Origin of the sequence: Novosphingobium sp. PhB55 (assembly GCF_004368805.1) — a bacterium.
Classification (GTDB): Bacteria; Pseudomonadota; Alphaproteobacteria; order Sphingomonadales; family Sphingomonadaceae; genus Novosphingobium.
Window position 1 is genome coordinate 167,250 of sequence record NZ_SODQ01000005.1, and the last position, 53,456, is coordinate 220,705.

The following is a 53,456-nucleotide window of genomic DNA, read 5'->3' on the forward strand; positions in this document are numbered from 1 at the left end:
GGCGGGGGAAGCGGGACGGAGACCATCTGCGGAACGTCGGGCCGCGGGATGATGCGGCGCGCGCGCTTCACTTCGCGCGGCGGATCCTTGCGGACGATCCGCTTGGCCGGATGGCGCGGCTTCGCCGTCTTGGCCATCTTGACCTTGCGGTACTCCACCGACTTGCGCTGCGTCTCGGCCACATGGACCGCGCCACCGCCGATGATAGCGCAGCCTGCCGCACAGGCAGACAGTTTAGCGAGGGCCATACGAACCGACATGATCGTCTCTCTCTTCGTTCTGTTCGGCCCTGTCCGTTCGGGAATATGCCCAAAGGGGAACACGGGAGCCGACTTGCCCTGAACAAACGCAGAGAGCGGTTAACGGAACAATGGCATTTACCGAGATTCGACAGCGCCGAGGCAGAAAATGCGTTAGTTTTCGGAGGTAACGCGCAAGCTGTACCGAACCGGGACTATCCGAAGGCCCATCTGTAAACGCCCCCGACAGTTTGTTGCGCGGAACGCGTGCGCGTTCAGTCCCCGTCCGAATCGAACAGCGCCCCCTGCGGCCCCTGTCCGCTGCCGCCATTCGGCGGCGTCATCCCCAGGTGCGTCCAGCCCCGGTCGTTGAGGCATCGGCCCCTTGCCGTGCGGGCGATGAGGCCCAGCTGGATGAGGTAGGGCTCGATCACTTCCTCGATCGTGTCGCGCGGTTCGGACAGGCCCGCCGCCAGCGTTTCGACGCCCACCGGGCCGCCTTTGTAGATGCCGGCGATCATCTGCAGGTAGCGGCGATCCTGCGCGTCGAGACCGATGGAATCCACTTCCAGCCGGGTCAGGGCATCGTCGGCGATTTCGTGCGTGATGACGTCGGAGCCGGCGACATGGGCAAAGTCGCGCACACGGCGCATCAGGCGCCCGGCGACACGCGGCGTGCCGCGCGAGCGGCGCGCGATCTCGGTCGCCCCGCCCTTGTCCATGCCGATGCCCAGCAGGTTGGCGCCGCGCGTGACGACTTTCTCCAGCTCCTCCACGGAGTAGAACTGCAGGCGCACCGGAATGCCGAAGCGATCGCGCAGCGGGGTCTGGAGCAGGCCCTGCCGCGTCGTGGCACCCACCAGCGTGAAGGGCGGCAAGTCGATCCGCACCGAGCGCGCCGAAGGCCCCTCGCCGATGATGAGGTCCAGCGCGCGATCTTCCATCGCCGGGTAGAGCACTTCCTCGACCACGGGATTGAGGCGGTGGATCTCGTCGATGAACAGCACGTCGCCATGCTCGAGATTGGTCAGCAGCGCCGCCAGGTCGCCCGCCTTGGCGATCACCGGGCCGCTGGTGGCGCGGAACCCCACGCCCAGTTCCCGCGCAATAATCTGCGCCAGGGTCGTCTTGCCGAGGCCGGGAGGCCCGAAGAACAAGGTATGATCCATCGCCTCGCGCCGCGACTTGGCGCTCTCGATGAAGACGCGAAGGTTGTCCTTCGCCGCCGCCTGCCCGACGAATTCCGCCAGAGTCTTGGGACGCAGGGCCGCATCTGCGTCCTCGGGCTGGCGGGTTGGGGTAAGGATGGGGTTATCGGTCATGGGTTGGGCATCTGACGAGGAAAGGAACCTGAAACGGGTGCAGGGTGACGACGTTCTCTACGGAGCCGCGCCTGGCGGATTGCAGCCATCATCCCGCCGCCTTCTTCAGCGCCACGCGGACGAGGTCGTTGAGCCCCGCATCCTCGCCCAGTTCCTCCACGGCCTTGCCGACCGCCATGCTGGCCACCGCGGGCTTGAAGCCGAGGTTCTGGAGCGCGGAAACGGCATCCGCGCTGGAAAAACCGGCAGGTGCGGCGGCCGAGGCCAGGCCGGGCGCGCCCGGTGCGGTGGGCATGCCGCCGGCCTTGTCCTTGAGTTCGTTGACGATGCGGCTGGCCAGCTTCGGCCCGACGCCGTTGGCGCGCGCGACCATGGCGGAATCGCCGCCGGCGCAGGCGCGCTGCAGTTCCTCGGTCGTCAGGGCGGAGAGGATCGCCAGCGCCACTTTCGAACCGACGCCCTGCACGGCCGTCAACAGGCGGAACCAGTTGCGCTCCGCACCGCTGGTGAAGCCGATGAGGCGCTGGTCGGTCTCGGAAACCTGCATCTCGGTATGGACGACGACCTTGTCCCCCCGGATGCCGAGATGGTCGAGCGTACGCGCCGAACAATGGACAAGATAACCGACGCCGTTCACGTCGATGATCGCCCAGTCGGGGCCGGTGTCGTCTAGCAGACCTGTAAGCTTGGCGATCATGGTTTGTTCCTATGGCAGGAACGATCGCGCGACGCCAGCCCCGGCGGGCGCCTTCAGGTGTTTGCCTGTTGATCTTCGGAAACCTGGTCCCACGGCCGGTAATAGAGCGCTGCGCAGGCCTGCGCCATCACGCCGCCCGTCACCGACAGGTCGTCCTTCCAGGCGTCGGTCACGAAATCGAGTGTCGAAAGGTGGCGATCCTCGAAATACATGGCATGCACGTCCGCCCGGCCGGCACCGTAGACGATCCGGCTGACTCCCGCCCAGATCGCCGCCATCGTGCACATTCCGCAAGGTTGCAGCGTGGAATAGAGCGTCGCCCCCTCCACGCGCATCGCGCCCACGGCACGGCCGGCAAGGCGAAAGGCTTCGATCTCGGCATGGGCGGTGGCGTCGCAGCGCTCGGCCGTGCGGTTGACGCCGGCGGCGATCAGCTTTCCATCGAGCACGACGAGCGCGGCAATCGGGGTGTCGGCGGGATCGGTGCCCTTTTCGGCCACGGCGATGCGGATCGCCTCGGCCATCCAGCGGGCATCGGCCCGGTCTTCATCGCTGCCTCGTTCTTCGCCGTGCGGTTCCATGACGCGCACAACGCGCCGACCTAACGGTGGCTCCCGAGCATGTTGGCATGCGTGATGGCCACGGCCAGGGCGTCGGAGGCGTCCTCGCCCGCCAGCTTCACGCCGGGCAGCAGCACTTTCAGCATGTGCTGGATCTGCTTCTTGTCGGCGCCGCCGGTGCCGACGAGCGCCTTCTTGATGACCTTGGTGGAGTATTCGGCCACCGGCAAACCGGCCCGCGCGATCGACAGCATGGCAACGCCGCGCGCCTGCCCCAGCTTCAGCGTCGACTGCGGGTTCACGTTGACGAAGATCTCCTCCACCGCGCCCGCATCGGGCCGGTGGAGGAGAATCACGTCGGTGAGCGCGGCATCGAGCTCGACCAGCCGCTCGGCCATGCCGGCCTTCGCGTCGGTGCGGATCTGCCCGTTGGCAACGTGGCTGAGGCGGCTGCCGCTCTTGGCGACCACGCCCCAGCCCGTGCAGGTGAGCCCCGGATCGAGGCCGATGATGATCACGGCTGGGCTTAGCCCAGCTTTTCCATGACTTCGTCGGAGATGTCGTAATTGCCCCAGACGGTCTGGACGTCGTCGTCTTCTTCGAGCGTGTCGACCAGCTTCATCAGCGTGCCGGCAGTGTCGGCATCGACGTCGACGGTGAGGTTGGGCTTCCATGCCAGCTTCACGCCTTCGGCTTCGCCCAGGACCTTTTCCAGCTCGCGGGCGACTTCGTGAAGCGAATCGACCGAAACCCAGATCTGGTGGCTGCCGGGATTCTCGTCGCCATCGCCCATATCGCTTTCGACATCGTCGGCGCCGGCTTCGATCGCGGCTTCGAGGACCTTGTCCTCGTCACCCACGCTGCCGGGGTACTCGATCAGGCCGAGGCGTTCGAAACCGTGCGAAACCGCGCCCGAAGCACCAAGGTTGCCGCCGTTCTTGGAGAAGGCGGTGCGCACGTTGGTGGCGGTGCGGTTGCGGTTGTCGGTCAGCGCCTCGACGATGAGGGCCACGCCGCCGGGGCCGTAGCCCTCGTAGCGCACTTCCTCGTAGTTCTCGGCATCGCCCTTGCTGGCCTTGTCGATCGCGCGCTGGATGTTGTCCTTGGGCATCGACTGCGCCTTGGCCGCGTTGACGGCGGCGCGCAGGCGCGGGTTCATGTCCGGATCAGGCATGCCCATCTTGGCCGCGACGGTGATTTCGCGGGAGAGCTTGCTGAACTGCGCCGAGCGCTTTTTGTCCTGCGCGCCCTTGCGGTGCATGATGTTCTTGAATTTGGAATGGCCTGCCATGGGTCCGCTCTTGCTTCGCTCGTCTGCCTGCCTGCGGACTGATCCGCGAGGCCCGGAGAATGAGGTCCGGTGAATGTTGTGTGCCAATTGACGCAGGGCGCGCCTTACAACAGGCCGGCACCCGAGGGCAACCGCCCGCTCCGCACGCCGATCATGCGCCGCATCGCACAACGAATTGGCAAGGATGACGGGGCTATCAGGAACGGGCATGGCTACCCGAACCCACCCGCCCGCCCGTTCCGCGCCGCCTTTCGCACCCTTGGGCATGCTGCGCGAACTGCCGTCTTTCCTGCGGCGGCCCGCCGTGCTGACGCCGATCGGCCTGCGCAGGCGCGAAGGGTGGGCGGCGCTCGGCGTGTTGGAAACGGTTCACATCGCCGGACTTTTCCTGGTGGTGCTGCCGCTCATCGGGATCTGGCAGCAGGCCATGCACCTTTCCCCGCCCGATGCTTTCGACAAGCTGCCGGGAGGCTGGCTGCTCCCCTTCACGATCCTGATTGCCCCGATCGCCGAAGAGGCGCTTTTCCGCGGCTGGCAGACAGGGCGCCCCCGCGCGCTCTGGCTATTGGCCTGTACCGTGGTGCTGGCGATCCTGGTGGTCTGCGCGAAAGGCATGGCGCCGATGGTGCTGGCAGGCGCGCTGGCGGCGCTGGCCCTTGCGGCGCTGGGCGGCTGGATCGCCTTGCGCAAGCGCCGCGCGCCCATGGCCGGATTCCTTGCGGCCTATCCGGCGGTGTTCTGGATCGTGGCGCTGGTCTTCGCAGGCGTGCACCTGACGAACTACCCTGCCGTCTCGGTGCTGACGCTGCCGCTGGTGCTGCCGCAATTGTGGGCGGCGCTGCTGCTGAGCTTCACCCGCCAGCGCGTGGGCCTGCACGCCGCCATGCTCCAGCACGCCGGCGCCAATGCGGCGACCATGCTGCTGGTGCATTTCGGGACGTGACGCGCGTTTCCGCCCGGCCGCAAGGGCGGGGCGAGACGCCGGAGTCTTTGCCGGGTGCGCTCGCCACGAAAGTGACGAGCTTGCTGCACCGGCCCAAGTCCTTGTTCGGTGCGCCTTCGACGGATGTCGAAGGCGCGCGACATCAGTCGATGCCGAGCGCCGTCTTGTAGGTGTCGAGCAGCATGTCCATTTCGCGGCGGTCATCCGGCTTCATCTTACGGATGCGCACGATCTGGCGCATGATCTTGACGTCGTAGCCGACTGCCTTGGCTTCGTTGTAGACGTCGCGGATATCGTCCGAGATGCCCTTCTTTTCCTCTTCGAGGCGCTCGACGCGCTCGATCAGCAGGCGCAGGCGATCGTCGGTGGTTTCGGCCATCGGTGTAGTGCTCCAATAGGAATCGTGAATCGGTTTGGCGGCGGCTGATAGCGACTGCGCCGGATTCGGGCAAAGCGCCGACCTGTGGAAATCCTGTGTGTAATCCGCAGCAAGGGCGCCCGGCCCTTCCCCGTTGCATCCCCGACGGGCCCGCGTTATTCGCCCCGCGAGCGGCGACCACGTTCCCGCCTCCCCGGCCGAACCGACCTCGCGCCCGGGAGCATCAAGACCGGGACGGCCCGGCAACCATTTCAGGAGGTTGCCCCCCAATGCCCACTGCCATGCCCTGGATCGTTCTCGTCATTGCCGGCCTCTTCGAAGTGGTCTGGGCCTCGGCGATGAAGCAGTCCAACGGCTTCACCCGCCTCTGGCCCAGCATCGTCACGATCGCGGCCATGCTGGCGAGCTTCGGCCTGCTGTCCTGGGCGATGCGCGTGCTGCCGCTGGGCACCGCCTACATGGTCTGGACCGGCATCGGCGCGCTGGGCGCCTTCATCGTCGGCATCGTCCTGCTCGGGGAGTCGGCCAGCGCCATGCGCCTCGCCGCGGCCGGGCTGATCCTGGCCGGGCTGGTCATGATGAAGCTCGCGAGTTCCTGAGGGCGCTGGCACGCCCCCGAAACCGGCCCCGGGACATCGCCCCGGGGCGTCAGTGCGATCCGCCGTTTTTCTTCAGGCTTTCCTCCATCCGCGCGATCTGCTCGGGCGTAGCCTCGCTCTGATAGGCATCCTTCCAGGCGTCAAAGGGCATGCCATGGATCACTTCGCGCGCCGCAGCCTTGTCGCCATCGTAGCCCGCATCGCGGATCCAGTCCGCCAGGCAGTTGCGGCAGAAGCCGGCCAGCCCCATCAAATCGATGTTCTGCGCATCGTGGCGGGTCTGGAGGTGCCGCACAAGGCGACGGAACGCCGCAGCTGCCACAGCGTCGTCGAGTTGGTCGATCTGGTCGTTTCCGTTCATATTTCTGGCAATCGTCCTTGGTTTGTCATGCCGCCTTTGCCATATGTCGCCGAAATATCGAAAGAGAGGCAGACAGATTTTGGCCACCACCCCTCCGTTTCGTCGTTCGCCGCACCATCGCGGCATCAAGCGCCAGCGCAAGGTGAAGATTCTTGCCACCCTGGGGCCGGCCAGCCGCGACAAGGAGACCATCGCCAAGCTGCTCAAGGCCGGCGCCGATGCGTTCCGCGTCAACATGAGCCATGGCGATCACGAGACCCATCGCGAAACCATCGCCAATATCCGCGCGGTCGAAAAGGACCTGATGCGCCCCGTGGCGATCCTTTGCGACCTCCAGGGCCCGAAACTGCGCGTCGGCACTTTCGCCGAGGGCAAGGTGTTCCTGCGCCACGGCGCCCACTTCACGCTCGATCGCGATCCCACGCCGGGTGACGAGAACCGCGTCTGCCTGCCGCATCCCGAACTCTTCGGCATTCTCCAGAAGGGCCAGCGCCTGCTGATCGACGACGGCAAGCTGCGCCTGGTGGTTATCAAGCCGGAAGCCGATTCGATCCTTTGCACCGCCGAAGTCGGCGGGTTCATTTCCGACCGCAAGGGCGTGAACGTGCCCGACGCGATCGTGCCGGTCCCCGCGCTGACCGACAAGGATCGCCGCGACCTCGCGTTCTCGGTGGAGCAGGGCGCCGACTGGATCGGCCTGTCGTTCGTCCAGCGCCCCGAAGACGTGGCCGAAGCGCGCCGCCTGATCGGCGGTGCCTGCGCGCTCATGTCGAAGATCGAAAAGCCGGCGGCGGTCGATTCCATCGACGGGATCATCGAGCTTTCGGACGGCATCATGGTCGCCCGCGGCGATCTGGGCGTGGAACTGCTGCCGGAAGAAGTGCCGCCGATCCAGAAGCACATCATCGCCAAGACCCGCGCCATCGGCAAGCCGGTAGTGGTCGCCACGCAGATGCTGGAATCGATGATCACCAGCCCCTCCCCGACCCGCGCCGAAGTGTCCGACGTGGCCAATGCCGTCTATGACGGTGCCGACGCGGTCATGCTCTCGGCCGAAACGGCAGCGGGCCAGTGGCCGGTGGAAGCGGTGACGATCATGGACCGCATCGCCATCAAGGTGGAGACCGACTCCACCTATCGCGAGCGCATCCACCTTGCCCAGACCCCGCCCGACGCCACCACGGCCGACGCGCTCTCCGCCTCCTGCGCCACCATTGCCGACACCCTGCCGATCGAGGGCATCATCGTCTTCACCGGATCGGGCGGCTCGGCCCGCCGCGTCGCTCGCGAGCGTCCCGCCGCGCCGATGCTGGTGCTCACGCCCTCGCAGAAGACCGCCCGCCGCCTGGCCCTGCTCTGGGGCGCGCATGCCGTGACCACCAAGGACATCGGCAGCTTCGAGGAGATGATCGCCAAGGGCAAGCGCATGGCCCTGCGCCACGGCTTCGGCGCCGCCGGCACGCGCCTGGTGGCACTGGCCGGCGTTCCCTTCGGCACGCCGGGTTCGACGAACCTGCTCCATGTGGTAACGCTGACCGGCAACGAGTTGGAAACGCCGAACTGAGGTCCGATCCGGAGATGCGAAGAAAGCCGCACCGCACCGCCGCGTTGCTGGCGTTCTTCGCATTTCTGGGTTCGCCGCTTGCAGCCGGAGCAAGCCCTTCGTCGGCGTCGGAAACGCCCAGCGCGCTCAACCTGGGCGAAGGAATTTACGCCGCACATCGCGATGTCCTGAACGGAACCGGAAGCAGACCGCTGCGCAAAATCGCGGACGACGTCATCCGTTTCAGCTCCACGCCCGCCCTGGGCGCGCCCGGATACATCATCGAACTGCACGGCAGGACGCGGGATCAGGGCCCTCAAGTCCTTGCACGCTTCTTCCGCCATGGGATCGACCGATGGGATCCGGACGGCGAAATGCGTTTCGCTCTTTCCGAAGATGCCTACGATGATCTTGCAGGGACGATCGACGAACTGCTCGCCCAAGGCACTCCGGAAAGCCGAGGGCAGGTTCGCTGGATCTGCATGGACGGGCCCGGTTTCGTGACCGAACGCCTTACGAAAGGCCGGGCTCACTGGCTCAGCGGTTTCTGCGGCGACAATCCGAACAATGCCATCGCGGCCTTGCTGGACGGGCTGCTGGAACAACAAGTCGCCAGCCGCCTTCCCTCGCTCAAAACGCGCAAGTCGCCGCGGCTTTAGACCGATCCCGCGCGACGGAGAGTTCGCGCGTCACAAGCGGCCAGCGGTCCCGGATCAAGTCCGGGACGCGCCGGCTTTAAAGTTCAGATCAGCCCCGCGCGCCGAACAGGGCGCTGCCGACGCGGACATGCGTGGCGCCGAGCATGATGGCGGTCTCGAAGTCCTCGCTCATGCCCATCGAAAGCTGCGACAGGCCGTTGTCCGCCGCAATCTTCGCCAGGAGCGCGAAGAACGGCGCTGCCTCGATGCCCTGCGGCGGCACGCACATCAGGCCCGCGACCGGAAGCGCGGCCTCGCGCGCGGAAGCCAGCAATGCGGGCACTTCGGCAATGGCGCAGCCGCCCTTCTGCTCCTCGGCGCCGATATTGACCTGCACGAAGCAGGGCACCCGGCGGCCGGTCCTGTCCATCGCCTTGCCCAGCGCGGACACCAGCGAGGGCCGGTCTACCGAATGAATGCAGTCGAACAGGTTCAGGGCATCCTCGGCCTTGTTGGACTGGAGTTGCCCCACGAGATGAAGCGAAATGCCCTCGTGCTCGCCGCGCAGGGCCGGCCACTTGGCCTCGGCTTCCTGGACGCGGTTTTCGCCGAAGACGCGCTGGCCCTGGGCGATCAGGGGCGCAATGGCCTCGGCGGGGTGAGTCTTGGAGATGGCGACGAGTTCCACCGATTCGGCCTCGCGCCCGGCAATGCGGGCAGCCTGGGCGATGCGGGCACGGATGTCGTCGAGAGGAGATACTGGCTGATCCATGGCGCGCTGCTATAGCGGCTTCGTGCCGAACCGCCACCCGCCTCTTCCCGACATCTGGCTCATCACCGACGCCCGCAACGACGAAGCCCTGGAGCGCACCCTCGCCCGCCTGCCGCGGGGATCGGGGCTGGTCTATCGGCACTATCACCTGGCCCCTGCCGCGCGCCGCGCCCGGTTTGCAGCGCTTGCGCGCGCGGCCCGCCGCTTCGGGCACAGCCTGTTCCTGTCGGGCCCGGCGCGGGAGGCGCGGGGCTGGGGCGCAGACGGCGCCTATGGCGCGCCCGCAAGGCTGGCGCGGGGGCCCGCTTGCCCGCGCCTCGTCACCGTCCATTCCCTGCGCGAACTGGGGCGGGCTCACCACGCCCGCGCCGACGCCATCCTGCTCTCGCCGGTCTTCGCGACCCGCTCTCATCCCGGCGGGGCGACGCTCGGCCGCGTGCATTTTCACTTGCTCGCCGCCCGTTCCGCCGTTCCGGTGATTGCGCTGGGCGGCATGACAGTGCATCGGGCGCGCACTTTGCCGTCGAGGAAATGGGCTGCGATTCAGGGCCTTGCCCGCTAGCCCACAGGGCTGTTCCCGATCCATTCTTGACGGCGAGTCCCGCCAGAGCGCATTATCCGGGCCTGATCAGAGGCCCGATTTCCAGGGGGAATTCTTAATGGCCACCCGGCCCATCGCACCAGGACGGCGGATCGCCAAGCCGAACTGGCGCGCCGTTCTCAAGCGCTCCCTGCGCCGCGCCTCCGAACTGAGCGGCGCGCTGACACTGTTCGCGGCCATGGCATTCCTGGCCCTGGCACTCGTCAGCTATCACCAGACCGACCCTTCCGCCTCCACCGCCGCAGGGGGGCCGGCGCAGAACTGGATGGGCTCCGTCGGCGCCTGGGTGGCCGAGCGCGCGCTGGTGCTGTTCGGCCCGGTTTCGGCCTTGTTCGTGCCGCTGCTCTACGTCTTCGCCCGCAAGCTCTGGCTGCTGGTGGAGGAGGACGACAACGAGATCGAGCATTCCAACCAGCGCTGGTGGCGCCCGGTGGCAGTGCTGGCGATCGCCATGACGCTGATCGCCACCGTCATGTCGCTGGTCTTCACGGCGCCCGGCGGCGTGCTGCCCGCCTCGATGGGCGGAATTACCGGCCTGCTGGGCGCCAAGGGCATCACCGGCATCGCGGCCTTCGCGCCCGAAGTCGTCCAGGGCTGGATCAAGCTCGTGCTGGCGCTGCTCTGCGCGCTGGCCGGCGTGGCCCTGGCCGGACAGGTCTTCGCGGTCGACTGGGTGCGCCTGCTGACATTGCCGGGCCGGATCGGCCGCCTGCGCGGCGAAGGCGAGGCAGCGCCCGCCATGTCCGAAAAGACCAAATCACGCGACAAGGGGGCACGCGATACAAGCGCGCGCGACACGGGCGAGGAAATGGCCAAGCCCGCGCCCCGCATCGATGCGCCCGCCGCCGCTTTCGACGCCGCGGCCGACAAGCCGCGCAAGGCGCCCGAAATCAGCGATCCCAAGGCCAGCGCCGCCCCAGCGCAGCTCAACCTGGGCAACCGCCAGAAGGACATGTTCGACAAGTACGAACTGCCCGGGCTCGACATCCTGGCCGATCCGCCGCCCAATTCGCAGCCCAAGGTCGACAAGCTCAGCCTGGAGCGCAATGCGCGGCTGCTGGAAACCGTGCTTGACGACTTCAACGTCAAGGGCGAGATCACGGCCGTGCGCACCGGCCCGGTCGTCACCATGTACGAGCTGGAGCCTGCTCCCGGCATCAAGGCCAGCCGCGTGATCGGCCTGGCCGACGACATCGCCCGCAACATGAGCGCGATTTCCGCGCGCGTCGCCTCGATCCCCGGCCGCACGGTCATGGGCATCGAGCTTCCGAACGCCGACCGCCAGATGGTCTCGTTCAAGGAAATGGTCGCCTCGGAGGCTTTCGCCAACCACAAGGGCATGCTGCCGATCATCCTGGGCAAGGACATCGCCGGCGAGCCCGTGGTGGCGGACCTTGCAACCATGCCGCACCTGCTGGTCGCGGGTACCACCGGATCGGGCAAGTCGGTCGGCCTCAACGTCATCCTGCTTTCGCTGCTCTACCGCCTCACCCCCGCGCAGTGCCGCCTGATCCTCGTCGATCCCAAGGTTCTCGAACTCAAGAGCTACGACGATATTCCGCACTTGCTCTCGCCGGTGGTGACCGAGCCGCCGAAGGCCGTGCGCGCGCTGAAGTGGGCGGTAGAGGAAATGGAGCGCCGCTATCGCCAGATGAGCGAGATTTCGGTGCGCAACCTTGCCAGCTTCAACGAAAAGGTCCGCGCCGCCGCCGCCAAGGGCAAGCCGCTCGGTCGCCGCATCCAGATCGGTTTCGACCCGGAGACGGGCGAGGAACTCTACGAGGATCGCCAGCTCGATTACGAGACGCTGCCGCAGATCGTCCTCATCGTCGACGAACTGGCCGACCTCATGGTCACGGTGGGCAAGGAAATCGAAGTGCTGATCCAGCGCCTCTCGCAAAAGAGCCGCGCGGCGGGCATTCACCTCATCATGGCCACGCAGCGCCCCTCGGTCGACGTCATCACCGGCGTCATCAAGGCCAACCTGCCGACCCGTATCTCCTTCGCCGTCACCAGCCGCATCGACAGCCGCACCATCCTGGGTGAACAGGGCGCCGAGCAGCTGCTCGGCAAGGGCGACATGCTCTACAAGCCCAGCACCGACCCGATCAAACGCGTCCACGCGCCCTTCGTCTCGGACGAGGAAGTCGAGCACGTTGCCGATCACTGGCGCGGCCAGGGCAAGCCGGACTACGTCGATGCCGTCACCGAGGAGCCGGAGGAAGGCTCGTTCGGCTTCGACGACCTCGACGCCACCGCGTCGGACCAGCCGGAAGAGCGCAAGTACCGGCAGGTCTGCCAGCTGGTGTTCGAGAACCAGAAAGTCTCGGTCTCGTGGCTCCAGCGGCAGATGGGCGTCGGCTACAACACCGCCGCCAAGTGGGTGGAGCGCATGGAGAACGACGGCTACGTCGGCCCCGCCAACCACGTCGGCCGCCGCGACATCTACCGCGACGAGAACGGCAGCCCGCTCTGATGCGAGCCGGAAAGCGCGGCCTGACCCTGCTCGGCCTGCTGGCCGCGCCCGCCCTGGCCACGACGGGCGGGGCCGCGACGGGCGTGGCGGCGACGGGCGTGGCGGCGCAATGGCAGCGTCTGTTCGTGCCCAGCGTGGAAAACACGCTCGGCCGCAGCGTCTATGTCGACAAGGCCAGCGTGAAGGCCGGCATGATCGGGCGGCAGTTCCGGCAGATGCAGGTCCTGCTGCGCGCCCATGCCGGCTATCCGCAAGGCACCGTGCTCTACACCGAGCGCGCGGTGGACTGTACCGGCAGCCGCGCCCTGTCCTATCACTGGCGCATCGTCCGACCGAACGGCACGGTCCTGCGGGACTGGAGCGATGCCAGCCCAAGCATCTCCGGCGTGCAATGGGCGGGCGAGGACGGGCTGGTGCTGAAATATGTCTGCACCGGCGTGCTCCCGCGCTGAGCCATCGCAGGCCCGGCCCCCGATCGGCCCGCCCCCCGATCGGCGCGCCCGGTCCGACGCGGCCCGGTTCAGCCCCACTTGGATCGTTTGGCCTTTTCTGGCCCCTCCCTTCGTCTAGGGTTCCGCACCGCAGCGTGACGCCCTAAGAAGACCGTCCGCACGCAATTTTCGCTTCCCGCCCGAAAGGCCCCGATGGAAGATCATACCCAGGCATTCCTCCTGCGCGACGGCTTCCTGCTGCTCGGCACGGCGCTTGCCTTCGTCCTGCTGTTCCGCCGCCTCGGCCTGGGTGCGACCTTGGGCTACCTGCTCGCAGGCGCCATCCTCGGGCCTTACGCGCTGGGCCTGGTCGGCGATCCGGAGAACAAGCTGGGCATTGCCGAGCTGGGCATCACCCTGCTGCTGTTCATCGTCGGCCTGGAACTGGCGCCGCGGCGGCTCTGGCGGATGCGCAACGAGATCTTCGGCCTCGGCTTCCTGCAAGTGACGCTCTGCGGCCTCGCGGTCTCTGCGGTGATCTATTATTCCGCCGGGTTCAGCCTGGCCGCCTCGCTGGCGCTGGGGCTGCCGCTGGGGCTGTCCTCGACCGCGCAGGTCCTGCCGATGCTTCAGAGCGCCGGGCGCCTGAACACGCCTTTCGGCGAACGCTCCTTCGCAATCCTGCTGTTCCAGGACCTGTCGATCATCCCGCTGATCACGATCATCGCGGCGATGAACCGCAACCCGCATTTGCCTGAAGGCCCTCCGGGCTGGATCCTGGTGCTGGAGACCCTGGCCGCCATCGCCGGCCTGATCCTGGCCGGGCGCTTCGTGATCCGCCCGCTGTTCCGCCTGATCGGCAATCTCGGCGAGCGCGAGATGTTCGTCTTCGCCGCGCTGTTCACCGTGATCGCCTCTGCCGCGCTGATGCAGTCGCTCGGCCTTTCGACCGCGCTGGGTGCCTTTATTGCTGGCGTCATGCTCGCCGATACGCCTTACCGCCACGAGCTGGAGGCCGACGTCGAGCCGTTCCGCTCGATCCTGCTCGGCCTGTTCTTCATGTCGGTCGGCATGATGCTGGACCTTTCCGCCATTGCCGAGCGCCCGCTGTTCGTCGCCACCATGGCGCTGGCCCTGATCGCGGTGAAGGCTTCGGTGATCTTCGGGCTGGGCCTGCTGTTCCGCATGAACTGGCGCAGTGCGCTGGCGCTCGGCCTGCTGCTGAGCCAGGGCGGCGAGTTCGGCTTCGTGCTTTTCGCGCAGGCGCAGAGCGCCTGGCTGATCGAGCCGCGCGCCGCCAGCCTGTTCAGCGCCATCGTCACCCTGTCGATGGTCACCACCCCGTTCCTGATGATGGCCACCGCGCGCATCCGCGAAATGCCGACCAGCAAGGAAACCCGCGAAGGGCCCCGCAAGGACGGCGCCAAGGCCCTACTGGTGGGTTACGGCCGCTTCGGCCAGACCGTGGCGCAAGTGCTGATCGCCGCCGAAATCCAGGTGACGCTGATCGATACCGACATCGAGATGATCGACGTCGCCAGCGGTTTCGGCGCGAAAGTCTGGTTCGGGGACGGCACCCGCATCGACCTGTTGCGGCAGGCCGGCGCCGGCGGCGCGCAGATGATCGTGTTCTGCATCGACGGCGACCAGCTCTCGGACAGCTTCCTCCAGAACGTCCACGAGGCTTTTCCCGATGCCCGCATCCTCGCCCGTGTCTATGACCGCCGCGCGATGATCCGGCTGATGGATGCCCCCGTCACCTTCATGGTCCGCGAAGTGATGGAATCGGCCGTCGCCCTGGCCCGCGAGGCGCTGGACGACCTTGGCCTCTCCATCGAGCAGATCGACAATGCCGAGGAAACCTATCGCGCCAGCGACCGGGAGCGTTTGTCGATCCAGCACGAGACCGGCGACTTGCGCGCCGCGCGCGATCGCATCCTGACCCAGGACCTGCGCGACGCGCATTGACGCTGGCGGGCGGCATCCCTCCGGGAAGCGCCCCTTCGGGTGACGCCTTGCCCGCGGGCGTTCACGGCACCGAATAGCCCTCGAACCGCTTGATCCGGCGCAGCGCGAAGCTTGTCCGCATCGACGATACCCCCGGCAGCCGCGCCAGGCAGTCGCGGTGGATGCGGTCGTAGTGATCGAGGTCCGAGGCCGCGACACGCAGCTGATAATCCGCCGCGCCCGACATCAGGTGGCATTCGAGGATATCGTCGAAGTCTCCCACCGCCCGCTCGAAACGCTCCATGGCCTCGCGGCTCTGGCTCGTCAGCCTGATCTCGACGAAGACTTCCATCGACAGGCCCAGCCGCCGGGCATCCACCCGCGCGGCATAGCCTAGGATCAGGCCCTGCTCCTCCAGGGCGCGGATGCGCCGGTGGCAGGCGGAGGACGACAGGTTCACCAGAGCCGCCAGTTCGGCGATCGAGCGCGAGGAATCGGCCTGCAACGCTTCGAGGAGTGCGCGGTCTGCCCGGTCCATGGAAAATTCTCTTGTCGTTTGTTTCAGGACTGGGAAATATTCCTGCCCAGCTTTCTGACAAGCCCCAATTCGGTGAAACATTGCAGAGGCCCGGGTGTATCTCATCGGCAGGAGAGTTTTTCGCGGAGTCGATAATATGCGTGTCGGTACGGTCAGGGAAATCAAGAACCACGAATATCGCGTCGGCCTGACGCCGGAGAGTGCCCGCGAACTTGTGACTCACGGGCACGAAGTCTGGGTGGAAAGCGGTGCCGGCCAGGGCATCGGTGCCAGCGACGCCGACTATACCCGCCAGGGCGCCAAGATCGTGGCGACCGCGCGGGAGATCTTCGAAGGCTGCGAGATGGTCGTGAAGGTCAAGGAACCGCAGGCGGGCGAACGCGCCATGCTGCGGGAAGGCCAGATCCTCTACACGTACCTGCACCTCGCCCCCGACCCCGAGCAGACGGCCGACCTGGTGAAGTCCGGCGTCACCGCCATCGCCTATGAAACCGTGACCGGCCCCGGTGGGCAGCTTCCGCTGCTCAAGCCGATGAGCCAGGTGGCCGGGCGCATGTCGATCCAGGCCGGCGCCACCGCGCTGGAGAAGGCCCATGGCGGGCGCGGCGTGCTGCTGGGCGGCGTACCGGGCGTGATGCCGGGCAAAGTCGCAGTGATCGGCGGCGGCGTGGTCGGCTTCAACGCCGCGCAGATGGCCGTGGGCCTCGGCGCCGACGTCACCATCCTCGACCGCAGCCCCGACGTGCTCGAGCGGCTGGGCATCTATTTCGAGGCCCGCGCCAAGACCCGCTTCGCCAGCACCGCCAACCTGGCGGAAAGCGTGGCCGATGCCGACCTCGTGATCGGCGCCGTGCTGATCCCCGGCGCGGCCGCTCCCAAGCTGGTGACCCGCGACATGCTCGGCACGATGAAGCCGGGCGCCGTGCTGGTGGACGTCGCCATCGACCAGGGCGGCTGCTTCGAAACCAGCCATGCCACCACCCATGCCGAACCGACTTTCGTGGTCGACGGCATCGTCCACTACTGCGTGGCCAACATGCCGGGCGCCGTGGCCCGCACCAGCACTTACGCGCTGAACAACGTCACCCTGCCCCACGCCCTGGCGATCGCCAACCTCGGCTGGAAGGCCGCGCTACAGGCCGATCCTTACCTGGCCGAGGGCCTCAACGTCCATGCCGGCAAAGTGACCTTCGAGGCCGTGGCGACCGAGCTGGGGTACGACTACGTGCCGGTGAGCGACGTTCTGGGCTGATGATCTGGCGGCTCTCGTCCCGGCCTTGCCCCGGGACGAGGGCGGCCCGAGCTTACGGGACCATACCAAGGGTTCAGCGGAACGTTGCGCGGGGTCAGTCAGACCCGTCCCAGAAGGGCGCCGCGACCTCGGGTGGCACGCGCATGAGGCGTTCGGAGGCGATGTCGATCATGGCCCAGGTCGTCCGGGCGGAAACGAGCACTTTGCCCGTTTCGTTGCGGAAATCCACGCGTCGCACGAAGCGCGCGCCGCTCGGACCTTCGGGAATGAAGGTCTCTCCCGTCACGCTTTCGCCCTCGCGGATATTGCCGCGATAATCGATCTCGTGCCGGGTCACGACCCAGGCGTAGAGCGCCTGGTGCTCGGGCGGGGCCACCGCTTCCCAGTGCGCGGTGGCCATGGCCTCCATCCATTGCACCCAGACCGCATTGTTGACGTGGCCCATGACGTCGATGTCATGGGCCTGCGCCGTGAATGTCCGGGTGAAGGGCGGCTTCACTCGGAAACGCCGAGCTGCCAAAGGATGAACGCGAACTCCTCCGCGGTTTCCTTCAGGCTCTCGAACCGGCCGGACTTGCCGCCGTGGCCCGCGCCCATGTTGGTCTTGAGAATCAGTTCGTTGCCGTCCGTCTTCAATTCGCGCAGACGGGCGACCCACTTGGCGGGCTCCCAATACGTCACGCGGGGATCGTTGAGCCCGGCCGTCACCATCAGCGGCGGATAGGCCTGGGCCTTGACCTGATCGTAGGGCGAGTAGCTGCGGATAAGCTCGAAGGCCGCCCGGTCCTCGATGGGATTGCCCCATTCCGGCCATTCGCCCGGAGTCAGCGGCAATGTGTCGTCGAGCATGGTGCTCAGCACGTCCACGAAAGGCACATGCGCCACCACCGCGCCGAACAGGTCGGGATCGGAATTGATGACCGCGCCCATCAGTTCGCCGCCTGCCGAGCCGCCCGAGATCGAGATCTTGCCCGCCTCGGTGAAGCCGCGCTCGATCAGGCCCTTGGCCACATCGACGAAGTCGTTGAACGTATTGGCCCGCTTCTCGAGCTTGCCGGCCTTGTACCAGGCGCGGCCCAGATCGTCGCCGCCGCGGATATGGGCAATGGCATAAGCGAAGCCACGGTCGACGAGGCTGAGGCGCGCCGTCGAGAACCCCGGATCGATGGAGATGCCGTAGGCGCCGTAGCCGTAGAGATGCAGCGGCCCGGCACTCGTGCGGTCGCGGCGATAGACGACCGAGACCGGGATCGCCGTGCCGTCGCGCGCGGTCACTTCCAGCCGCTCGGTAGCATAGAGCGAGGCGTCGTAGCCCGAAGGGATTTCCTGGACCTTCAGCAGCTCCAGCGTGCGGTCCTTCACGTCGTAGTCGTAGACCGACGAGGGGCTGACCATCGATTCGTACGTCACCCGCAGCACGTCCATGTGCCATTCGGGATTGTTGGAAAGCCCGGCCGAGTAGCTGGCCTCGGGGAAGACGATCGGCTCGACGCGGGAGGAATCGTCGTAGTAGCGCAGCTCGATCTGGTCGAGCCCGGCCCCGCGCCCGGCCGTCTTCCGGCCTTCGACCACGTAGAAGTCGCGGAACAGGTCCACGCCGGTGAGGTAGAAGGCATCGGCCCCCTCGATCAGCGTCCTCCACTCGCCGGGATTATCCAGCGGCGCGGTGGCGAGGCGGAAGTTCTCGTGGCTGTCGTTGGTGTGGATGTAGAGCACGCCCTCGCGCTCATCCACGTCGTATTCCACGCCCTTGACGCGCGGCTTGACCAGGATCTGCGGGCCCAGCGGATCGTCGGCAAGGACCATGCGGCATTCGCTGGTCTCGTGATCGCTGGCGCCGATCAGCAGCCACTTCTCGTTGGAGGAGAGCGAGGAACCGACGCGGAAACCCTCGTCATCCTCGTGATAGAGTTCGACATCGCTTTCCAGCGGCTGCCCCAGCCAGTGCAGGCGGGCATTGTCGGTACGCCACTGCTCGTTGGCCAGCGAGTAGACGAGGCCCTTGTCCTGCGCCACCCAGACCAGCGCCGAGAGCGTGCCGGGAATTTCGTCAGGCAGGAGTTCGCCGGTCTCCAGGTTCTTGATCCGCGCGGTGAAGCGCTCCGAACCGTTGTCGTCATAGGCATAGGCCAGCAGCTTGCCGTTGGCGCTGGTGGAGATCGCGCCGAGGTTGAAGTATTCCTTGCCCTCGGCCAGGGCCACTTCGTCCAGGATCAGCTCGTCGGCGCTGCCGTCTTCGCTGGCGCCCACGGGGCGGCGCCACCACTTCTTGTATTCGGCGCCTTCCTCGAATTCGATCCAGTAGAGGAAATCGCCGTCCTTCTGCGGCACCGACTTGTCGGCTTCCTTGATGCGCGCGCGCATTTCCTTGAACAGCGCGTCGATCTGCCCCTGGCGGCCTTCCATGCGCGACTCGAACCAGCGGTTTTCCGCTTCGAGATGGTCCAGCACCGCCTTGTCGGTGACCTCGGGATAACCCGCGTCGCGCAGCCAGGCGTAGTCGTCTTCCACGCTCAGGCCGTGGTGAGTGAAGGAATGCGGCTTCTTCGCCGCCTGTGGAGGACCTGCAAGGGCCTGGGTGGAATCTGCCATTGCCTCCATCTATGTTGCACACATGACCCCCGCAAGCCGGATACCCACCTCATGTTGATGAATACCCACGAAGCGCGGCTCGATGCCTTGCGCCAGGAACTCAAGTCGCGCGGCCTCGACGGCTTCGTGATCCCCATTTCCGACGAGCATATGAGCGAATACGTCGGCGCCTATGCACAGCGCCTCGCCTGGCTCACCGGCTTCGGCGGCTCGGCCGGAACGGCCGTGGTGCTTACCAATCCCACGCTTTCTCCCGCCGCCGCCATGTTCGTGGACGGGCGCTATACCCTCCAGGTGCGCGAGCAGGTGGACGGCAAGGCCTATGCCTACGAAAGCGTGCCGCAGACCAGCGCCGCCCGCTGGCTGGGCGAGAATGCGCCCGAGGGTGCGAAGATCGGCTACGACGCCTGGCTTCACGGCTCCAGATGGGTGGAAGCCGCCCAGGCCGCGCTTTCGCACAAGGGCGGCACGCTCGTGGCGGTGGACGGCAACCCGATCGATGCCGTCTGGCAGGACCAACCCGCCCCCTCGCCCGCTGCGGCGATCGTCCATGACGATGCCTTCGCCGGCGAATCGAGCAAGGCCAAGCGCGCCGCCGTCTCCGAATGGCTGACCGCGCGCGGTCTCGATGCGACCGTGATCTCGGCGCTCGATTCCATTGCGTGGCTGCTCAACTTGCGCGGCACGGACGTGGAGCGGACCCCCGTGGCGCTCTCCTACGTCGTCGCCCATGCCGACGGCACGGCCGATCTCTACATCGCCGAGGAAAAGGTGACGGCCGAACTGCGCCAGCACCTTGGCAATGCCGTTCGCATCCAGCCGCGCGATGCCTTCGTCGCGGGCCTCGGCAAACTGGCGGGCAAGCGCGTCTCGGTCGATCCCGACAATGCCGTGGCCGCCGTGTTCGAGACACTGCGCGCCGCCGGCGCCGCGATCGTCGAGGAACGCGATCCCACGATCCTGCCCAAGGCGGTGAAGAACCCGGTCGAGCAGCAGGGCCACCGCAAGGCCCAGGCCATCGACGGGGTGGCCGTCACGCGCTTCCTGCACTGGCTCTCGGTAGAAGGCCCCAAGGGCGAAGTGACCGAGATGAGCGCATCGGACCGTCTCCACGCCTTCCGCCAGGAATGCGGCGATCTTCGCGACCTCTCGTTCGACACGATCTCCGGCGCCGGCCCCAACGCCGCCAGCCCGCACTACCGCGTCTCGGACGAATCGAGCCTGACCCTGGCGCCGGAAAGCGTCTACCTCGTCGATTCGGGCGGGCAGTATCCTTGCGGCACCACCGACATCACCCGCACCGTGTGGATCGGCAGCCCGGAAAATGAGAGCGGCGCCCCGCCGGCCGAAGTGAAGGACCGCTTCACCCGCGTGCTCAAGGGCCATATCGCCATCGACCGCGCGGTCTTCCCCAAGGGCACCAACGGCGGCCAGCTCGACGCGCTGGCACGTCAGTTCCTCTGGGCCGTCGGGCTCGACTACGCCCATGGCACCGGCCACGGCGTGGGCAGTTTCCTCTCGGTTCACGAAGGACCGCAGCGCATCGGCAAGCCGGCGGGCGGCCAGGCCGGCACATCGCAGGAACTGCTCGCGGGCATGATCCTCAGCGACGAGCCGGGCTACTACAAGGCCGGCGAATACGGCATCCGCATCGAGAACCTGATCCTCGTCGAACCGCGCCAGTTCGCCGGAGCGGACGGCGAATACTTCGGCTTCGAAACGCTGACCCTGGTGCCGATCGACCGCCGCCTCGTCGAGCTTTCGCTGCTTACCGCGGAGGAAGTGGCCTGGTGGAATGCCTACCATGCCAAGGTGCTCCAGGTGATCGGCCCGCAAGTCGAGGGCGAAGTGAAGCACTGGCTCGACGCGCAGTGCCGCCCGTTCTGAGCGCGCGGCTTCCGATGTTGTGAGCCTGCGGGCTCAGGCGTAACCTCCTCCCGGAAACAGGCTGGCCGGGAGGAGTCGCCCGATGACGGACGCAGTGCACGATCTCAGGACCCATCCGGTCCATCTCGGCCTCGGCGCGGTGGCCAGGGCGCAGCCCGCTTTCACCGGCATGGAATGGTACGCCGGCTATATCGAGCGGAGTGCCGCCGACGGGGCCGAGGGCCGCCTCGTCTCGATGTACGATTTCGACGAAAGCTGGGACAGCTGGGAAATGCACCCCGCCGGCGACGAACTCGTGGTCTGCCTGGGCGGGGCGATCACGCTGCACCAGGAACTGGCAGACGGCACGGCGCGCACCGTGTCGCTCCAGCCCGGCGAATATGCCATCAACCCGCCCGGCGCCTGGCATACCGCCGATGTCGACGACCGGGCGACGGCGCTGTTCGTGACGGCGGGGATGGGAACGCAGCACCGGCCGCGATGAAACGGCGCAAGGCTTGCCTCCGCATGAATAGAGTGCCAAGCCTGTGACAATTGGCGACAATAAAGCCGCAAGGCGGCACAACTGCGCGACAAGCGGTCGTTAGACGGGATCTCAGAAAGCCGCGGGGCTGTTCTTCCCCCTCCCTTCCCCGTCCCCCGGCTTTCGCCCTATTCGCCCGAAGAAAGAGAGCCCAGAGGATGAACCGCTTCAGCAAGATCGCCGTAGGCATCTCCGCCGCTGCGCTGGCCGTTGCCGGGGTGGCCTGTGCCCAATCTCCGGCCCAATCTCCTGCCCAATCTCCTGCCGGTCCGCAGCGCGACCGTCCCGAAACGCGCACCGAAACGCGCGCCGAAGCCCAGAGCCGGGCGGAGGAAATGTTCGCGCGTCTCGACGTGAACAAGGACGGCAAGCTCGACCGCGCAGACCGCGAGGCCCGCCGCCAACAGATGCGCGAAGCCGCGTTCGACCGGCTCGACACGAACAAGGACGGATCGATCTCCAAGGCCGAATTCATGGCCGATCGCGGACCGCGCGGTGATGGCGACCGGCCCGATGGTGACCGGCCCCATGGTGACCGACCGGCCGACATGCCCCCACCGCCCCCCGGCGCGGAAGGCGCGATGCCGCCGCCTCCCGGTGGCCCCGACATGGCCGGCCCCACGGGGCGCGCCGGAAAGGATCGCCATGGCCGCCACGACGGTCCGCGCGGTGGCATGAAGGGTTCGATGATGGGCTTCGGCAAGGCGGACGCCGATGGCGATCGCTCCGTGACCCGCGCCGAATTCGTCGCAGCCGCCCTCCAGCGCTTCGATGCCGCGGACACCAACAAGGACGGCAAGGTCACCCCCGAGGAACGCCGCGCCGCGCATGACAAGATGCGTGCCGAATGGCAGGCCCGCAAGGGCGAGCGTGGGGAGTCCCGGCGCGGCCGGGGCGATACCCCGCCGCCGCCCCCGGCCCCTGCACCCGCGACGAAGTAACCCGAGACCCCGCCCGCGCGACCGGACGGAAAAGGATTGGAATGAACGACATCTCGCCCGCCCGCATCCTGCTGGTCGACGACGAAGCTGCACTCCGCGAGCCCCTGGCCGACTACCTGTCGCGCCAGGGGTTTGCCGTCACCCCGGCCACGAGTGCAGCCGAAGCCCGCAGCAAGCTGCGCGACGACAGGCCCGATCTCGTCCTGCTCGACATCATGATGCCGGGCGAGGACGGCCTCTCGCTCTGCCGCCACTTCGTGGAAGCGCAGGACATTCCGGTGATCTTCCTCACCGCGCGCGGCGAGGCGACCGACCGGATCGTCGGGCTGGAGATTGGCGCCGACGATTACGTCGTGAAGCCTTTCGAGCCCCGCGAACTGGTCGCCCGCATCCGCTCCGTCCTGCGCCGCGCCGCCCGCATGCCTGCGCAGGCGCCGGAGAACGAGGCCTTCGCTTTCGAAGGCTGGCTGCTCGATCCGCTCAAGCGCCGCCTTTCCGATGCCGAAGGCGCGACCGTGCCGATTTCCTCGGTCGAATTCCGCCTGCTCATGGCCTTCCTCGAACACCCGCGCCAGGTGCTCAACCGCGACCGGCTGCTCGACATGGTGCAGGGCCGCGAAGCGCATCTGTTCGACCGCGCGGTGGACAACCAGGTCAGCCGCCTGCGCCGCAAGATCGAGGTCGATTCGCGCAACCCGCAGCTGATCCAGACCGTGTGGGGCGGCGGCTACATGCTGGCCACGGACGTCCGGCGCGTGCCGCTGGACGCGGACTGAGCGGAAACCGCAAGATGTCGAGCCTGAAGATGCCGCGTCCCCATAGCCTGATGGGCCAGATGCTGCTGGCAGTGGCCGTCGCGCTGATGCTCGTGCAGGGCCTGGGCGCGTTCCTGGTCTATCGCGCCCAGCGCGAGGGCTACGAGGCGAGCATGCTCAATGCCTCCGCGTTCCGCCTCATCATGGAAACGCGCGGCCCCCGCGCGCTGTCGCGGCGGCATGACGGGCCGCGCGTGCCGCTCTCCGGCCCGCCGCCCAAGGGCTACCATCTCGAATACAGCACGCGCTCCCCCGCCGGTCCCGGGGAAACCCGCGACCGGGAAGCGGAAGTGGGCCTGGCCAAGATCCTGGCCGACCAGGAATTCCCGGTGCGCGACATCGTCGTGGTCCACCGCGACGTCGGCCGCGACCGCGTCGCCCGCCGCAACGCGCTGGATCGCGCCGCCAATTACGGCCTCGCGCGTGAGGAAATCGACCGCATCATGCGGGCCAACCTGCTGGTGGTCGGCGTGCGCACGGAAGAAAACGGCAGCTGGATCATCTCGCGGGTGCGCGCGCCGAGGCCGGAAAACGTCCTGCTGACGCCGGTGCTGGTCCAGACGATCATCATCTACATCGTCGTCATGGCCGCCGTGGCGCTGATCCTGCGCCGCATCACCCGGCCGCTCGCCGCCCTGACGCGCCGCCTCGAACGCTTCGCCGCCACGCAGGACGTGGAGGGCCAGTTGGCCCCTTCCGGGCCGGAGGACATGCAGCGCCTCATCATCGCCCACAACGCCATGGAATCGCGCATCGCCGCCCTGCTGGACGAGAAGAACGTCATGCTGGGCGCCATCGGCCACGATCTCAAGACCCCGCTGGCGGCACTGCGCGTCCGCATCGAATCGGTGACGGACGACGTCGAGCGCGGCCGCATGGCAGCCACCATCGAGGACATCGTCCACACCCTGGACGACATCCTGTCCCTCGCCCGCGTCGGCCGACCCAGCGATCCGCTCGAACGCACCGAACTCTCCGCGCTGATGTTCTCGGTGATCGAGGAATACGAGGACATGGGCGAGCCGGTCGAAGTGGGAGACACCGCGCGGATGGCGCTGGAACTGCGTCCCACCTGGATCCGCCGCGCCTTGCGCAACCTCATCGGCAATGCGCTGCGCTACGGCGAACGCGCCCGCGTCTCGCTCTCCCGCGCGGAGGGCCGCGCCGTCATCCTGATCGAGGACGATGGCCCCGGCATTCCCGACGATGCGATCGCGGACATGATGAACCCCTTCACCCGCGGCGACCCCTCGCGCAACAGCGCCACGGGTGGCGCCGGGCTCGGCCTCGCGCTCGCCCGCGCCATTGCCGACCAGCACGGCGGCGCCTTGGTTCTGTCCAACCGGCTCTCGGCAGGCGGCACCGTCGAGGGCCTGAACGCCCGGCTGGAGCTGCCTCTGGGCTGACGTTCGCGGCGCAGTCGGTTAATTCCAGACAGCGGACGGCGCTTCAGGCCGTCATTTCAGCTTGGCGAACTCGGCGTCGATCTGAGCACCCAGCATGTCGTCGAGCAAACCGCAATTGCGCACGCGCTCGATCGCGCGGTCGAGTTCGAGGGCTCCGGGCGTTCCCGCCAGCCGCGCCTTGAAGTCGCGCGCGATCCGGGTGGCCCTATCCACCGAGCAGAACCGCCCGAGCATCTGCGGCAGGCGCCGGACCAGGAACGGCCCATCGCTGCCGTCCAGCAGCCCGTCCAGATGCGCGAGCGCCCAATCGTAACCCAGCTCGCGCGTGGCGCTGCGCGCCATCACGCCGTCCAGCAGGTCGCGTCTTTCGCTTTCGCGCAGACGCGGGTCGTCCATGGCGAGCAGCCAGGCCGCGAGCTTGGCATCTCCGGTGCGGGAGGCGGCCGCCAGCGCCGCGGGCCGGAACACCGGGTCCTCCGAGGCGAGCGCCCGGTCGACCAGATCCCGCGCCGCTTCGGCAGGCCGCCGATAGAGGTAGAGATCGAGCGCATGGTCCAGCCAGGCAGGGTCGAGCGCGGCATGGTCCCCGGCCAGATAGGCCGCCATGGCATCGGCGAGCTGGTCGCGCAGGCGCGCGCCGCGCCCGGTGTTGAGCAGGGCGGCCACCACTTGCACGCGGCGCTGGGTCCGCGCCGGCGCCTCATGGGCATAGACCCCGAGGCGAGGGTCGAAGCCGAGTTCCTTGAGCAGCGGCGCATAGAGTCGCTCGCGCAAGAGACCGAAGCTGCGCCGCGCCGGAGTGCCGACGAAGCCTTCCATCATGTAGCGGGCCAGTGCCTTGTCCGGCGCATCGGCGGCGTGAGGGTCCGGATGGCGGATCAGCTTGCGGGCCAGCCCCGCCATCTCCGCCACGTTGCCGCGCCCGGCCCGGATCGAGGCATCGAGCGAATCGACAAGCGCCAGGGCCTCGCCGCCGGGCAGGCGGTCGGCCTCGGCGATCAGCGCCTTCCAGTGGTTGGCGGTGAGTTCGAAGCGATAGTAGCCGCTGCCTCCGGCATTGGGGAACACCGGCCCTTCTCCGGGCACCGAGAAGGCCTGCGTGCCCTGGTCCATGATCGTGCACAGGCGCTGCGGCCCGCGATGAAAGCAGAGCGGGATCGTCCAGCGCGCCTCGGGCGGCGCCACACCGGCCGTGGTATAGCGAAGCTGCGTCACCGTGACCCGGTCCCCGGCCTGGCGCATGGCGAGCAGCGGCACGCCCTGCTGCTCCACGAAACTGCGCATGGCCGGCACCAGGCGAGGGTCTCCGGCCACGTCGGCCAGGGCGGCAAAGAAATCGGCGCTGGTGGCGCTACCCTGCCGGTGCGCGTCGATGTAGCGGCGCACGCCCTGGCGGAAGCGCTCCTCTCCCAGCCACTGCGCAATCATGCCCACGACATGACCGCCTTTCCCGTAAGTAATCGAATCGAAAGCGGAATCGATCCGCTCGCTGGTCTCGATGGGCTGGCGGATCGGCCTGCCGGCGAGCAGGCCGTCGATGTCCATCGCCTGATACCCGGTGCCCAGTGCATCGCCCGCAATGCCAAGGTCCGGCCGCCACTGCTCGCCCACGCGGTAGCCGATCCAGTTGGCGAAGCTCTCGTTGAGCCAGAGATCGTCCCACCAGTCCGGCGTGACGAGATCGCCGAACCACTGGTGGCCGAGTTCGTGCGCCACGATCATGCCGAACTGCCGCTGCTGCTCCACCGGCGCGTTCTCGTCCATGACAAGGATGTCGTCGCGGTAGAGGTCGGCGCCGGGGTTCTCCATGGCACCCGGGAGGATCGGGCTGGTCACCTGGTCGAGCTTCGGGAAGGGAAAGCGCTCTCCGAAATAATCCTCCAGCAGGGTGACGATGCGCTTGCTGCCCTCCAGCGCGAAGGCGAGGTTCGCCGCGTTCTGGCGGGTGGAGACGATCCGCAGCGGCAAGGGTTCTGCCCGCTGGGGCGAAGGCGGCACTTCGCCGGACACGCTGGCGAACGGCCCGGCCATGATCGCCACCAGGTAGGTCGGCAGCGGCGGGCCGGGGGCGAAGCGGTGAACGGCCAGGCCATTCTCGATCACCGCGGTACCCACTTCCGGGCCATTGCTGATCGCCATGAGGCCCGGCGGGGTGCGCAAGGTGACGGCGAAAGGCGTCTTGAAGCCCGGTTGGTCGAAACCGGGAAATACGGCGCGCGCGTCGATCGACTGGAACTGGCTCCAGGCATACCACGCGCCTTCCACTTCCACCCGGAACAGACCTGCGGGGCCCTGACCGAACGCCGCCGAATAGTCGAAGGAAAGCGTGAGCCGGCCGGGGGGCAGCGGCTCGTCGAAACGCACTTCGGCCAGCCCGTTCGCATCGAGCTGGCGCCAGCGCGCCGAGACACCACGCGCGCCGATCCGCGCTTCCGCACGCGTGACATCGAGATCGCGGCCATGAAGATATATCCGCGGGGTTCCGGCGGCCAATGTCAGGTCGATCTCGACATGGCCGGAAAACCGCGGCTTCGCGGGATCGAGCGTCATGTCCAGCCGATAGGCCAGGGGCCTGACGGAATCGTCGAGGCGGCCGAAGGGAAGGTCCGGTCTTTCCGCCGAGACGAGGATGCCGGACGCCTCCGCGACCGGCCCCGATGCCGCATCCTGCGCGCGCGCCGCCCCGGACGCTGCCAGCAGCGCGGCAAACACGACCGGGCGGAGACCGACCCTCATCGGGTCAGCGCATCAGGCCCCCGATAAGGTTGCGGGCGAAGCGGCCCAGCCCCGGGAAACCGATGGCCTTGCCGAAGGCGTCGCCCACGGTGCCGGCGGCCGCGCTGGCGGCCGAGGCCTTGGGATCCGCGCGGCTCTTCTTGCCCTGCATCGACTGCGCCAGGATCGACCCCGCGCTGGCAGCCGCCGCGCCGGCCGCCGCCTTGGCGACCTTGCCGCCCAGCCCGTCCCACAGGCTGGGGTTCTTGCGCTCCTGCCGGCCGACTTCCTCCTTGCCCTTTTCCGCCACTTCCTGGGCCGTCGCCGCGGCATCGGCGGCCTTGGCGGCAAGCACTTCCTCGGCGCTTTCGCGGTTTACGGGGCTGTCGTACTTGCCCTCGAAAGGACTGATCGACTGGATGATCGCCCGCTCCTTCGGCTCGATCGGCCCCAGTCGCGAGCGTGGCGGCGCGATCAGCGTGCGCTGGACCACGGTGGGGGCGCCTTCCTCGTCGAGCGTGGAGACCAGCGCCTCGCCCACTTTCAGCTCGGTGATCGCCGTTTCGACGTCGAGCGCGGGATTGATGCGGAACGTATCGGCCGCCGCCTTGATTGCCCGCTTGTCGCGCGGGGTGAAGGCCCGCAGCGCATGCTGCACGCGGTTGCCGAGCTGTCCGGCAATGTCCTCGGGAATGTCGATGGGATTCTGCGTCACGAAGTAGACGCCCACGCCCTTCGAACGGACGAGGCGCACCACTTGCTCCACTTTGTCCTGAAGCGCCTTGGGCGCATCGTCGAACAGCAGGTGGGCCTCGTCGAAGAAGAACACCAGCCGGGGCTTTTCGGGATCGCCCACTTCGGGCAGCACTTCGAACAGCTCGGACAACAGCCATAGCAGGAAGGTGGCGTAGAGCTTGGGGCTGCGCATCAGCTTGTCGGCGGCGAGCACGTTGATGAAGCCGCGCCCCTTGTCGTCGCAGCGGATGAAGTCGGCGATTTCCAGCGCCGGCTCACCGAAGAACTGCGCCGCGCCCTGGCTGTCCAGCGCCAGGACCTGCCGCTGGATCGTGCCGACGCTCGCCTTGGTGACATTGCCGTACCTGGCCGAGAGCGCCGCGGCATTTTCCGCCACATGGGCCAGCATCGCCTGGAGATCGGGCAAGTCGAGCAGCAGCAGCCCCTGCTCGTCGGCATAGCGGAAGACGACGTTGAGCACGCCTTCCTGCGTGTCGTTGAGGTCCATCAGCCGCGACAGCAGCAGCGGCCCCATTTCCGAGATCGTGGTGCGGACGGGATGGCCCTGCTCGCCGTAGATGTCCCAGAAGATCGCGGGATTGTCCGAATAGGCATAGTCCGCCATGCCGATTTCGCGCGCGCGGGTTTCCAGCACGGCGGCGTTCTTGAACTGCGGGCTCCCCGGCATCGAGATGCCCGAAAGATCGCCCTTCACGTCCGCCAGGAATACCGGCACGCCGGCTGCGGAAAACTGCTCGGCAATGGTCTGCAGGGTCACCGTCTTGCCGGTGCCGGTGGCACCCGCGATCAGCCCGTGACGGTTGGCGCGGTCCAGCCGCAACACCTGACGTTCACCATTGGCCCCGAGTCCCAGGAAAATCTCGTCCATTCACCGCTCCTTGCACCCACCATGGTGATAGAGCGGCCTTGGCGCCAGCGCGAGAGGGATTCTGGGAACGCGCGCGCTCATCGCCCCGGCCGTCCGCGCCGCATGGGCTGGTGCGGTTCCCGAACCCTCGCTAAAGGCGCGGCAAGACCATGTCCGAAATATTCGTCCTCCTCGATGATGCCCGCCGCGAAGGCGCCGGCGACGCCCGGCTCTACCGCGCGCCGAGCGAGATCGTGATCGCCCGCAGCGCCGAAGAGGTGGTGCCGGCGCTCGCGCGGATCGAGCAGCTCGCCGCGCAAGGGCTGCACCTGGCGGGCTACCTGGCCTACGAGGCCGGACTGGCCCTCGAACCGCGGCTGGCGGGGCGTCTGCCCGGACGCACCGGGGTGACCGGCCCGCTCGTGTGGTTCGGCGCCTTTGCCGGATACGAGACGATCCCCGCGCTGGACGTGCCGGACTGGCTCGCCCGCCATGCCCCGCCGGGCCGCGTCTGCATCGGACCGCTGGAACCGCAGATCACGACCGGCGACTATGACCGGGTCTTTTCCCGGATTCACGGCGCCATCGAGGCGGGGGACATCTATCAGGCGAACCTCACGTTCCCGCTGGCCGGTCCCTGGCATGGCGATCCGCTGGCGCTCTATGCCGCGATCCGGCCTTCCGCCGCGGCCGGCTATGGCGGCGTGGTCTGCGACGGTGCGCAGTACCTGCTGAGCTTCTCGCCCGAACTGTTCTTCGCGCTGGAAAACGGCCGGGTGACGGTGCGCCCGATGAAGGGCACCCGCCCGCGCGGCCAGGATGCGGCGCAGGACCAGGTCCTGCGCGCGGAACTCGCCGGCTCCGCAAAGGACCGGGCAGAGAACCTGATGATCCTGGATCTGATGCGCAACGACCTCTCGCGCGTGGCCGAAGCCGGCAGTGTCCGCGTGGAGGATGCCTTCGCGATCGAGAGCTATCCCACCGTCCACCAGATGGTCTCCACCGTCCGCGCCGATCTGGCGGAGAGCAAGGGCGCCGTCGATATCCTGCGGGCGCTGTTTCCCTGCGGCTCGATCACCGGCGCGCCGAAGATCCGCGCCATGGAGCTGATCGCCGAAGGGGAATCCCATGCCCGCGGCCCCTATTGCGGCTCGATCGGCCGGATCGATCCTACTGGCGATGCCGCCTTCAATGTGGCAATTCGCACTCTGCATCTAACGGGGCGCCTGGCGCCGGGCGAGAACGGGGCCGGCCGTGCGGTCCTCGGCGTCGGCTCGGCCGTGGTCGCCGATTCAAAAGCGCTTCCCGAATGGCGGGAATGCCTGGTCAAAGGGGGTTTCGTGAGAGAGTCGGCAGGGGCATCCTCGCCCGCCAGTTTCGACCTGATCGAGACGATGTGCTTCACGCCCGAAAAGGGCATCCCGCTGCTCGAACATCATCTCGAGCGGATTCGCGGCAGTGCCGAGACGCTGGGCTTCAGCTTCGATCGCCATGCGGTGCGCAATGCCATCCAGGCGCTCTGCTTCGATGCGGAAAGCCCCTCGAAGCTGCGCCTCGTCGCCTCGCGCAGCGGCGCCTATGCGCTGGAGCTGTCCGAACTGCCGCAGCCGATGGGCGAGCCGGTCAGCGTGGGCGTGCTGCGCCTGCCGGTGGACAGCGGCGACTGGCGCCTGCGCCACAAGACCAGCGACCGCGGCTTCTATGAGGCGGGCCTGGCCGCCGCCAAGGCCGCCGGCGCACAGGAAGCGCTGTTCCTGCGGGACGACGGGCTGGTTACCGAGGGCACCTTCACCAATCTCTTCGTCGAACGCGATGGCCGGCTGCTGACGCCGCCACTGGCGCTGGGCCTGCTCGCCGGCGTGCTGCGCCGCTCGCTGATCGAGGAAGACCGCGCGGTGGAAGCCGAACTGACTTTGGACGACCTGGCGGAAGGCTTCTTCATCGGCAATTCCCTGCGCGGGCTGCTCCCCGCGCGGCTGCTGGCGTGACGGGCGGCACCATGCACGGTTCCGCCGCCCTTGCGCGCATCGCCCCTTCCGGCACCACCGCGATGACCGACCGCGCGATCGAACTGCGCGAATCCGGTCTCGACATCATCTCGCTCTCGGTGGGCGAGCCCGACTTCCCCACTCCGCCCCATGTGATCGGGGCCGCCAAGGCCGCGCTCGATGCCGGCCAGACGAAGTATACCGCGGTCGGTGGCACCTCGCAGCTGAAGCAGGCCGCTGCCCTGCACTTCGCGCGCGACCTGGGGATCGAGGTTCCCGCCTCGCAAGTGACGGTCAGCGCGGGCGGCAAGCAGGCGATCTTCCATGCCATGCTGGCCACGGTGAGCGAAGGCGACGAAGTGATCGTGCCCTCGCCCTGGTGGGTGAGCTATCCCGAGATCGTGCGCTTCGCGGGCGGCAAGGTCGTTCCCCTGCTGACTTCGGCCAAGGACAACTTCCGCTTCACCGCCGCCGATCTCGAAGCGCAGATCGGGCCGCGCACGCTCTGGGTGCTGCTCAACAGCCCCGGAAATCCGACCGGCGCCTATTACCCGGAGGAGATGCTGCGCGGCATCGGCGAAGTGCTGCGCCGTCATCCGCGCGTGATGGTGCTGTCCGACGATATCTACGCGCCGATCAACTACGCCATCGACAGTAATGGCGGCCGCCCGCATGCCACGCTGGCCAACCTCTGCCCCGATCTTGCCGACCGCATCCTGACGGTCTCGGGCGTGTCCAAGAGCCACGCGATGACGGGTTTCCGCATCGGCGTGGCTGCCGGCCCGCAGTGGCTTATCAAGGCGATGGAGAAGCTCCAGTCGCATTCCTCGGGTAATCCCTGTTCGATCAGCCAGGCCGCCGCCGTCGCCGCTTTCGCGGGGCCGCAGGACTTCCTGGCCGAATGGCGGGAACGGTTCCGCCAGCGGCGCGACAGGGTGGTGGCCGCGATCAACGCGATCCCCGGCCTCTCCACGCCGACCCCGGACGGCGCGTTCTACTGCATGATCGACGCCGCCCCGCTGATGGGCCGCTTCGGGGACGACGTGAAGCTCACGCTGCACCTGCTGGAACACGGCGTGGCGCTGGTTCCCGCCTCCGCCTTCGGCGGGCGTGACGGCTTCCGCATCAGTTTCGCCGCGGACGACGCGCGGCTCGAAGAAGCGCTTCGGCGCATAGAGAAAGCATTGACGTAACATGGAACTGGAAATCCTCTTCGAGGACGGCGAAGCGCTGGTCATCGACAAGCCCGGCGGCCTTCCGCTCGACACGCCCCGCGCGGGCGGTCGCAGCCTCGAAGACCGGCTCGAGGAATTGACGCTGGGCTTCCAGCGGCTGCCCATGCCAGTGCACCGGCTTGACCGCGACACGTCGGGATGCCTGTTGCTGGCGCGCAATCCCAAGGCGCTGAAGCGCTTTTCCGCCGCTTTCGAGGAAAAGCTGGTCAAGAAGCGCTACCTCGGCATCGTCGCCGGCGCCCTGTCGGAAGAGGAAGGCACGATCGCGCTCAACCTCTCCAAGGTCAGCACGGTCAAGGACGGCTGGCGCATGATCCCGGCGAAGAAGGGCAAGCCCGCCGTCACCCACTGGCGCAAGCTGGACGAGAAGAACGGCTTGACCCTGGTGGAATTCCGCCCCGAAACCGGCCGTACCCACCAGATCCGCGTCCACGCCGCTTCCGGCCTTGGCCTGCCGCTGCTCGGCGATCCGGTCTACGGCAGCAGCAAGGGCGCACCGCGCACCATGCTTCATGCGGCCGGCCTCACCGTGCCGCGCGGCGACAAGGAGCCGATCGTGGCCGTCGCGCCGCTCCCGGCCGATTTCGCCGCTTTCGGCTTCAGCGATGAATGAGCGAGGTTGAGGAGACCATCGGCCGCGCCCAGGCCCTGGCGAGCGAGAGTTTCATCGCTTCGACCGGGCCGGGCGGGCAGAACGTCAACAAAGTCGCGACCGCCGTTCAATTGCGGCTCAACGTCTATGCGTTGCGCCTGACGCCGCCGGTCTTCGCGCGGCTGAAGGAACTGGCGGGCAGCCGCATGACCGCGGCGGGCGAACTGATGTTCACCGCCCGCCGCTTCCGCACCCAGGAAGCCAACCGCGCCGATGCCCGCGAACGCCTGGCGGACATGCTCCGCGATGCTCACAAGCTGCCGGAAAAGCGCGCGAAGAGCCGCCTCAACCGGGTGGGCAAGGAGCAGCGGCTCAAGGGCAAGAAGTTGCGCGGCTCGGTGAAGGCCGGGCGGGGCAAAGTCAGCTTCGACTGACGCTCACTCGGCCTGCGTGGCGGCAGCGCCGGTGGGCGCCGAGGTCGAGGCAGGTTCGGGCCGGGCATCGAACATCTCCGCCGCCTCGTCCAGCGCCCGCGCCTCGCCGACCGTGACGCCGTCCGGCCCCGGCGGATCGGACTGTCCGCAAGCCGCCAGGGACAGGGTTGCGATCAGGAAGCAGAGCGTTCTCATAAAGGCTGCTTAACCCAGCGCGGCCGCCATCTCAAACGCCTGAAATCAAGCATCGCACCAGGACCCTCGCAACCCTGAGGCTTCCCCGGACTTCCCACTGACACCGTTTGCCCCGATACCTGTCGTCGGCAGCAACCAGCCATGAGGAGTCGTCATGTCGAAGATCGTCGTCGTCGTCGGAAGCCTTCGCGCCGAATCGTACAACCACCAATTCGCGAAAGCCCTGACCCGGCTGCCGGCGGCCTCGGGCCACGATTTCGTGTTCGCGGATATCGGTTCCCTGCCGCTCTACAACCAGGACCATGATGGCGACCAGGCGCAGCCGGTGAAGGATCTGAAGGCGCTGGTGCGCAGCAGCGACGGCGTGATCTTCGTGACGCCGGAATACAACCGCTCGATCCCCGGCGTGCTCAAGAACGCCATCGACAACGCCTCGCGTCCCTATGGCGACAGCGCCTGGGCGGGCAAGCCGGCAGGCGTGATCGGCGTGTCGATCGGTGCGATCGGGACCGCGCTTTCCCAGCAGCACTTGCGCAACGTGCTGGCCTACCTCGACATGCCCACCCTGGGCGCGCCGGAAGCCTTCATCCAGTGGAAGGACGGCCTGCTCACCCCGGACGGCACCGTGGGCGAGCAGTCGGCCGGGTTCGTCGGCGGCTGGCTTGAAGCGTTCCTGGCGCTGGTGGACCGCCACCGGGATTGAGGCAGAACGTCGTCCCGGACTTCGATCCGGGACGACGTTCTTGTCAGAGGATGCCGGCCGTCTTGCCCGCGCGGGTGAACATGCCGATGATCTGCTGGACCTGTTCGGCCGAATGTTCGGCGCAGAGCGAGCAGCGCAGCAGCGTCATGTTCGCAGGCGTTGCCGGCGGCCTTGCGAGGTTCACGTAAAGCCCTTCGTGCAGCAGCGCTTCCCACATTATCGCGCCGCGTTCGAGATCGGGCATGATGACAGCGATGATCGCGCTCTGCGGTTCGTCCGTGCCGAGCTGGAAGCCGGCATCGGTCAGGCCCTTGTGCAGCGTGCGCGAGCTTTCCCAGAGGTGGGCGCGCTTTTCCGCCGCCGTCATCAGCTTGCGGATCGAGGTCGTGGCGGTGGCGACGACGCTGGGCGGCAGGCTGGCGGTGAACACGTAAGGACGGCAGACCAGGCGCATGATCTCGAACTTGGGGTGGTTCGAAACGCAGAAGCCGCCGACCGTGCCGACCGACTTGGAGAACGTGCCGATCACGAAGTCCACGTCTTCGAGGCAGCCCTGGTCTTCGGCCACGCCGCGTCCGTTGGGGCCGATGAAGCCCATCGAGTGCGCTTCGTCCACCAAGACCATGGCGCCGTACTTCTTGGCGACCGCGATCATCTCCTTGAGCGGGGCGATGTCGCCCAGCATCGAGTAGACGCCTTCCAGCACGACCAGCTTGCCCGCGCCTTCGGGAATGCGGCGCAGGCGCTTTTCCATCGCCTCGATGTCATTGTGCTTGAACGGCACGACTTCGGCATCGCCCATCTTGCAGCCGTCCCAGATGGAAGCGTGGCTGTCGATGTCGAGGACGATGTAGTCACCTTTGCCGGCGATCGTCGAGATGATGCCCAGGTTGGCCTGGTAGCCGGTGGAGAACACCATGGCGTGCTTCATGTCGTAGAAGTCGCATAGCGCTTCCTCGACCGCCTTGTGCCCGGCGTAAGTGCCGTTGAGCACGCGGCTGCCGGTGGTGCCGGCGCCGAAATCGTCCAGCGCCTGCTTGCCGGCCGCGATCACGTCCGGATCGAAGGTCATGCCCATGTAATTGTAAGTGCCGAGCAGGATCGTCTCGCGCCCGTTGCACAGGGCGACGGTGGGCGAGATCACCTTTTCCATGACGAGACCGAACGGATCGGTGACGCCGGTGGACAGCAGATCGCGGCGCATCTCGATCAGGGGATCGAACTTGCTGAACAGATCGGCGTGGCCCTGGGTTTCGTTTTCGCTGAGCATATCGGTCATCGCGATGGATCCCTCAGCCCTGGAGCTTGACCACGGCATCGACGAGCTGGCCGTAGTTCTCGATCTCGGCCTGCTGGTTCATCGAGATGATGATGTCGAATTCGTCCTCGATCGCGGCCACGAAGTCCATGACGGTCAGGCTGTCGAACTCGAGGTCGTCAGTGAAGCGGGTCGCGTCGGCGACTTCGATGCCCTTCTTGTTGAAGGGCTCGATCAGCGCGGCGATGCGGGCCGAGGTCTCTGCGCGGTCCATGGTCATTTCAACTCCGGTAATTTCGGGCGGCGCTCTGGCCGATAATTGCGGCGCAAAAGCGGCGACGGGGGGTAAAGTCAAGCACAGGCGCGACACTTGTCGCTTCCGCCGCGAAGACGGTTGCGACATCGCCGCCATATCACAGCAAGTCGCGGACCGCGCGCATGAACGGGCCGATCGACACCGGCTTGGCCAGATAGCCTTCGGCGCCGGCCTCGCGGATCCGCTCCTCGTCGCCCTTGCCGGCATAAGCGGTGACGGCCAGCACCGGGATCGTGCGCAGCACCGGATCCTTCTTGGCCGCCTCGATCAGGTCCAGGCCCGATACGTTGGGCAGCTGGATATCCATGATAACGAGATTGGGCACGAATTCCCGGGCGCGCTCCAGCGCGTCGAGGCCATCGGCCACCGGCTCCACGGCGAAGCCCTGGCTCCTGAGCACATCGCAAAAGAGCTTCCGATTGAGGTCGTTGTCCTCGACAACTAGGATACGCTTTGCCATTCGACGCGTGATCACCATCTAAGGGCGGGGAAACCCGCTCTATGACAGGCAAGCGAGACTGACAATTCTTCGAGAGTCGCCATCCCCATCGCAGGACCCGCAGGCCCTTGCGCTCAATGCCCTCGGTTGGGTGCTGGCAGACCAGGACCGCGCCGAGCGTTTCCTGGCGCTGACCGGCCTGACGCCCGATGTCCTGCGCGCCTCGCTGGGACAGCAGGCCACGATGGCGGCGGTCCTGGAGTTTCTCTGCTCGCACGAACCGGACCTCGTCGCCGCGGCCGAAGCGCTGGACGTCGCGCCGGAAATGCTGGTCCGCGCAAGGGAAAGGCTCGGCACATGACGAATCGCACCGGCAGGCCGCTGCTCATCACCGATTGCGACGAAGTGCTCCTCTACATGATCTCGCATTTCCGGGACTGGCTGGCCGAGGACGAAGGCGTCACCTTCGCCATGGAGCGCGGCGAATTCTCCGGCGCGATGCGGCGCACGCAAGGCGGCGACCTGCTCGAACAGGCGGAAATGTGGTCGCTCCTGAACAAGTTCTTCGACGGCCAGATGCATCGGCAGACCCCGGTGGACGGCGCCGTCGCGGCGATTCGCGAGATCGCGCATCATGCCGACGTGGTGGTGCTCACCAACCTCATGGATTTCCGTCAGGAAGCCCGCCGTCAGCAATTGCTGGAGCACGGGATCGACGTGCGCGTCTTCACCAACCAGGGACCGAAAGGCCCTGCTCTCAAGGCGATTCTCGACGAGTACGCGCCTTCGCGGGCGGTCTTCGTGGACGATCTGGCCCAGCACCACGGCTCCGTGGCAGGCGTCGCGCCGGAGATCGGGCGCCTGCACCTCTGCGCCGAACCGCTGCTCGCCCCGCATATCGCCTGCGCCCATGTCGCCGGCCATGCCCATGCGCGAATCGACCGCTGGCAGGACGCCGCGCCCTGGCTGATCGACTGGCTGACACGCAGCGACGCTACCAAGACCGAATCCTGATCCCGTTCCTCTCACAAGGAAGACGCCGACGATGAGTGCTATCGAATCCCGCCTGGCCGAACTGGGCCTGACCCTTCCCGAACCCGCCGCCCCGGTCGCGGCCTATGTGCCGGTGGTGGTCGCGGGCGGCCTCGCCCATGTCTCGGGCCAGCTGCCTTTCGTGGAAGGCAAGCTGGTGACCGGCCGCCTGGGTGAAGACGTGGACCTGGAATCCGGTGTCGAGGCGGCGCAGGCCTGCGCGGTGATGATCCTGGCGCAGCTCAAGGCCGCGCTCGGCTCGCTCGACCGCGTGGAGCGCGTGGTCAAGCTGGGCGCCTTCGTCAATTCGGCCGGCGACTTCACCGACCAGCCGAAAGTCGCCAACGGGGCTTCGGAACTGATGGTCGCGGTGTTCGGCGAGGCGGGCAAGCATGCCCGCAGCGCGGTCGGCGTGCCGGTCCTGCCGCTGGGCGCCGCTGTCGAAGTGGACGCCATCGTTGCCGTTCGCCCTGCTTGACCGCTGGTGCTCGCCGCCGCCCGATCCGCGCAAGGTCGGGTGGATCGGCGGGCATGACTATGCCCATCGCGGGCTGCACGGCGCGGTGATTCCCGAAAACTCGCTCGCGGCTTTCCGGCTGGCGATCGAGGAAGGCTATGGCATCGAACTCGACGTGCAGCGCGCGGGGGATGGCACACCCGTCGTGTTCCACGATTCCACGCTGGAGCGCCTGACCGACGAGGCCGGCGCAGTTTCCCGGCATAGCGCGGCGCAGCTGGCCGCGTTCACCCTGGGCGGCACGGCCGAGAGCATTCCCAGCCTGCGCCAGGCGCTCACCCTGATCGGCGGCCGCAAGCCGGTGCTGATCGAGCTGAAATCCTCGCGCGGGACCCGCGTCGCCGCGCTCTGCCTGGCGGTGCGGCGGGTGCTGGAGGGTTATACCGGCCCCCATGCCGTGATGAGCTTCGACCCGCGCGTCTCGCGCTGGTACCGGCGCCATTCGCCTCACACCGTGCGCGGGCTGATCGTATCCGAGGGCGAGGACCGCGCCCTGGCCGGAAAAATCCGCCGCCGACTCGCGCTCTGGCAGGCCCGGCCGGACTTCCTGGCTTACGACATCCGCGACCTGCCCAGCCGCTTTGCCGCTGCCCAGCGCCGCCGCGGCCTGCCGGTGGCAACCTGGACCGTGCGCAGGCCGGACCACCGCGAGCGCGCCGGCATCCATGCGGACGCCGTGATTTTCGAGCGCCCTTCGGAAGAACCGGCATGAGCGCCGGGTCCGGCGAGGAGGAAAGCAAGCGCAAGCCCGGCGGCGAATTCGTCGCCCGGATCCACGGCGGCGTCGACGGACTTCCGGCGGCGGAATGGGATGCCCTGACGGGCGGCGGCAACCCCTTCGTTTCCCACGCCTTCCTGGCAGCCATGGAGCAATCGGGAAGCGTCGGCGGCGATAGCGGCTGGACACCCGTGCCGATCACCATCGCCGGGCCCGACGGACAACTGGCCGCGGCGCTTCCGGCCTATCTCAAGGAACACAGCCAGGGCGAATATGTGTTCGACCATGCCTGGGCCGATGCCTGGCACCGGGCCGGCGGATCGTACTACCCCAAGCTCCAGATCGCCGCGCCCTTCACGCCGGCTACCGGCCCGCGCCTGCTCACGCCGCACCCGGAACTGGCCCCCGCGCTGATCGCCGCCGCCGAAACCGTCTGCCGCGACAATGGCCTGTCCTCTGCCCACGCGACGTTCATCGAACCTGCGCAAGTGCCGCTGTTCGAGGCGGCCGACTGGCTGCTGCGCGAGGACATCCAGTTCCACTGGGAAAATCGGGGCTATGCCAGCTTCGACGAATTTCTCGGTGCCCTCTCCTCGCGCAAGCGCAAGGACATTCGCAAGGAACGCGAAAAGGCGCAGGAAGACGTCGAGATCCGCAGGCTCACCGGCGACGATCTGCGCGAGGAACACTGGGACGCGTTCTGGGAATTCTACCAGGACACCGGCGCCCGCAAATGGGGCCAGCCCTACCTGACGCGCGAGGCGTTCTCGCTCATGGGCCGGACCATGGCCGACCGCATCCTGCTGGTCCTGGCCTATATGGATGGGACGCCCGTGGCCGGGGCGCTGAACTTCATCGGCAGCGAGGCGCTCTACGGCCGCTATTGGGGTGCCGTGGTGGAAAAGCCCTTCCTGCATTTCGAGCTTTGCTACTACCAGGCGATCGACGCGGCCATCGCGCTCGGCCTCTCGCGCGTGGAAGCGGGGGCCCAAGGCGGGCACAAGCTTGCGCGCGGCTATGAGCCGGTGCGCACGATCTCGGCCCATTACATCGTCCATCCGGGGCTGCGCGCCGCCATCGCGGACTATCTCACGCAGGAGCGCTCCGGCATCGCGGGCGACCAGCTGCTGCTGGACGGACGGACGCCCTTCCGCAAGAGTTAGGCCGGAAAGGGCCTCAGGCCGCCTTTCGTCCTGCCGCGCAAAGCCACTGGCGCGCGCGGCGCTGGGCTTCGGCGATTTCGCGCGCGGTCATGTCCTCGGCCACTTCGGTGCGGCAGGTCGCCGCTTCCTCGTCGCCCCGGGCCGCGGCGAGATTGAACCACTTGTGCGCTTCGATGAGATCGCAAGCCGCGCCGTGGCTGCCGGTGGAAAAGGCCACGCCCAGATCGAAGCAGGCGGAAAAATCACCGATCGCGGCAGCGGCCAGGCGCTCCGCCAGGAACAGGTCCTCGGCGGCCCCCGAAAGACCTTCCGTTACTTCGGTGAAGTGTTCTCCAGATATCCAGACATGGTCCATAGTCAGCTAACCCCCGGTTTACGGTCCTTTCGGTCCAGTGCTGCAAGGCTGGCACCGACATGGTCAACAAAGCGTTAAGGATAGATCTGAAACATTCCCTGTAAGTTTACGCTACAAGCTCGCGGGAGAAACTTGTGCCTGTCCGAAACGGCATTCAGGTTTTTTGTGGACTGCCATGGTTATAGCCTTGTGCAGGGTGAGGGGCGGCCCTATAGGCCGCCGCACCGCGGTTTGCCGGGAGGCCACTGGAAAAATCCGGGGTCGCAGGGCGTAGGCAGACCGGGGGGATTCGTGCGGAGATTCTCTGGATGGCAACGGCCCTAGCTGACGAAATTGATGTCCTCGCCAAAGCCAAGCGCATGCTTGGTGGTTCTTATGTTCCCGTAGAGAACGAAGCCTACATGTGCGAGGCTCAGCAAGACTACTTCCGGCGGCTTCTGCTGGCCTGGAAGAAATCGATTCTCGACGCCTCTGCCGGCACCCTGGCACAGCTTCAGGACGGTCCGATCCGCGAGCCGGACCTCAACGATCGCGCTTCCAGCGAGACCGATTGGGGTATCGAACTGCGTACCCGCGACCGCCAGCGCAAACTGATCGCCAAGATCGATTCCGCCCTGCGGCGGATCGAGGAAGGCGAATACGGCTATTGCGAAGTGACCGGCGAACCGATCGGCCTCGGCCGTCTCGAGGCGCGTCCGATCGCCACCATGACCGTGGAGGCACAGGAAGCGCACGAGCGCCGCGAAAAGGTCTCCCGCGAGGAGTGATCCCCTCGCAAAAACAGCTTTTTCGCCCCGCCCGAACGGGATGCCCGGTTGATGGAAAGCCGGGCCTTCCACAGCGGACGGGGCGTTAAGGCTTTCTTTGCCACTCGCCTCTAGGTATCGACGGTAAGCACGCTTCGCGCGTGAGGCTATGGCTATCGCGGGCCAAGGTTCGTGATATCATCTGCCTGACCGAATGCCGGACGAGAACGCATGACCGAGATCGAAAATCGCCAGATTGCGCGCGACAGCCTGTTCCTCATGGCCGATTTGCGCATCGACGGGCTGGACGGCGAGTACCGGATCAAGGTCCGCAACCTCTCCGCCGGCGGCATGATGGGCGAAGGCGGAATCCAGGTCATGCGCGGCACGCTGGTCGCCGTGAATATCCGTAACATCGGTTGGGTCGCCGGCTCGGTCGCCTGGGTGCAGGAAAACCGCTTCGGCGTGGCCTTCACCGAGGAAATCGACCCCAAGCTGGCCCGTGCCGCCGTAACCCCGGTCCCGGACGACAAGCCGAATTTCGTGCGCACGTACGAAGCGCAATATTCGCCCCCCACAACGCCCGCGAAAAACCTGCGCAAGCTCTGATTTCTGCGCGCCCGGCGAAAAATCGACCCCGCGGCGCGCCAGCCATTTGCGCTCTGCCGCAAATCGACTAGTCCCAAGGCCATGTTCGCCAAGCGCCATGCCTTTCGAACTCCGGTTCCCTTCCGCCTGATCCCTCTGGCCACTGCGCTGGCGCTTGCCGCCTGCGGTTCTCCGGACAATTCGGCCTTGAGCGTCGCCGTGCTCGGCAGGTCCGGCGGCACATCGGGCGCGCCCTTCGACATTGGCGAAAGCACCACCCTGGCCGGGCAGCTCCTGCGCGCCTCCACCACCGAGGGCCTGGTGGCCTTCGACGAGAAGGGCCGCGTCATTCCCGCGCTCGCGGATCGCTGGATCGTCACTGACGACGGGCAAAGCTACATCTTCCGGCTGCGCGACGGCGATTGGCCATCGGGCGAGCCGCTAACGGCGGAATCGGCCAAGAAGGCGCTGCAGACCGCGCTCGACGCGCTGGACGGCACGCCGCTTGCACGCGATCTGGCCGGTATCGACGAAATCCGCACGATGGCGGGGCGGGTCGTCGAGATCCGGCTCGGCCGGCCGATGCCCTATCTGCTGCAACTGCTGGCCCAACCGGAACTCGGCCTGGCCTTCAAGAACCGCGGTGCCGGGCCGATGCGCCTGGAACGCGCCGGTAGCGCGGCCCGCCTCGTGCCCATCGATCCCGCCAGCCTGGGGCTGCCTGCGGTGGAAAACTGGCCGCAGCGCAGCCGCCGCATCGACTTGCGGGTGCTTGACGGTCCAGCCGCGGTCGAGGCGTTCAACGCGGGCGAAGTCGATATCGTGATGGGCGGTGAGATCCAGGACTTCCCCCTCACCCGCTCGGTCGGCATCCTGCGCGGGACGATCCAGCTCGATCCGGTGGTCGGTCTGTTCGGCCTCAAGGTGATGCGCGACAAGGGTTTCCTGGCCGACCCCGCCAATCGCGAGGCCCTGGCCATGGCGATCGACCGGGAGGGCCTGATTGCGCCGTTCAGTCTCGGTGGATGGTCGCCGACCACCCGGCTCGTTTCGCCCAGCCTCGATGGCGACCTTGGCACGATCGGCGAACGGTGGAGCGAACAGTCGCTCGACGACCGGCGCGCGGTGGCCGCGGCGCGCGTGCGCCGCTGGGCATCGGGCGCAAGCGGATCGACCGGCGAGCGCGCCCCCGCTCCGGTCGCTCCGGCCGCCCCTCAGCCACCCGGTGCCGCGCCGAAGCAAGCGACCAAGGCAACGCGCGGCGCAGCCCCCGCGCCGGTTCCGCCCGCCGCCAACGGCCCGCACCTGTCGATCTGGCTCCCGGCCGGCGACGGATCGGATACCCTGTTCGGCAAGCTCGCCGCAGACTTCGCGGCCATCGGCGTCCATCTCCTGCGCAGCAGCGACATCGAAGCTGCGGACCTGCGGCTGGTGGACGATGTCGCCCGCTATCCCCGCGCTGCGTGGTTTCTCAACCGCCTGGCCTGCAGCGACGGACAGGGCCTCTGTTCCACAGAGGCCGATGCCCGGGTGAAGGAAGCCACCACGGCCACCACGCCCGAGGAAAGGTCCGCGCTTCTGACCGAGGCCGAGGCCGAACTCACGGCCGCCAACGTGTTCATTCCCTTCGGAACTCCGATCCGCTGGTCGCTGGTACGCGGCAGCGTCGCGGGCTTCGCACCCAATACCTGGGGCTGGCACCCCTTGATGCCATTGGCCTGGGTCCCCAGATAATTCGCCTATCCCTTTCGAGGAGAGGTACGACTTTGGCGACTGGACAGACTTCCGCACGGCGCATGGACCTGGAACTTCCGCTCGGGTCCGATCCGGTTTCCATCTCCCGCCGCATCGAAATGCTCGAGCACGTGCTGGAGCGCGCCATCTCGCTTCCCGGCATTCGCCGCAAGGTGGGGCTGGACGCGGTGATGGGCCTGGTTCCCGTGGCCGGCGATCTCGTTTCGGCGGCGCTCGGCATGTATATCGTGTGGGAAGCCCGGCGGCTGGGTATGCCGAAGTGGCAGCTTGCCCGGATGACCGTCAATGTCGGCGTCGATACGCTGCTGGGCGCGGTTCCGGTGGCCGGCGATCTGTTCGACTTCGTGTTCCGCTCCAACAGCCGCAACCTGAAGATCGTCCGCAAGCATATCGCCAAGCATCACCCCCATGCGCGGGTGATCGAGGGCTAGGCCGATAAGGGCGCCGTCGCGGACGGCGCCGTCATTTCCCCCGCGCGCGGCTGCCGGGTCAGGCCCTGGCAGCGGCGGCGAAGTCGCACTTCTGGTTGGCTTCCTTGGTGCCGCCGCCCAGGAAGGCGACCGCCAGGAAGCCGGCGACCACGGCGATGGCGAAGGCCGCCGTGACTTTGCCGAGATGCTTGTCGATCACGGCCTTGATCGGTGCGCCGAACAAGCGGAACAGCACGCCCACGATCATGAAGCTGATCGAGCGCGAGACGACCGAGGCGGCGATGAACACGCCCAGGTTCATGCCGATAAAGCCGGCCGTGATCGTCAGCAGCTTGAACGGGATCGGCGTCGCGCCCTTCACCACGATGATCTCGGCGCCGTATTCCCGCAAATAGCAGGCCGCCTTGGGGAAGCTGTCCGCCAGCCCCAGCGCGTGAAGCAGCGCCTCACCGAAAGCGGCATAGGCGAAGTGGCCGATGGCATAGCCCAGCAGGCCGCCCACGACCGATGCCAGCGTGGCGATCATCGCGAAGCGGATCGCCTTCTTCGGTTCGGCCAGGCACATCAACCCCAGCAGCGGATGCGGCGGCACGGGGAAGAAGCTGGCTTCCATGAAGGCGAACAGGGCCAGCCACCATTCGGCATGGCGGTGCGCTGCCTTGGCCATGGTCCAGTCGTAGAGGCGGCGCAGCATCGAGTTCTCCGGCTGTCATGAGATCGGGCACCGCAAGAAGGCGGCACGCGTGCCGTGCTTAGTAGGCCGGCGCGGAGGCGGCAAGCTATAACCCATTTGGTTATATCTGCTTGACATTACGACGCTGGATTGGTACAAAACAGGAACAAGGGAAGCAGCCGATTCGTCCGGCTCTCATTTAGATCCGCACCACATCAACTCTGGGATGATCCCCTATGGTCGAGCCGAAACGGGCTACGTCCGGCGCTGCACGGTGCCGGCGTGGCAAGACGATCAGCCCTGTCTCCACGGCGCATGAGCCCGGGGACGAGCGCCCCATCAACAACCGGCGGTGGCGTGCGGATTTCCTCGCCGCGCTGGCCGAGACCTCGAACGTCAGTGCCGCCAGCACCGCCGCCGGAGTGCCGCCGGGCAAGGCCTATAGATTGCGCCGGACAGACCCTGAATTCGCCCGGGACTGGCACGTCGCCCTGCTCGAAGGCTACGAGAACCTCGAGATGGAAGTGCTCTATCGGCTGCGCTTCGGCGATCCCCGGGACGGCGAGGTCAAGTTCGACAACGCCACCGCCCTTCGCCTCCTCGGCCTCCACCGCGAAACCGTGGCGCGCGAGCGGGCGGCGCGGGAGAACGAGGATCTGGCCGCCGTGCGCGCCTCGATCCACGCCAAGCTGGCGCAGCTGCGCCAGCAGATCACGGCGCGCCGCGCGCTCGAAACCGGCAAGGAGGCCGATCATGGCTGAAGCCGATCCCCTGCACTGGCTGGCCGAAGCCGAAGACGGCGAACTGGAATCCTTCATGACCGGTCTTGGCGCCTCCGGACAGCGCGAATGGCGCTGGGACTGGCGTCTCTGGGCCCGGCCCTCGCAGATCGCCCCCGCCGGGGACTGGCGCGTATGGCTGGTCATGGCCGGGCGCGGCTTCGGCAAGACGCGCTGCGGCGCCGAATGGGTGAACGAGGTTGCCGAGCATCATCCCGATGCCCGCATCGCGCTCGTCGCCGCGCATCTCGGCGAGGCGCGCTCGGTCATGGTCGAAGGTGAAAGCGGATTGCTGTCGATAGGCGCGCCCTGGAGACGGCCCCTTTTCGAACCCTCGCTGCGCCGTCTGACATGGCCGAACGGCGCGCAGGCCACGCTCTATTCCGCGGCCGAGCCGGAAGCCCTGCGCGGCCCCCAGCACAGCCACGCCTGGTGCGACGAAGTGGCCAAATGGGACAATGCCTCGGGCAGGGCCGTCGCGAGCTGGGACAACCTGCTCATGGGTCTCCGGTTGGGCCATGACCCCCGCGTCGTGGCCACGACGACGCCCCGAAGCGTACCCTTGGTCACGCGATTGCTGGCCGAAAGCCAAGACGGCGAAGTCGCCGTGACGCGCGGCAGCACCTTCGACAATGCCGCCAACCTGCCCGCCCGTTTCCTCAGGGCCATGCGCCGGACGTTTTCGCAAAGCCTGCTGGGACGGCAGGAGATCGACGGCGAACTGATCGTCGATGTCGAAGGCGCGCTCTGGAGCCGTGCCCTGCTGGAAGGCTGCCGGGAGGACGCCGCGCCCGCATGCGACCGCGTGGTCGTCGGCGTCGATCCGCCGGCCTCGGCCGGGGGCGATGCCTGCGGGATCGTGGTCGTGGGCATGGGGCAGGACGGCACGGCGCATGTCATGGCCGATGCCTCGGTGGAGAAGGCGGGTCCCGAACGCTGGGCCCGCGCCGTCGCCGGCACCGCCGAGGCCTGGCATGCCGACCGGGTGATCGCGGAGGCCAACCAGGGCGGCGCCATGGTCGCCTCGGTACTGCGCGCGGCCCAGCTCTCTCTGCCCTTGCGGCTGGTCCACGCCAGCCGCGGCAAAGTCGCCCGCGCCGAGCCGGTCGCCGCGCTCTACGAGGCCGGGCGGGTCCGCCATGCCGGGCTGTTTCCCGCGCTGGAAGACGAAATGTGCGGCCTCATCGCCGGAGGTGCCTACCAGGGCCCGGGACGCTCACCGGATCGTGCCGACGCCCTGGTCTGGGCCCTGAGCGAACTGATGCTCGGCCGGAACGGCGAGCCTCGCGTGCGGCTGGCCTGAGTTTCCCGCACCGGACCGGGGATCTGCGCGCCCTTGCGCGGACACCCTGGACGCCAGGCAGAACCCTCTTTGCGCCATTTCGGGCCTCAGCGGCCTGCGGAGCGATCCGCTCGTGAAAACCCATTGAAAGGAAACCCTGCAGTGTCCTTCCTCGAAACGCTCGTCGCCGCCTTCAAGGGTGAGAGTGCCCGCGTGCCGCTGGCGCGCGGACCGGCCTCGCCATGGTTTTTCGCCGAGAGCGGCGGCGGGCGTGCTCCCTTCGAATATGGCTCGGCCGTGCGCCGCGCCTATCTTGAGAATCCCGTGGCCCAGCGCGCGGTGCGTCTGGTTGCGGAAGGCATCGGCGGCGCGCCGCTGCGCCCTGCCGATCCGCGGCTTGTCTCTCTCGTGACCGAAACGAGCGCGGGACAGTCGCTGCTGGAGACGCTCGCCTGCCACCTCCTGCTCCACGGCAATGCCTATGTGCAAGTGCTCAAGGACGCGCGCGGCCGTCCGGTGGAACTCTTTGCCTTGCGGCCCGAGCGCGTCTCCATCGTCGCGGGCGAGGACGGCTGGCCCGCCGCTTTCGCCTACGACGTGGCCGGGCGGCGCCTGACGATCCCGCTGCTTGACGAGGACGCCGCGCCCAACGTCATCCACATCCGCCATTTCCACCCGGCGGACGACCATTACGGCGCGGGGTGCCTGGCCGCCGCCGACGAGGCGATCGCCACGCACAACGCCGCCTCGCAGTGGAATCGCCAGCTTCTGGAAAATGCGGCCCGTCCGTCCGGGGCGCTCGTCTACGAGGCGGGCGAGGGCAATACGCTCACGGGTGACCAGTTCGACCGGCTCAAGACCGAGCTGACCCAGGCCTATGCCGGATCGGGCAATGCCGGGCGGCCGATGTTGCTGGAGGGCGGCCTGAAATGGCAGGCGATGGCCATGACGCCCGCGGACATGGACTTCGCCACCCTCAAGGCCGCCGCCGCCCGCGACGTGGCGCTGGCCTTCGGTGTGCCGCCGATGCTGCTGGGCCTGCCCGGCGATGCCACTTACGCCAATTACCGGGAGGCGAACCGCGCGCTCTGGCGCCTCACCCTGCTGCCGCTGGCGAGCAAGATTCTCGCCGGTCTCTGCGAGGGGGTTTCGCCCTGGTTCCCGGAGGCCGCCCTGGCCATCGACCTCGACCGCGTACCGGCTTTGTCCGAAGACCGCGAACGCCTCTGGGCGCAAGTCAGCGCGGCGGACTTCCTGGCGGATGACGAGAAACGATCCCTGCTGGGACTCGCGCCCAAACCGGCGTCGACCCTGGAAGACGTGGAGAACAAATCATGAACCAAAAGGACATGCTTGCCGGCCTGCTCGCCCAGGCGACCACCGAAGGCAGCGAACTCGTGACCCTGCGCGCCATCGTCGAGGAAGCCAGCGAAGTGGGCGCGCGGCGGATGCTGTCACGGATCGGCCTCGACGATGCGACCGCGCCCGGCGATCTCTCGGAACTGCGCGAACTGCTCCAGGCCTGGCGCGACGCCAAGGCCAGCGCCCAGGCCGCGGCAATCGGCTGGCTGGTGCGCGGCGTGCTCGCCCTGCTCCTGCTCGGCCTTGCGGTTCGCTTCGGTACCGGGGAGCTGCTGCGATGACGCCGCAGGCCCCGCATGCACGCGCGCTGCGCTTCGCCGGCTACGCCGCCCTGTTCGGCCACCGCGATGCCGGACGCGACGCGATCCGGCCCGGCGCCTTCGCCCGGACCCTGGCCGAGCGGCGCGATCCCCTGCCGCTGTTCTGGCAGCACCGGCCGGACCTGCGGATCGGCTGGGTGCAGACGGCCACCGAAGACGCACGCGGCCTGCGCGTGATCGCCGCGGTCGACAACCCGGACGGCGCGGCCGGACTCGCGCTGCGGCGCGGGACCGTGACCGGGCTCTCCTTCGGCTATCGCGCCCGCTCCAGCCGCGCCGGCGCAGAGGGCCGCGATCTGCTCGACCTCGACTTGTTCGAGGTGAGCCTCGTCACTCACCCGATGCAGCACGGCGCCCGGGTCCACCTGATCGCCTGATCCCTTCCCCCCGATTGATTTCCCGCCGCCAATCCGGCGGCTCCAACCGAAAGGTAAGTGCCCGATGGAATCCATTGCCCCGGTCGAAGCGCTCGACGCTTCGTTCGACCTCGTCGCCCGTCAGGACGCCACCGAAGCCGCCGTCGAAACCCTGCGCGGCGATGTCGAGGACGTGAAGGCCCGTCTCGACCGCGTCAGGCGCGCCGCCTCGCGCCCGGTGATCGAAGGCGGCGCCGCCAGTTCCGCCAGCCTCGAAGTGAAGGGCTTCGTCGATGGCTACTTGCGCCTGGGCCGCGAGACGGAGGTGAAATCGCTCTCCGGCATCGCCGCCTCGGATGGCGGCTATGCCGTGCCGCGCGAAGTGGACGCGCTGATTTCCGCCAGGCTGCGGGACATCAGCCCGATCCGCTCGATCGCGCAAGTGGTGCAGACCGGCACGGCGGGCTACCGCAAGCTCATCACCACCGGCGGCACCGCCTCGGGCTGGGTGAGCGAAACCGGCGCCCGCACCGAAACCGCAACGCCCAGCTTTGCCGAAATCGCGCCGCCCGCCGGCGAACTCTATGCCAACCCGGCCGCCAGCCAGGCCATGCTCGACGATGCCGCCTTCGATATCCAGTCCTGGCTGGCGGACGAAATCGCCTCTGAATTCGCGCGCGCGGAAGGGCGTGCATTCGTCAGCGGCACCGGCATCAACCAGCCAATGGGCTTCCTCACCGCGCCGAATGCCGCCACGAGCGACGCGGCGCGCCCCTTCGGCACGTTGCAGTTCCTTGCCACGGGCAATGCCACCGGCTTCGACACCGCGCCCGAACTCAAGCTGATCGACCTGGTCCATGCGCTGAAGGGCGGCCACCGCCAGGGCGCAAGCTGGGTGATGAATGCGAAGACCCTGGCCGTGGTGCGCAAGCTCAAGGCGTCGGACGGCTCCTTCCTCTGGCAGCCCGGCCTGATGGAAGGCCAGCCGAACCGCCTGCTGGGATACCCCGTCATCGAGGCCGAGGACATGCCCGACGTGGCGGCAGGCGCCTTCCCGATCGCCTTCGGCAACTTCCGCGCCGGCTATCTGATCGCGGAACGCAGCGCCACCTCGATCCTGCGCGATCCGTTCACCAACAAGCCTTTCGTCCACTTCTACGCGACCAAGCGCATCGGCGGCCAGGTGCTCGATTCCGACGCGATCAAGCTGCTCAAGATCTCGGCCTGACGCCCCCCGGCCCGCGCGGGGGAGGACGCCTTCTGCTTCCCCCGCGCGGATCCTGAGCAGCAGCCCGCGCCACCTTCGGGCGGCGCGGGCTACCCGCCCCCTCCCTTCTCATCGGAGACACCCATGAACCGGGTCATTCTCACGCCGGCCGTGCTGCCGCCCTCGGCGCTTGCCGAGCTCAAGCAGTGGCTCGGCGTGACCACCACGCGCGACGACGGACCGCTTTCGGCCCTGCTCGCCAGTGCGCTCGAAACCTGCGAGGCGTTCACCGGCCGCATGCCGCTGGCCGCGCAGTGCGAGGAAGTGCTGCCGGCAGAAGCAGGCTGGCACGCGCTGTCCACCCGCCCGGTACAGGCGATTACCGCCATCGACGGACTCGGCCCTGACCCTATCGGCACGGGCAGCAGCGGCAGCGCCAGCGACCGTTTCCCGCTTCCGGCAGGCACTGCCGAGATCGACCTCGGCGCCGATGGCGGCGACCGGGTGAGGCTGTCCCTGCCGCCGGATCCCACGCGCTCCATCGTTCGCATCGCGGTGCGCTTCACGGCGGGGCTGGCCGAAGACTGGGACCACCTGCCGGACGGGCTGCGCCACGGGATGATCCGCCTTGCCGCGCACCAGCACCGCGAACGCGAGAGCGAGGGCGCCGCGGCTCTTCCCCCCGCCTCGGTAGCGGCGCTCTGGCGCCCGTGGCGGCGGATGCGCCTGCGATGAGCGGGACCATCGCCGCCGATGCGGACACCGCTTTCGACGATCTCGCGCGCCGCCTGGCCGCCCGCGCCGCCGCGCTCGCCGCCGCCCACGCCCAGGCCCGCCACCTTGCGGCCCGGCGTGACGAAAGCCGCTGGCGCCGGGCCGACCTGGTCTGGCCGCTCTTCGCGAAAGAATAAGGAATGGAAATCGCCCTGCGCGCCGTTCTCATGGACTGGCTCGGCGCCGATCCGGTGCTTGCCGCCCAGCTCAACGCCATCGTCGAGGAAGCCCCCTCGCGCACCAGCCTGCCGTGGCTCGCCATCGCCTCCAGCGCCAGCACGGACTGGAGCTGCAAGACCGCGCCGGGCCGCGAGGTGCGCGTCGCCCTCGAACTTCACTGCCGGGGCGAAACGCCCGACGCCGCGGCCTTCCTCATCACTGCGATCGAGGCGCGGATCGAACACCTTCCCCGCGACCAGCCGACCTTCCAGGTCGTCGCCGTCCAGTTCCTGCGCGCCCGCGCCGAGCAGCGCGGCGAGAGCCACCGCGCGATCCTGCTTGAATATCGCTTCCGGCTGCTCGCCGCCTGATCCCTGAAACCAGCCCTGCAAGACAAAGGAGCCATCCATGCCCGCCCAGAAAGGCAGCGCCTTCCTTCTCAAGATCTCCGACGGCAACGTTCCTGCCGCCTACCAGACCGTGGCCGGCATGCGCACGACGCAGATGTCAGTGACGGGCGATGCCGTCGTCGTCACCAGCAAGGACAGCGGCGGCTGGCGGGACCTGCTGTCCGGCGCGGGCGTTCGCGCGGTTTCGGTGAGCGCGGCCGGCATCTTCCTCGGCAGTGCGGCCGAGGCGAAGATCCGCGCCAATGCCATGGCCGGCACCCTGGACGACTACGAACTGAGCTTCGAAGACGGAGAACGGCTGCGCGGCCGTTTCCTCGTCCAGCGCCTCGACTACGCCGGGGACTTCAACGGCGAGCGCAACTACACGCTCCAGCTCGAAAGCTCCGGTCCGGTGGCCGCGGCATGACGGGTGGACATGAGCCCCGTCCCGCCAATTCGCTGCGAGGCGAGGCGCTGCTGGAGATCGGCGGAACAGCCCATCTCCTGCGCCCCAGCTTCACCGCGCTGATCGCTGCCGAGGAGGAACTCGGTCCGCTCTTCGCGCTGGTGGAGAGGGCCGGGGCCGGACAGCTGCGCCTTGCGGAGATCACGGCGCTGTTCTGGCATTGCCTCGACCCGCTGCGCGCGGTGCCGCGCGCGGCGGTGGGCGAAGCCGTCGTGGCGCAGGGGCTTGCCGCTTCCTCGGCGCCCTTGCGCAGCCTGCTTGGCCAGATCCTCAAGGGCGGCGGGTGAGCGAGGATCGTTTCGCCGCAGCGGCACTGGCGCTCTGCGGCCTTGCCGCGCGCCAGCTCGGATGGAGGCCCGGAGAATTCTGGGCCGCCACCCCCGCCGAACTGGCCGCCGCGCTCGGCCTGCTCACTGCCCCCACGGCATCCCCCTGCGACCGGTCCCTGCTCGAAAAGCTGATGGAGCACGATGATGAGCGATGAAATCGACAGCCTTCTGGTGGAAGTCCGGGCCAGTACCGATGGCTTTTCCCGCGACATCGCCCGGATGCGCGGCAGCATCGACAACGATCTCGTCTCTGGCTTCACCCAGGCCGGACAGGCGCTGGAAAAAGGCCTGACCAGCGCCATCCGCCGCGGCAGCCTGGGGTTCGACGACCTCAAGCGCGCCGCCCTCGGCACGCTGGGAGAGATCGCCGCGCAGTCGGTGCAGGGCCTGCTCGGTGCGGGAACGGGCCGCTCCACGGGCGCATTCGGGGGCGTGGCGGGAATGCTCGACCTCTCCGGCCTGTTCTCCAGCGTGCTGGGCCTGCCGGGCCGCGCCACCGGGGGCAATGTCTCGCCCGGGCGGGGCTATGTCGTCGGCGAGCGGGGGCCGGAAATGTTCGTCCCCACCTCGGCGGGACGGATCGAGGCATCCCCGGGCACCCCCGCGCGCGACGTGAAAGTCGCCATCCACCTCAACGCCCCGCGCGAATCCAGCGCACCCCAATCGCTTCAGCGCTCCTCGCGCCAGGTCGCCAGCGCCGTCCGCCGCGCGATCGCCGCCCGCTGACACCACCGGAGCAACCGACATGGCATTCTGGCTTGCAAACAAGCGCAACGGACAGGCGAGCGACTGGATCAAGCGCTTCGACCCGCGTTTCTGGACCGTCAACTTTCCGCGACCGATGATGGCCTCCCTCATATCGACAGGCCCCGATTCGCTGCGCCTCGACGCAGCTTTCCTGCGCAAGGGCGATCTCGGGGGGCTGATCTGGGACAGTGTCGACAGCCTCGACCACCCGCTTCTCGCCTACCGTACCGACCGCGACTACGCCCATACCGCGCTGAGCTTTCGCTGGCGCTCATCGGGCGTGATCCCGCTCGATTCCGGCATCGGCCCCACCCTGACCGTCGAGGGCAAGGACGCCGCGGGCGCGGCGCGCGTCTGGTACGTCCGCCTTTGGAACTATGCGGAAGGAACCGGCGAGGACGCCCGCATCGACTTGCGTTTCTCCGAACTCGATGCCGGTTTCTCGCTGCCTTCTGCCGACCGGGTATGGCCCCATGCGATCGACCGCATGTTCATCTCGTTTTGCCCGCCCGGCTATGACGGCAGCGCCGAACCCCTGCCGGCCGAAGCCGAAGGCTGGATCGAACTGAGCGAGATCCGCACCGATGGCGCGCGGGCCATGCTGGAAATCGGCGACGTGATCCTGCCGCCCAACGGCCTCGCCATGGCGACGGGCTTCGACGATCAGGGCGTGCAGACGCCCGCGCGCCTGCTGCGAAACGTGCGCCAGCTCGGCTACCGGGGCTCGGTGATCCACTATGTCGGCATGAGCCATTACTTCCGGCTCGCCCCGGCGGATGGCGGCTATTTGGCCGGCGCGACCGCAGACCCGCTCAATGCGCCGACGCGCAACTGGCACCGCGCTTTCTTCCGGGAATGCATGGACCTGGGCTTCAGCCCGGTGGCCTCGCTGTCCTACGAGCTGCTCGACCAGCATTGCCCTCCCGCATGGAAGCAGCGCGATCATCTGGGCAATCCCGCGCGCACCGGATGGGAACCGCCCTCCACCCTGCTCTCGCCGGCGAACCGCGCAGCGATGGCCTGGCTGCAATCGGTCGGCGCCGCCTTTGCGCGGATCATGATCGAGGCCGGTGCGCC

Annotated in this window: 62 protein-coding genes (2 of these 62 cut by a window edge); 42 read left to right on the plus strand and 20 right to left on the minus strand. The window is 67.7% G+C overall.

Annotated elements, in window-relative coordinates:
• The 6 genes from EDF57_RS13445 to EDF57_RS13470 all read right to left on the minus strand — a co-directional run.
• A protein-coding gene (locus tag EDF57_RS13445) for a PEP-CTERM sorting domain-containing protein (RefSeq protein ID WP_134094676.1) crosses the window boundary here: on the minus strand, positions 1-260 show its beginning. Its footprint begins 670 nt before the window's first position; 260 of the gene's 930 nt are visible here — the first part of the coding sequence; its start codon is at positions 258-260; its stop codon lies beyond the left edge, outside the window.
• A gap of 254 nt (positions 261-514) precedes the next feature.
• On the minus strand, positions 515-1,561 hold the full coding sequence (gene ruvB, locus EDF57_RS13450; protein WP_132264725.1) for a Holliday junction branch migration DNA helicase RuvB: 1,047 nt from the start codon (positions 1,559-1,561) through the stop codon (positions 515-517).
• A gap of 88 nt (positions 1,562-1,649) precedes the next feature.
• Positions 1,650-2,258 carry a Holliday junction branch migration protein RuvA gene (gene ruvA, locus EDF57_RS13455; RefSeq protein ID WP_134094677.1) on the minus strand — a complete coding sequence of 203 codons (609 nt, stop codon included), beginning with the start codon at positions 2,256-2,258 and terminating at the stop codon, positions 1,650-1,652.
• Positions 2,259-2,311: 53 nt separating this feature from the next.
• Positions 2,312-2,839, minus strand: coding sequence for a nucleoside deaminase (locus EDF57_RS13460; RefSeq protein ID WP_314465008.1), 528 nt, complete (start codon positions 2,837-2,839; stop codon positions 2,312-2,314).
• Between the two features lie 20 nt (positions 2,840-2,859).
• Positions 2,860-3,336 (minus strand): crossover junction endodeoxyribonuclease RuvC, encoded by a 477-nt coding sequence (ruvC, locus tag EDF57_RS13465; RefSeq protein ID WP_134094678.1) that lies wholly within the window; start codon positions 3,334-3,336, stop codon positions 2,860-2,862.
• Between the two features lie 8 nt (positions 3,337-3,344).
• Positions 3,345-4,109 carry a YebC/PmpR family DNA-binding transcriptional regulator gene (locus tag EDF57_RS13470; RefSeq protein WP_132264720.1) on the minus strand — a complete coding sequence of 255 codons (765 nt, stop codon included), beginning with the start codon at positions 4,107-4,109 and terminating at the stop codon, positions 3,345-3,347.
• 208 nt (positions 4,110-4,317) lie between these two features.
• Here EDF57_RS13470 and EDF57_RS13475 point away from each other — a divergent pair, with 208 nt between their 5' ends.
• The gene (locus EDF57_RS13475) at positions 4,318-5,052 is read left to right on the plus strand and encodes a CPBP family glutamic-type intramembrane protease (RefSeq protein WP_134094679.1); all 735 of its coding nucleotides are present in this window, start codon (positions 4,318-4,320) and stop codon (positions 5,050-5,052) included.
• A gap of 142 nt (positions 5,053-5,194) precedes the next feature.
• Here EDF57_RS13475 and EDF57_RS13480 read toward each other — a convergent pair whose 3' ends face one another.
• Positions 5,195-5,431 carry a DUF2312 domain-containing protein gene (locus EDF57_RS13480; protein ID WP_086492369.1) on the minus strand — a complete coding sequence of 79 codons (237 nt, stop codon included), beginning with the start codon at positions 5,429-5,431 and terminating at the stop codon, positions 5,195-5,197.
• Positions 5,432-5,712: 281 nt separating this feature from the next.
• Between EDF57_RS13480 and sugE the strand changes: the two genes are divergently transcribed.
• The gene (gene sugE / locus EDF57_RS13485) at positions 5,713-6,030 is read left to right on the plus strand and encodes a quaternary ammonium compound efflux SMR transporter SugE (protein ID WP_132265308.1); all 318 of its coding nucleotides are present in this window, start codon (positions 5,713-5,715) and stop codon (positions 6,028-6,030) included.
• A gap of 49 nt (positions 6,031-6,079) precedes the next feature.
• On the opposite strand, the gene EDF57_RS13490 is transcribed toward sugE, so the two are convergent.
• Entirely contained in the window at positions 6,080-6,391 is a 312-nt protein-coding gene (locus EDF57_RS13490; RefSeq protein ID WP_134094680.1) for a DUF1244 domain-containing protein, read from the minus strand.
• Between the two features lie 43 nt (positions 6,392-6,434).
• On the opposite strand from EDF57_RS13490, the gene pyk reads away from it, so the two are divergent.
• Together pyk and EDF57_RS13500 are read left to right on the plus strand one after the other, a co-directional pair.
• Complete coding sequence (pyk, locus tag EDF57_RS13495; RefSeq protein WP_132264716.1) at positions 6,435-7,955, plus strand: pyruvate kinase; 1,521 nt, start codon at positions 6,435-6,437, stop codon at positions 7,953-7,955.
• 14 nt (positions 7,956-7,969) lie between these two features.
• Entirely contained in the window at positions 7,970-8,593 is a 624-nt protein-coding gene (locus EDF57_RS13500; protein ID WP_134094681.1) for a hypothetical protein, read from the plus strand.
• 88 nt (positions 8,594-8,681) lie between these two features.
• Here the strand turns inward: EDF57_RS13500 and EDF57_RS13505 are convergent, their stop codons facing one another.
• Positions 8,682-9,344, minus strand: coding sequence for a YggS family pyridoxal phosphate-dependent enzyme (locus EDF57_RS13505; RefSeq protein ID WP_134094682.1), 663 nt, complete (start codon positions 9,342-9,344; stop codon positions 8,682-8,684).
• Here EDF57_RS13505 and EDF57_RS13510 point away from each other — a divergent pair.
• The 4 genes from EDF57_RS13510 to EDF57_RS13525 all read left to right on the plus strand — a co-directional run bounded on the left by EDF57_RS13510 (position 9,343) and on the right by EDF57_RS13525 (position 14,820).
• On the plus strand, positions 9,343-9,906 hold the full coding sequence (locus tag EDF57_RS13510) for a thiamine phosphate synthase (RefSeq protein ID WP_134094683.1): 564 nt from the start codon (positions 9,343-9,345) through the stop codon (positions 9,904-9,906). The two genes, EDF57_RS13505 and EDF57_RS13510, sit on opposite strands and share 2 nt — an antisense overlap.
• A 97-nt stretch (positions 9,907-10,003) precedes the next feature.
• A complete protein-coding gene (locus EDF57_RS13515; RefSeq protein WP_134094684.1) occupies positions 10,004-12,421 on the plus strand; it encodes a DNA translocase FtsK 4TM domain-containing protein in 2,418 nt (805 codons plus the stop codon).
• Positions 12,421-12,873: a hypothetical protein gene (locus tag EDF57_RS13520; RefSeq protein WP_134094685.1), complete on the plus strand. Its 453-nt coding sequence runs from the start codon at positions 12,421-12,423 to the stop codon at positions 12,871-12,873. The genes EDF57_RS13515 and EDF57_RS13520 overlap by 1 nt, the downstream gene beginning before the upstream one ends.
• A gap of 192 nt (positions 12,874-13,065) precedes the next feature.
• The gene (locus tag EDF57_RS13525; RefSeq protein ID WP_132264705.1) at positions 13,066-14,820 is read left to right on the plus strand and encodes a cation:proton antiporter; all 1,755 of its coding nucleotides are present in this window, start codon (positions 13,066-13,068) and stop codon (positions 14,818-14,820) included.
• A 61-nt stretch (positions 14,821-14,881) separates the two neighbouring features.
• Here the strand turns inward: EDF57_RS13525 and EDF57_RS13530 are convergent, their stop codons facing one another.
• The gene (locus tag EDF57_RS13530; protein WP_134094686.1) at positions 14,882-15,337 is read right to left on the minus strand and encodes an Lrp/AsnC family transcriptional regulator; all 456 of its coding nucleotides are present in this window, start codon (positions 15,335-15,337) and stop codon (positions 14,882-14,884) included.
• Positions 15,338-15,473: 136 nt separating this feature from the next.
• Here EDF57_RS13530 and ald point away from each other — a divergent pair, with 136 nt between their 5' ends.
• A complete protein-coding gene (ald, locus tag EDF57_RS13535; protein ID WP_134094687.1) occupies positions 15,474-16,589 on the plus strand; it encodes an alanine dehydrogenase in 1,116 nt (371 codons plus the stop codon).
• Between the two features lie 94 nt (positions 16,590-16,683).
• On the opposite strand, the gene EDF57_RS13540 is transcribed toward ald, so the two are convergent.
• Together EDF57_RS13540 and EDF57_RS13545 are read right to left on the minus strand one after the other, a co-directional pair.
• On the minus strand, positions 16,684-17,088 hold the full coding sequence (locus EDF57_RS13540) for an acyl-CoA thioesterase (RefSeq protein ID WP_132264699.1): 405 nt from the start codon (positions 17,086-17,088) through the stop codon (positions 16,684-16,686).
• The gene (locus tag EDF57_RS13545; protein WP_132264697.1) at positions 17,085-19,190 is read right to left on the minus strand and encodes a S9 family peptidase; all 2,106 of its coding nucleotides are present in this window, start codon (positions 19,188-19,190) and stop codon (positions 17,085-17,087) included. Before EDF57_RS13545 ends, EDF57_RS13540 begins: the two co-directional genes overlap by 4 nt.
• A 42-nt stretch (positions 19,191-19,232) precedes the next feature.
• Between EDF57_RS13545 and EDF57_RS13550 the strand changes: the two genes are divergently transcribed.
• From EDF57_RS13550 to EDF57_RS13570, 5 genes are all read left to right on the plus strand, one after another.
• Entirely contained in the window at positions 19,233-21,068 is a 1,836-nt protein-coding gene (locus EDF57_RS13550) for an aminopeptidase P family protein (RefSeq protein WP_134094688.1), read from the plus strand.
• 82 nt (positions 21,069-21,150) lie between these two features.
• Positions 21,151-21,552 (plus strand): cupin, encoded by a 402-nt coding sequence (locus tag EDF57_RS13555; RefSeq protein WP_134094689.1) that lies wholly within the window; start codon positions 21,151-21,153, stop codon positions 21,550-21,552.
• Positions 21,553-21,749: 197 nt separating this feature from the next.
• The gene (locus EDF57_RS13560) at positions 21,750-22,532 is read left to right on the plus strand and encodes an EF-hand domain-containing protein (protein WP_134094690.1); all 783 of its coding nucleotides are present in this window, start codon (positions 21,750-21,752) and stop codon (positions 22,530-22,532) included.
• 41 nt (positions 22,533-22,573) lie between these two features.
• The gene (locus tag EDF57_RS13565; protein WP_132264690.1) at positions 22,574-23,308 is read left to right on the plus strand and encodes a response regulator; all 735 of its coding nucleotides are present in this window, start codon (positions 22,574-22,576) and stop codon (positions 23,306-23,308) included.
• 14 nt (positions 23,309-23,322) lie between these two features.
• Complete coding sequence (locus tag EDF57_RS13570) at positions 23,323-24,753, plus strand: ATP-binding protein (RefSeq protein ID WP_243841061.1); 1,431 nt, start codon at positions 23,323-23,325, stop codon at positions 24,751-24,753.
• A 51-nt stretch (positions 24,754-24,804) separates the two neighbouring features.
• Here EDF57_RS13570 and EDF57_RS13575 read toward each other — a convergent pair whose 3' ends face one another.
• Positions 24,805-27,489 (minus strand): M1 family metallopeptidase, encoded by a 2,685-nt coding sequence (locus EDF57_RS13575; RefSeq protein ID WP_134094691.1) that lies wholly within the window; start codon positions 27,487-27,489, stop codon positions 24,805-24,807.
• A gap of 4 nt (positions 27,490-27,493) precedes the next feature.
• On the minus strand, positions 27,494-29,092 hold the full coding sequence (locus EDF57_RS13580; protein WP_134094692.1) for a helicase HerA-like domain-containing protein: 1,599 nt from the start codon (positions 29,090-29,092) through the stop codon (positions 27,494-27,496).
• A 149-nt stretch (positions 29,093-29,241) separates the two neighbouring features.
• Between EDF57_RS13580 and pabB the strand changes: the two genes are divergently transcribed.
• From pabB to arfB, 4 genes are read left to right on the plus strand one after another with little or no spacing between them, the layout of a single operon-like run.
• Positions 29,242-31,059 (plus strand): aminodeoxychorismate synthase component I, encoded by a 1,818-nt coding sequence (gene pabB / locus EDF57_RS13585; protein ID WP_134094693.1) that lies wholly within the window; start codon positions 29,242-29,244, stop codon positions 31,057-31,059.
• An 11-nt stretch (positions 31,060-31,070) separates the two neighbouring features.
• On the plus strand, positions 31,071-32,252 hold the full coding sequence (locus tag EDF57_RS13590) for a pyridoxal phosphate-dependent aminotransferase (RefSeq protein WP_134094890.1): 1,182 nt from the start codon (positions 31,071-31,073) through the stop codon (positions 32,250-32,252).
• Position 32,253: 1 nt separating this feature from the next.
• Complete coding sequence (locus EDF57_RS13595) at positions 32,254-32,907, plus strand: RluA family pseudouridine synthase (protein WP_134094694.1); 654 nt, start codon at positions 32,254-32,256, stop codon at positions 32,905-32,907.
• Positions 32,904-33,320, plus strand: coding sequence for an alternative ribosome rescue aminoacyl-tRNA hydrolase ArfB (gene arfB, locus EDF57_RS13600; RefSeq protein WP_134094695.1), 417 nt, complete (start codon positions 32,904-32,906; stop codon positions 33,318-33,320). Before EDF57_RS13595 ends, arfB begins: the two co-directional genes overlap by 4 nt.
• Before the next feature lie 3 nt (positions 33,321-33,323).
• Here arfB and EDF57_RS13605 read toward each other — a convergent pair whose 3' ends face one another.
• Positions 33,324-33,515, minus strand: coding sequence for a hypothetical protein (locus EDF57_RS13605; protein ID WP_132264678.1), 192 nt, complete (start codon positions 33,513-33,515; stop codon positions 33,324-33,326).
• A gap of 154 nt (positions 33,516-33,669) precedes the next feature.
• Between EDF57_RS13605 and EDF57_RS13610 the strand changes: the two genes are divergently transcribed.
• Positions 33,670-34,218 carry an NAD(P)H-dependent oxidoreductase gene (locus EDF57_RS13610; protein WP_132264676.1) on the plus strand — a complete coding sequence of 183 codons (549 nt, stop codon included), beginning with the start codon at positions 33,670-33,672 and terminating at the stop codon, positions 34,216-34,218.
• 43 nt (positions 34,219-34,261) lie between these two features.
• Here the strand turns inward: EDF57_RS13610 and EDF57_RS13615 are convergent, their stop codons facing one another.
• The 3 genes from EDF57_RS13615 to EDF57_RS13625 all read right to left on the minus strand — a co-directional run bounded on the left by EDF57_RS13615 (position 34,262) and on the right by EDF57_RS13625 (position 36,252).
• Positions 34,262-35,497, minus strand: coding sequence for an aminotransferase class I/II-fold pyridoxal phosphate-dependent enzyme (locus EDF57_RS13615; protein ID WP_134094696.1), 1,236 nt, complete (start codon positions 35,495-35,497; stop codon positions 34,262-34,264).
• A gap of 13 nt (positions 35,498-35,510) precedes the next feature.
• Positions 35,511-35,750: an acyl carrier protein gene (locus EDF57_RS13620; RefSeq protein ID WP_132265304.1), complete on the minus strand. Its 240-nt coding sequence runs from the start codon at positions 35,748-35,750 to the stop codon at positions 35,511-35,513.
• Positions 35,751-35,889: 139 nt separating this feature from the next.
• A complete protein-coding gene (locus EDF57_RS13625; protein WP_132264672.1) occupies positions 35,890-36,252 on the minus strand; it encodes a response regulator in 363 nt (120 codons plus the stop codon).
• Positions 36,253-36,316: 64 nt separating this feature from the next.
• Between EDF57_RS13625 and EDF57_RS13630 the strand changes: the two genes are divergently transcribed.
• Genes EDF57_RS13630 through EDF57_RS13650 form a run of 5 tightly spaced genes read left to right on the plus strand, consistent with a single transcriptional unit; the run spans position 36,317 to position 39,661 of the window.
• Positions 36,317-36,592: a DUF3572 domain-containing protein gene (locus EDF57_RS13630; protein WP_207912890.1), complete on the plus strand. Its 276-nt coding sequence runs from the start codon at positions 36,317-36,319 to the stop codon at positions 36,590-36,592.
• Positions 36,589-37,245, plus strand: coding sequence for an HAD family hydrolase (locus tag EDF57_RS13635; RefSeq protein ID WP_132264669.1), 657 nt, complete (start codon positions 36,589-36,591; stop codon positions 37,243-37,245). Before EDF57_RS13630 ends, EDF57_RS13635 begins: the two co-directional genes overlap by 4 nt.
• Before the next feature lie 31 nt (positions 37,246-37,276).
• A complete protein-coding gene (locus tag EDF57_RS13640) occupies positions 37,277-37,741 on the plus strand; it encodes a RidA family protein (RefSeq protein ID WP_132264667.1) in 465 nt (154 codons plus the stop codon).
• Positions 37,722-38,492: a glycerophosphodiester phosphodiesterase family protein gene (locus EDF57_RS13645; RefSeq protein ID WP_132264666.1), complete on the plus strand. Its 771-nt coding sequence runs from the start codon at positions 37,722-37,724 to the stop codon at positions 38,490-38,492. The genes EDF57_RS13640 and EDF57_RS13645 overlap by 20 nt, the downstream gene beginning before the upstream one ends.
• Entirely contained in the window at positions 38,489-39,661 is a 1,173-nt protein-coding gene (locus tag EDF57_RS13650; protein ID WP_134094697.1) for a GNAT family N-acetyltransferase, read from the plus strand. The genes EDF57_RS13645 and EDF57_RS13650 overlap by 4 nt, the downstream gene beginning before the upstream one ends.
• Before the next feature lie 13 nt (positions 39,662-39,674).
• Here EDF57_RS13650 and EDF57_RS13655 read toward each other — a convergent pair whose 3' ends face one another.
• Entirely contained in the window at positions 39,675-40,016 is a 342-nt protein-coding gene (locus tag EDF57_RS13655; RefSeq protein ID WP_132264662.1) for a sel1 repeat family protein, read from the minus strand.
• 308 nt (positions 40,017-40,324) lie between these two features.
• Here EDF57_RS13655 and dksA point away from each other — a divergent pair, with 308 nt between their 5' ends.
• The 4 genes from dksA (at position 40,325) to EDF57_RS13675 (ending at position 43,536) form a co-directional block, all read left to right on the plus strand.
• Positions 40,325-40,783, plus strand: a complete 459-nt coding sequence (dksA, locus tag EDF57_RS13660) for an RNA polymerase-binding protein DksA (RefSeq protein WP_132264661.1) — start codon at positions 40,325-40,327, stop codon at positions 40,781-40,783.
• Positions 40,784-40,993: 210 nt separating this feature from the next.
• Positions 40,994-41,371: a PilZ domain-containing protein gene (locus EDF57_RS13665; RefSeq protein WP_132264659.1), complete on the plus strand. Its 378-nt coding sequence runs from the start codon at positions 40,994-40,996 to the stop codon at positions 41,369-41,371.
• 81 nt (positions 41,372-41,452) lie between these two features.
• Positions 41,453-43,084, plus strand: a complete 1,632-nt coding sequence (locus EDF57_RS13670; RefSeq protein ID WP_134094698.1) for an ABC transporter substrate-binding protein — start codon at positions 41,453-41,455, stop codon at positions 43,082-43,084.
• 62 nt (positions 43,085-43,146) lie between these two features.
• The gene (locus EDF57_RS13675; protein WP_132264655.1) at positions 43,147-43,536 is read left to right on the plus strand and encodes a DUF4112 domain-containing protein; all 390 of its coding nucleotides are present in this window, start codon (positions 43,147-43,149) and stop codon (positions 43,534-43,536) included.
• A 58-nt stretch (positions 43,537-43,594) separates the two neighbouring features.
• Here the strand turns inward: EDF57_RS13675 and EDF57_RS13680 are convergent, their stop codons facing one another.
• Positions 43,595-44,230, minus strand: a complete 636-nt coding sequence (locus tag EDF57_RS13680; RefSeq protein WP_132264654.1) for a YqaA family protein — start codon at positions 44,228-44,230, stop codon at positions 43,595-43,597.
• Between the two features lie 215 nt (positions 44,231-44,445).
• Here EDF57_RS13680 and EDF57_RS13685 point away from each other — a divergent pair, with 215 nt between their 5' ends.
• From EDF57_RS13685 to EDF57_RS13750, 14 genes are all read left to right on the plus strand, one after another.
• Complete coding sequence (locus EDF57_RS13685) at positions 44,446-44,970, plus strand: hypothetical protein (protein ID WP_134094699.1); 525 nt, start codon at positions 44,446-44,448, stop codon at positions 44,968-44,970.
• Between the two features lie 55 nt (positions 44,971-45,025).
• On the plus strand, positions 45,026-46,291 hold the full coding sequence (locus EDF57_RS13690) for a terminase family protein (RefSeq protein ID WP_243841084.1): 1,266 nt from the start codon (positions 45,026-45,028) through the stop codon (positions 46,289-46,291).
• A gap of 141 nt (positions 46,292-46,432) precedes the next feature.
• Positions 46,433-47,608 carry a phage portal protein gene (locus EDF57_RS13695; RefSeq protein ID WP_134094701.1) on the plus strand — a complete coding sequence of 392 codons (1,176 nt, stop codon included), beginning with the start codon at positions 46,433-46,435 and terminating at the stop codon, positions 47,606-47,608.
• Positions 47,605-47,913 (plus strand): DUF6127 family protein, encoded by a 309-nt coding sequence (locus EDF57_RS13700; protein ID WP_134094702.1) that lies wholly within the window; start codon positions 47,605-47,607, stop codon positions 47,911-47,913. The genes EDF57_RS13695 and EDF57_RS13700 overlap by 4 nt, the downstream gene beginning before the upstream one ends.
• On the plus strand, positions 47,910-48,329 hold the full coding sequence (locus EDF57_RS13705) for an HK97 family phage prohead protease (RefSeq protein ID WP_134094703.1): 420 nt from the start codon (positions 47,910-47,912) through the stop codon (positions 48,327-48,329). Before EDF57_RS13700 ends, EDF57_RS13705 begins: the two co-directional genes overlap by 4 nt.
• A gap of 64 nt (positions 48,330-48,393) precedes the next feature.
• Positions 48,394-49,536, plus strand: a complete 1,143-nt coding sequence (locus EDF57_RS13710; protein WP_134094704.1) for a phage major capsid protein — start codon at positions 48,394-48,396, stop codon at positions 49,534-49,536.
• 123 nt (positions 49,537-49,659) lie between these two features.
• Entirely contained in the window at positions 49,660-50,250 is a 591-nt protein-coding gene (locus EDF57_RS13715; RefSeq protein ID WP_134094705.1) for a hypothetical protein, read from the plus strand.
• Positions 50,247-50,426 (plus strand): hypothetical protein, encoded by a 180-nt coding sequence (locus tag EDF57_RS13720; RefSeq protein ID WP_134094706.1) that lies wholly within the window; start codon positions 50,247-50,249, stop codon positions 50,424-50,426. Before EDF57_RS13715 ends, EDF57_RS13720 begins: the two co-directional genes overlap by 4 nt.
• A gap of 3 nt (positions 50,427-50,429) precedes the next feature.
• Positions 50,430-50,819: a DUF3168 domain-containing protein gene (locus EDF57_RS13725; protein ID WP_134094707.1), complete on the plus strand. Its 390-nt coding sequence runs from the start codon at positions 50,430-50,432 to the stop codon at positions 50,817-50,819.
• Between the two features lie 37 nt (positions 50,820-50,856).
• Positions 50,857-51,264, plus strand: a complete 408-nt coding sequence (locus EDF57_RS13730) for a phage major tail protein, TP901-1 family (RefSeq protein ID WP_134094708.1) — start codon at positions 50,857-50,859, stop codon at positions 51,262-51,264.
• Complete coding sequence (locus EDF57_RS13735) at positions 51,261-51,590, plus strand: gene transfer agent family protein (RefSeq protein WP_134094709.1); 330 nt, start codon at positions 51,261-51,263, stop codon at positions 51,588-51,590. Before EDF57_RS13730 ends, EDF57_RS13735 begins: the two co-directional genes overlap by 4 nt.
• Entirely contained in the window at positions 51,587-51,787 is a 201-nt protein-coding gene (locus tag EDF57_RS13740) for a phage tail assembly chaperone (RefSeq protein WP_134094710.1), read from the plus strand. Before EDF57_RS13735 ends, EDF57_RS13740 begins: the two co-directional genes overlap by 4 nt.
• Entirely contained in the window at positions 51,777-52,358 is a 582-nt protein-coding gene (locus EDF57_RS13745) for a tail tape measure protein (protein WP_134094711.1), read from the plus strand. The genes EDF57_RS13740 and EDF57_RS13745 overlap by 11 nt, the downstream gene beginning before the upstream one ends.
• A gap of 19 nt (positions 52,359-52,377) precedes the next feature.
• Positions 52,378-53,456 carry the beginning of a DUF2460 domain-containing protein gene (locus tag EDF57_RS13750; protein WP_134094712.1) on the plus strand. It continues 1,273 nt past the right edge of the window, so 1,079 of the gene's 2,352 nt are visible here — the first part of the coding sequence; its start codon is at positions 52,378-52,380; its stop codon lies beyond the right edge, outside the window.

Excerpts from the sequence above, each read along its gene's own strand:
- ruvB (WP_132264725.1), bottom strand. The coding sequence starts at position 1,561 with ATGACCGATAACCCCATCCTTACCCCAACCCGCCAGCCCGAGGACGCA.
- ruvA (WP_134094677.1), bottom strand. The coding sequence starts at position 2,258 with ATGATCGCCAAGCTTACAGGTCTGCTAGACGACACCGGCCCCGACTGG.
- EDF57_RS13460 (WP_314465008.1), bottom strand. The coding sequence starts at position 2,839 with ATGGAACCGCACGGCGAAGAACGAGGCAGCGATGAAGACCGGGCCGAT.
- EDF57_RS13470 (WP_132264720.1), bottom strand. The coding sequence starts at position 4,109 with ATGGCAGGCCATTCCAAATTCAAGAACATCATGCACCGCAAGGGCGCG.
- EDF57_RS13475 (WP_134094679.1), top strand. The coding sequence starts at position 4,318 with ATGGCTACCCGAACCCACCCGCCCGCCCGTTCCGCGCCGCCTTTCGCA.
- EDF57_RS13480 (WP_086492369.1), bottom strand. The coding sequence starts at position 5,431 with ATGGCCGAAACCACCGACGATCGCCTGCGCCTGCTGATCGAGCGCGTC.
- sugE (WP_132265308.1), top strand. The coding sequence starts at position 5,713 with ATGCCCTGGATCGTTCTCGTCATTGCCGGCCTCTTCGAAGTGGTCTGG.
- EDF57_RS13490 (WP_134094680.1), bottom strand. The coding sequence starts at position 6,391 with ATGAACGGAAACGACCAGATCGACCAACTCGACGACGCTGTGGCAGCT.
- pyk (WP_132264716.1), top strand. The coding sequence starts at position 6,435 with ATGTCGCCGAAATATCGAAAGAGAGGCAGACAGATTTTGGCCACCACC.
- EDF57_RS13500 (WP_134094681.1), top strand. The coding sequence starts at position 7,970 with ATGCGAAGAAAGCCGCACCGCACCGCCGCGTTGCTGGCGTTCTTCGCA.
- EDF57_RS13510 (WP_134094683.1), top strand. The coding sequence starts at position 9,343 with ATGGCGCGCTGCTATAGCGGCTTCGTGCCGAACCGCCACCCGCCTCTT.
- EDF57_RS13505 (WP_134094682.1), bottom strand. The coding sequence starts at position 9,344 with ATGGATCAGCCAGTATCTCCTCTCGACGACATCCGTGCCCGCATCGCC.
- EDF57_RS13515 (WP_134094684.1), top strand. The coding sequence starts at position 10,004 with ATGGCCACCCGGCCCATCGCACCAGGACGGCGGATCGCCAAGCCGAAC.
- EDF57_RS13520 (WP_134094685.1), top strand. The coding sequence starts at position 12,421 with ATGCGAGCCGGAAAGCGCGGCCTGACCCTGCTCGGCCTGCTGGCCGCG.
- EDF57_RS13525 (WP_132264705.1), top strand. The coding sequence starts at position 13,066 with ATGGAAGATCATACCCAGGCATTCCTCCTGCGCGACGGCTTCCTGCTG.
- EDF57_RS13530 (WP_134094686.1), bottom strand. The coding sequence starts at position 15,337 with ATGGACCGGGCAGACCGCGCACTCCTCGAAGCGTTGCAGGCCGATTCC.
- ald (WP_134094687.1), top strand. The coding sequence starts at position 15,474 with ATGCGTGTCGGTACGGTCAGGGAAATCAAGAACCACGAATATCGCGTC.
- EDF57_RS13545 (WP_132264697.1), bottom strand. The coding sequence starts at position 19,190 with ATGGAGGCAATGGCAGATTCCACCCAGGCCCTTGCAGGTCCTCCACAG.
- EDF57_RS13550 (WP_134094688.1), top strand. The coding sequence starts at position 19,233 with ATGTTGATGAATACCCACGAAGCGCGGCTCGATGCCTTGCGCCAGGAA.
- EDF57_RS13555 (WP_134094689.1), top strand. The coding sequence starts at position 21,151 with ATGACGGACGCAGTGCACGATCTCAGGACCCATCCGGTCCATCTCGGC.
- EDF57_RS13560 (WP_134094690.1), top strand. The coding sequence starts at position 21,750 with ATGAACCGCTTCAGCAAGATCGCCGTAGGCATCTCCGCCGCTGCGCTG.
- EDF57_RS13565 (WP_132264690.1), top strand. The coding sequence starts at position 22,574 with ATGAACGACATCTCGCCCGCCCGCATCCTGCTGGTCGACGACGAAGCT.
- EDF57_RS13570 (WP_243841061.1), top strand. The coding sequence starts at position 23,323 with ATGTCGAGCCTGAAGATGCCGCGTCCCCATAGCCTGATGGGCCAGATG.
- EDF57_RS13575 (WP_134094691.1), bottom strand. The coding sequence starts at position 27,489 with ATGAGGGTCGGTCTCCGCCCGGTCGTGTTTGCCGCGCTGCTGGCAGCG.
- EDF57_RS13580 (WP_134094692.1), bottom strand. The coding sequence starts at position 29,092 with ATGGACGAGATTTTCCTGGGACTCGGGGCCAATGGTGAACGTCAGGTG.
- pabB (WP_134094693.1), top strand. The coding sequence starts at position 29,242 with ATGTCCGAAATATTCGTCCTCCTCGATGATGCCCGCCGCGAAGGCGCC.
- EDF57_RS13590 (WP_134094890.1), top strand. The coding sequence starts at position 31,071 with ATGCACGGTTCCGCCGCCCTTGCGCGCATCGCCCCTTCCGGCACCACC.
- EDF57_RS13595 (WP_134094694.1), top strand. The coding sequence starts at position 32,254 with ATGGAACTGGAAATCCTCTTCGAGGACGGCGAAGCGCTGGTCATCGAC.
- arfB (WP_134094695.1), top strand. The coding sequence starts at position 32,904 with ATGAGCGAGGTTGAGGAGACCATCGGCCGCGCCCAGGCCCTGGCGAGC.
- EDF57_RS13605 (WP_132264678.1), bottom strand. The coding sequence starts at position 33,515 with ATGAGAACGCTCTGCTTCCTGATCGCAACCCTGTCCCTGGCGGCTTGC.
- EDF57_RS13610 (WP_132264676.1), top strand. The coding sequence starts at position 33,670 with ATGTCGAAGATCGTCGTCGTCGTCGGAAGCCTTCGCGCCGAATCGTAC.
- EDF57_RS13615 (WP_134094696.1), bottom strand. The coding sequence starts at position 35,497 with ATGACCGATATGCTCAGCGAAAACGAAACCCAGGGCCACGCCGATCTG.
- EDF57_RS13620 (WP_132265304.1), bottom strand. The coding sequence starts at position 35,750 with ATGGACCGCGCAGAGACCTCGGCCCGCATCGCCGCGCTGATCGAGCCC.
- EDF57_RS13625 (WP_132264672.1), bottom strand. The coding sequence starts at position 36,252 with ATGGCAAAGCGTATCCTAGTTGTCGAGGACAACGACCTCAATCGGAAG.
- EDF57_RS13635 (WP_132264669.1), top strand. The coding sequence starts at position 36,589 with ATGACGAATCGCACCGGCAGGCCGCTGCTCATCACCGATTGCGACGAA.
- EDF57_RS13640 (WP_132264667.1), top strand. The coding sequence starts at position 37,277 with ATGAGTGCTATCGAATCCCGCCTGGCCGAACTGGGCCTGACCCTTCCC.
- EDF57_RS13650 (WP_134094697.1), top strand. The coding sequence starts at position 38,489 with ATGAGCGCCGGGTCCGGCGAGGAGGAAAGCAAGCGCAAGCCCGGCGGC.
- EDF57_RS13655 (WP_132264662.1), bottom strand. The coding sequence starts at position 40,016 with ATGGACCATGTCTGGATATCTGGAGAACACTTCACCGAAGTAACGGAA.
- dksA (WP_132264661.1), top strand. The coding sequence starts at position 40,325 with ATGGCAACGGCCCTAGCTGACGAAATTGATGTCCTCGCCAAAGCCAAG.
- EDF57_RS13665 (WP_132264659.1), top strand. The coding sequence starts at position 40,994 with ATGACCGAGATCGAAAATCGCCAGATTGCGCGCGACAGCCTGTTCCTC.
- EDF57_RS13670 (WP_134094698.1), top strand. The coding sequence starts at position 41,453 with ATGTTCGCCAAGCGCCATGCCTTTCGAACTCCGGTTCCCTTCCGCCTG.
- EDF57_RS13675 (WP_132264655.1), top strand. The coding sequence starts at position 43,147 with ATGGACCTGGAACTTCCGCTCGGGTCCGATCCGGTTTCCATCTCCCGC.
- EDF57_RS13680 (WP_132264654.1), bottom strand. The coding sequence starts at position 44,230 with ATGCTGCGCCGCCTCTACGACTGGACCATGGCCAAGGCAGCGCACCGC.
- EDF57_RS13685 (WP_134094699.1), top strand. The coding sequence starts at position 44,446 with ATGGTCGAGCCGAAACGGGCTACGTCCGGCGCTGCACGGTGCCGGCGT.
- EDF57_RS13690 (WP_243841084.1), top strand. The coding sequence starts at position 45,026 with ATGACCGGTCTTGGCGCCTCCGGACAGCGCGAATGGCGCTGGGACTGG.
- EDF57_RS13700 (WP_134094702.1), top strand. The coding sequence starts at position 47,605 with ATGAACCAAAAGGACATGCTTGCCGGCCTGCTCGCCCAGGCGACCACC.
- EDF57_RS13705 (WP_134094703.1), top strand. The coding sequence starts at position 47,910 with ATGACGCCGCAGGCCCCGCATGCACGCGCGCTGCGCTTCGCCGGCTAC.
- EDF57_RS13710 (WP_134094704.1), top strand. The coding sequence starts at position 48,394 with ATGGAATCCATTGCCCCGGTCGAAGCGCTCGACGCTTCGTTCGACCTC.
- EDF57_RS13715 (WP_134094705.1), top strand. The coding sequence starts at position 49,660 with ATGAACCGGGTCATTCTCACGCCGGCCGTGCTGCCGCCCTCGGCGCTT.
- EDF57_RS13720 (WP_134094706.1), top strand. The coding sequence starts at position 50,247 with ATGAGCGGGACCATCGCCGCCGATGCGGACACCGCTTTCGACGATCTC.
- EDF57_RS13725 (WP_134094707.1), top strand. The coding sequence starts at position 50,430 with ATGGAAATCGCCCTGCGCGCCGTTCTCATGGACTGGCTCGGCGCCGAT.
- EDF57_RS13730 (WP_134094708.1), top strand. The coding sequence starts at position 50,857 with ATGCCCGCCCAGAAAGGCAGCGCCTTCCTTCTCAAGATCTCCGACGGC.
- EDF57_RS13735 (WP_134094709.1), top strand. The coding sequence starts at position 51,261 with ATGACGGGTGGACATGAGCCCCGTCCCGCCAATTCGCTGCGAGGCGAG.
- EDF57_RS13745 (WP_134094711.1), top strand. The coding sequence starts at position 51,777 with ATGAGCGATGAAATCGACAGCCTTCTGGTGGAAGTCCGGGCCAGTACC.